General features: G+C 67.4%; 56 protein-coding genes (2 of these 56 only partly in view). 30 read left to right on the top strand and 26 right to left on the bottom strand.

Annotated elements, in window-relative coordinates; genetic code table 11:
- From N8I71_RS12160 to N8I71_RS12140, 5 genes are all read left to right on the top strand, one after another.
- Window positions 1-83, top strand: partial view of a glucokinase gene (locus tag N8I71_RS12160; RefSeq protein WP_262878255.1) — the final stretch only. It extends 871 nt beyond the left edge of the window; only the last 83 of its 954 coding nucleotides appear in the window; the start codon falls outside the window, past its left edge; its stop codon occupies window positions 81-83.
- 126 nt (window positions 84-209) lie between these two features.
- Window positions 210-1,514, top strand: a complete 1,305-nt coding sequence (locus N8I71_RS12155; protein WP_262878254.1) for an ABC transporter substrate-binding protein — start codon at window positions 210-212, stop codon at window positions 1,512-1,514.
- 55 nt (window positions 1,515-1,569) lie between these two features.
- Window positions 1,570-2,541 carry a carbohydrate ABC transporter permease gene (locus N8I71_RS12150; RefSeq protein ID WP_262878253.1) on the top strand — a complete coding sequence of 324 codons (972 nt, stop codon included), beginning with the start codon at window positions 1,570-1,572 and terminating at the stop codon, window positions 2,539-2,541.
- A 120-nt stretch (window positions 2,542-2,661) separates the two neighbouring features.
- Window positions 2,662-3,726, top strand: coding sequence for a carbohydrate ABC transporter permease (locus N8I71_RS12145; RefSeq protein ID WP_262878252.1), 1,065 nt, complete (start codon window positions 2,662-2,664; stop codon window positions 3,724-3,726).
- A 16-nt stretch (window positions 3,727-3,742) separates the two neighbouring features.
- Entirely contained in the window at window positions 3,743-4,816 is a 1,074-nt protein-coding gene (locus N8I71_RS12140) for an ABC transporter ATP-binding protein (RefSeq protein WP_262878251.1), read from the top strand.
- 34 nt (window positions 4,817-4,850) lie between these two features.
- On the opposite strand, the gene N8I71_RS12135 is transcribed toward N8I71_RS12140, so the two are convergent.
- On the bottom strand, window positions 4,851-5,741 hold the full coding sequence (locus N8I71_RS12135; RefSeq protein WP_262878250.1) for an aldo/keto reductase: 891 nt from the start codon (window positions 5,739-5,741) through the stop codon (window positions 4,851-4,853).
- Window positions 5,741-6,895, bottom strand: coding sequence for an LLM class flavin-dependent oxidoreductase (locus N8I71_RS12130; protein WP_262878249.1), 1,155 nt, complete (start codon window positions 6,893-6,895; stop codon window positions 5,741-5,743). Before N8I71_RS12130 ends, N8I71_RS12135 begins: the two co-directional genes overlap by 1 nt.
- A 103-nt stretch (window positions 6,896-6,998) precedes the next feature.
- On the opposite strand from N8I71_RS12130, the gene N8I71_RS12125 reads away from it, so the two are divergent.
- The 4 genes from N8I71_RS12125 to N8I71_RS12110 are packed head-to-tail and all read left to right on the top strand — an operon-like array spanning window position 6,999 to window position 10,753.
- Window positions 6,999-7,703, top strand: a complete 705-nt coding sequence (locus tag N8I71_RS12125; protein WP_262878248.1) for a GntR family transcriptional regulator — start codon at window positions 6,999-7,001, stop codon at window positions 7,701-7,703.
- 31 nt (window positions 7,704-7,734) lie between these two features.
- Window positions 7,735-8,817, top strand: coding sequence for a Gfo/Idh/MocA family protein (locus N8I71_RS12120; RefSeq protein ID WP_262878247.1), 1,083 nt, complete (start codon window positions 7,735-7,737; stop codon window positions 8,815-8,817).
- 2 nt (window positions 8,818-8,819) lie between these two features.
- Window positions 8,820-9,659: a BadF/BadG/BcrA/BcrD ATPase family protein gene (locus N8I71_RS12115; RefSeq protein ID WP_262878246.1), complete on the top strand. Its 840-nt coding sequence runs from the start codon at window positions 8,820-8,822 to the stop codon at window positions 9,657-9,659.
- A complete protein-coding gene (locus N8I71_RS12110; RefSeq protein WP_262878245.1) occupies window positions 9,656-10,753 on the top strand; it encodes an N-acetylglucosamine-6-phosphate deacetylase in 1,098 nt (365 codons plus the stop codon). The genes N8I71_RS12115 and N8I71_RS12110 overlap by 4 nt, the downstream gene beginning before the upstream one ends.
- A 117-nt stretch (window positions 10,754-10,870) precedes the next feature.
- Here N8I71_RS12110 and N8I71_RS12105 read toward each other — a convergent pair whose 3' ends face one another.
- The 8 genes from N8I71_RS12105 to N8I71_RS12070 form a co-directional block, all read right to left on the bottom strand.
- Window positions 10,871-12,283, bottom strand: a complete 1,413-nt coding sequence (locus N8I71_RS12105) for an FAD-binding oxidoreductase (RefSeq protein ID WP_262878244.1) — start codon at window positions 12,281-12,283, stop codon at window positions 10,871-10,873.
- Window positions 12,284-12,476: 193 nt separating this feature from the next.
- Window positions 12,477-13,610, bottom strand: a complete 1,134-nt coding sequence (gene ispG / locus N8I71_RS12100; RefSeq protein ID WP_262878243.1) for a flavodoxin-dependent (E)-4-hydroxy-3-methylbut-2-enyl-diphosphate synthase — start codon at window positions 13,608-13,610, stop codon at window positions 12,477-12,479.
- A gap of 105 nt (window positions 13,611-13,715) precedes the next feature.
- On the bottom strand, window positions 13,716-14,963 hold the full coding sequence (locus N8I71_RS12095) for a helix-turn-helix domain-containing protein (RefSeq protein ID WP_262878242.1): 1,248 nt from the start codon (window positions 14,961-14,963) through the stop codon (window positions 13,716-13,718).
- A 158-nt stretch (window positions 14,964-15,121) separates the two neighbouring features.
- Window positions 15,122-16,345, bottom strand: a complete 1,224-nt coding sequence (hemA, locus tag N8I71_RS12090) for a 5-aminolevulinate synthase (protein WP_262878241.1) — start codon at window positions 16,343-16,345, stop codon at window positions 15,122-15,124.
- A gap of 218 nt (window positions 16,346-16,563) precedes the next feature.
- Window positions 16,564-17,142 (bottom strand): 5-aminolevulic acid synthase, encoded by a 579-nt coding sequence (locus N8I71_RS12085; protein ID WP_262878240.1) that lies wholly within the window; start codon window positions 17,140-17,142, stop codon window positions 16,564-16,566.
- Between the two features lie 72 nt (window positions 17,143-17,214).
- A complete protein-coding gene (locus N8I71_RS12080; protein ID WP_262878239.1) occupies window positions 17,215-18,594 on the bottom strand; it encodes an MATE family efflux transporter in 1,380 nt (459 codons plus the stop codon).
- Between the two features lie 49 nt (window positions 18,595-18,643).
- Window positions 18,644-19,552 (bottom strand): nickel/cobalt transporter, encoded by a 909-nt coding sequence (locus tag N8I71_RS12075; RefSeq protein ID WP_262878238.1) that lies wholly within the window; start codon window positions 19,550-19,552, stop codon window positions 18,644-18,646.
- On the bottom strand, window positions 19,540-20,217 hold the full coding sequence (locus tag N8I71_RS12070; protein ID WP_262878237.1) for a DUF1007 family protein: 678 nt from the start codon (window positions 20,215-20,217) through the stop codon (window positions 19,540-19,542). Before N8I71_RS12070 ends, N8I71_RS12075 begins: the two co-directional genes overlap by 13 nt.
- Before the next feature lie 231 nt (window positions 20,218-20,448).
- Between N8I71_RS12070 and N8I71_RS12065 the strand changes: the two genes are divergently transcribed.
- Window positions 20,449-20,934, top strand: a complete 486-nt coding sequence (locus N8I71_RS12065) for a hypothetical protein (RefSeq protein ID WP_262878236.1) — start codon at window positions 20,449-20,451, stop codon at window positions 20,932-20,934.
- A gap of 65 nt (window positions 20,935-20,999) precedes the next feature.
- Here the strand turns inward: N8I71_RS12065 and ppk2 are convergent, their stop codons facing one another.
- Both ppk2 and N8I71_RS12055 read right to left on the bottom strand, forming a co-directional pair.
- Window positions 21,000-21,875, bottom strand: coding sequence for a polyphosphate kinase 2 (ppk2, locus tag N8I71_RS12060; protein ID WP_262878291.1), 876 nt, complete (start codon window positions 21,873-21,875; stop codon window positions 21,000-21,002).
- 300 nt (window positions 21,876-22,175) lie between these two features.
- Window positions 22,176-22,886 carry a VPLPA-CTERM sorting domain-containing protein gene (locus N8I71_RS12055; RefSeq protein WP_262878235.1) on the bottom strand — a complete coding sequence of 237 codons (711 nt, stop codon included), beginning with the start codon at window positions 22,884-22,886 and terminating at the stop codon, window positions 22,176-22,178.
- Window positions 22,887-23,114: 228 nt separating this feature from the next.
- On the opposite strand from N8I71_RS12055, the gene parE reads away from it, so the two are divergent.
- The 4 genes from parE (at window position 23,115) to N8I71_RS12035 (ending at window position 26,827) form a co-directional block, all read left to right on the top strand.
- Entirely contained in the window at window positions 23,115-25,097 is a 1,983-nt protein-coding gene (gene parE / locus N8I71_RS12050) for a DNA topoisomerase IV subunit B (RefSeq protein ID WP_262878234.1), read from the top strand.
- Between the two features lie 92 nt (window positions 25,098-25,189).
- The gene (locus N8I71_RS12045) at window positions 25,190-25,714 is read left to right on the top strand and encodes a hypothetical protein (RefSeq protein WP_262878233.1); all 525 of its coding nucleotides are present in this window, start codon (window positions 25,190-25,192) and stop codon (window positions 25,712-25,714) included.
- 395 nt (window positions 25,715-26,109) lie between these two features.
- Entirely contained in the window at window positions 26,110-26,511 is a 402-nt protein-coding gene (locus tag N8I71_RS12040) for a PaaI family thioesterase (RefSeq protein WP_262878232.1), read from the top strand.
- A 184-nt stretch (window positions 26,512-26,695) separates the two neighbouring features.
- Window positions 26,696-26,827: a hypothetical protein gene (locus N8I71_RS12035; RefSeq protein WP_262878231.1), complete on the top strand. Its 132-nt coding sequence runs from the start codon at window positions 26,696-26,698 to the stop codon at window positions 26,825-26,827.
- 106 nt (window positions 26,828-26,933) lie between these two features.
- Here the strand turns inward: N8I71_RS12035 and N8I71_RS12030 are convergent, their stop codons facing one another.
- Window positions 26,934-27,320 (bottom strand): c-type cytochrome, encoded by a 387-nt coding sequence (locus N8I71_RS12030; RefSeq protein WP_262878230.1) that lies wholly within the window; start codon window positions 27,318-27,320, stop codon window positions 26,934-26,936.
- Window positions 27,317-27,718 (bottom strand): c-type cytochrome, encoded by a 402-nt coding sequence (locus N8I71_RS12025; protein WP_262878229.1) that lies wholly within the window; start codon window positions 27,716-27,718, stop codon window positions 27,317-27,319. Before N8I71_RS12025 ends, N8I71_RS12030 begins: the two co-directional genes overlap by 4 nt.
- 117 nt (window positions 27,719-27,835) lie before the next feature.
- On the opposite strand from N8I71_RS12025, the gene N8I71_RS12020 reads away from it, so the two are divergent.
- Window positions 27,836-28,522 carry a hypothetical protein gene (locus tag N8I71_RS12020; protein ID WP_262878228.1) on the top strand — a complete coding sequence of 229 codons (687 nt, stop codon included), beginning with the start codon at window positions 27,836-27,838 and terminating at the stop codon, window positions 28,520-28,522.
- A 43-nt stretch (window positions 28,523-28,565) separates the two neighbouring features.
- Here the strand turns inward: N8I71_RS12020 and N8I71_RS12015 are convergent, their stop codons facing one another.
- The 6 genes from N8I71_RS12015 to N8I71_RS11990 form a co-directional block, all read right to left on the bottom strand.
- Complete coding sequence (locus tag N8I71_RS12015) at window positions 28,566-30,392, bottom strand: ABC-F family ATP-binding cassette domain-containing protein (protein WP_262878227.1); 1,827 nt, start codon at window positions 30,390-30,392, stop codon at window positions 28,566-28,568.
- A 322-nt stretch (window positions 30,393-30,714) separates the two neighbouring features.
- Window positions 30,715-31,689: a DUF3179 domain-containing protein gene (locus tag N8I71_RS12010; RefSeq protein WP_262878226.1), complete on the bottom strand. Its 975-nt coding sequence runs from the start codon at window positions 31,687-31,689 to the stop codon at window positions 30,715-30,717.
- 114 nt (window positions 31,690-31,803) lie between these two features.
- Window positions 31,804-32,388: a peptidylprolyl isomerase gene (locus N8I71_RS12005; protein ID WP_262878225.1), complete on the bottom strand. Its 585-nt coding sequence runs from the start codon at window positions 32,386-32,388 to the stop codon at window positions 31,804-31,806.
- Window positions 32,381-32,881 (bottom strand): peptidylprolyl isomerase, encoded by a 501-nt coding sequence (locus tag N8I71_RS12000; protein ID WP_262878224.1) that lies wholly within the window; start codon window positions 32,879-32,881, stop codon window positions 32,381-32,383. Before N8I71_RS12000 ends, N8I71_RS12005 begins: the two co-directional genes overlap by 8 nt.
- A 33-nt stretch (window positions 32,882-32,914) precedes the next feature.
- Window positions 32,915-33,409 (bottom strand): pantetheine-phosphate adenylyltransferase, encoded by a 495-nt coding sequence (gene coaD, locus N8I71_RS11995; RefSeq protein WP_262878223.1) that lies wholly within the window; start codon window positions 33,407-33,409, stop codon window positions 32,915-32,917.
- Window positions 33,410-33,603: 194 nt separating this feature from the next.
- Entirely contained in the window at window positions 33,604-34,038 is a 435-nt protein-coding gene (locus N8I71_RS11990) for a CBS domain-containing protein (protein WP_262878222.1), read from the bottom strand.
- A 122-nt stretch (window positions 34,039-34,160) separates the two neighbouring features.
- On the opposite strand from N8I71_RS11990, the gene N8I71_RS11985 reads away from it, so the two are divergent.
- Window positions 34,161-34,529, top strand: a complete 369-nt coding sequence (locus tag N8I71_RS11985; protein ID WP_262878221.1) for a hypothetical protein — start codon at window positions 34,161-34,163, stop codon at window positions 34,527-34,529.
- On the opposite strand, the gene N8I71_RS11980 is transcribed toward N8I71_RS11985, so the two are convergent.
- On the bottom strand, window positions 34,526-35,419 hold the full coding sequence (locus tag N8I71_RS11980) for a LysR family transcriptional regulator (protein WP_262878220.1): 894 nt from the start codon (window positions 35,417-35,419) through the stop codon (window positions 34,526-34,528). The genes N8I71_RS11985 and N8I71_RS11980 overlap by 4 nt on opposite strands.
- A gap of 110 nt (window positions 35,420-35,529) precedes the next feature.
- On the opposite strand from N8I71_RS11980, the gene N8I71_RS11975 reads away from it, so the two are divergent.
- On the top strand, window positions 35,530-37,029 hold the full coding sequence (locus tag N8I71_RS11975; protein WP_262878219.1) for a CoA-acylating methylmalonate-semialdehyde dehydrogenase: 1,500 nt from the start codon (window positions 35,530-35,532) through the stop codon (window positions 37,027-37,029).
- A 66-nt stretch (window positions 37,030-37,095) separates the two neighbouring features.
- Here the strand turns inward: N8I71_RS11975 and N8I71_RS11970 are convergent, their stop codons facing one another.
- Window positions 37,096-37,506, bottom strand: a complete 411-nt coding sequence (locus N8I71_RS11970; protein ID WP_262878218.1) for a YkgJ family cysteine cluster protein — start codon at window positions 37,504-37,506, stop codon at window positions 37,096-37,098.
- Window positions 37,507-37,720: 214 nt separating this feature from the next.
- Between N8I71_RS11970 and N8I71_RS11965 the strand changes: the two genes are divergently transcribed.
- Complete coding sequence (locus tag N8I71_RS11965) at window positions 37,721-38,848, top strand: carboxylate-amine ligase (protein WP_262878217.1); 1,128 nt, start codon at window positions 37,721-37,723, stop codon at window positions 38,846-38,848.
- A 69-nt stretch (window positions 38,849-38,917) separates the two neighbouring features.
- Here the strand turns inward: N8I71_RS11965 and N8I71_RS11960 are convergent, their stop codons facing one another.
- On the bottom strand, window positions 38,918-39,505 hold the full coding sequence (locus tag N8I71_RS11960; protein WP_262878216.1) for a VPLPA-CTERM sorting domain-containing protein: 588 nt from the start codon (window positions 39,503-39,505) through the stop codon (window positions 38,918-38,920).
- A 427-nt stretch (window positions 39,506-39,932) separates the two neighbouring features.
- On the opposite strand from N8I71_RS11960, the gene N8I71_RS11955 reads away from it, so the two are divergent.
- From N8I71_RS11955 to N8I71_RS11925, 7 genes are all read left to right on the top strand, one after another.
- Window positions 39,933-41,075, top strand: coding sequence for an acyl-CoA dehydrogenase family protein (locus N8I71_RS11955; protein WP_262878215.1), 1,143 nt, complete (start codon window positions 39,933-39,935; stop codon window positions 41,073-41,075).
- Between the two features lie 52 nt (window positions 41,076-41,127).
- Window positions 41,128-42,162, top strand: coding sequence for an enoyl-CoA hydratase/isomerase family protein (locus N8I71_RS11950; protein ID WP_262878214.1), 1,035 nt, complete (start codon window positions 41,128-41,130; stop codon window positions 42,160-42,162).
- A 26-nt stretch (window positions 42,163-42,188) separates the two neighbouring features.
- Window positions 42,189-43,064: a 3-hydroxyisobutyrate dehydrogenase gene (gene mmsB / locus N8I71_RS11945; RefSeq protein WP_262878213.1), complete on the top strand. Its 876-nt coding sequence runs from the start codon at window positions 42,189-42,191 to the stop codon at window positions 43,062-43,064.
- Between the two features lie 381 nt (window positions 43,065-43,445).
- Window positions 43,446-43,862 carry a DUF2852 domain-containing protein gene (locus N8I71_RS11940; protein WP_262878212.1) on the top strand — a complete coding sequence of 139 codons (417 nt, stop codon included), beginning with the start codon at window positions 43,446-43,448 and terminating at the stop codon, window positions 43,860-43,862.
- A gap of 175 nt (window positions 43,863-44,037) precedes the next feature.
- Entirely contained in the window at window positions 44,038-44,478 is a 441-nt protein-coding gene (locus N8I71_RS11935) for an RDD family protein (RefSeq protein WP_262878211.1), read from the top strand.
- 95 nt (window positions 44,479-44,573) lie between these two features.
- Window positions 44,574-45,392: an arginyltransferase gene (locus tag N8I71_RS11930; protein WP_262878210.1), complete on the top strand. Its 819-nt coding sequence runs from the start codon at window positions 44,574-44,576 to the stop codon at window positions 45,390-45,392.
- A 3-nt stretch (window positions 45,393-45,395) separates the two neighbouring features.
- On the top strand, window positions 45,396-45,785 hold the full coding sequence (locus N8I71_RS11925; RefSeq protein ID WP_262878209.1) for a VOC family protein: 390 nt from the start codon (window positions 45,396-45,398) through the stop codon (window positions 45,783-45,785).
- A gap of 49 nt (window positions 45,786-45,834) precedes the next feature.
- Here N8I71_RS11925 and N8I71_RS11920 read toward each other — a convergent pair whose 3' ends face one another.
- The 3 genes from N8I71_RS11920 to N8I71_RS11910 form a co-directional block, all read right to left on the bottom strand.
- Window positions 45,835-48,189 (bottom strand): TRAP transporter large permease, encoded by a 2,355-nt coding sequence (locus tag N8I71_RS11920; protein ID WP_262878208.1) that lies wholly within the window; start codon window positions 48,187-48,189, stop codon window positions 45,835-45,837.
- 81 nt (window positions 48,190-48,270) lie between these two features.
- Window positions 48,271-49,182, bottom strand: a complete 912-nt coding sequence (locus N8I71_RS11915) for a TRAP transporter small permease subunit (protein WP_262878207.1) — start codon at window positions 49,180-49,182, stop codon at window positions 48,271-48,273.
- A 119-nt stretch (window positions 49,183-49,301) separates the two neighbouring features.
- Window positions 49,302-50,387, bottom strand: coding sequence for a TRAP transporter substrate-binding protein (locus N8I71_RS11910; protein ID WP_262878206.1), 1,086 nt, complete (start codon window positions 50,385-50,387; stop codon window positions 49,302-49,304).
- Window positions 50,388-51,047: 660 nt separating this feature from the next.
- Between N8I71_RS11910 and N8I71_RS11905 the strand changes: the two genes are divergently transcribed.
- From N8I71_RS11905 to N8I71_RS11885, 5 genes are all read left to right on the top strand, one after another.
- On the top strand, window positions 51,048-52,814 hold the full coding sequence (locus tag N8I71_RS11905; protein ID WP_262878205.1) for an acetolactate synthase 3 large subunit: 1,767 nt from the start codon (window positions 51,048-51,050) through the stop codon (window positions 52,812-52,814).
- Between the two features lie 272 nt (window positions 52,815-53,086).
- A complete protein-coding gene (locus N8I71_RS11900) occupies window positions 53,087-53,506 on the top strand; it encodes a universal stress protein (protein WP_262878204.1) in 420 nt (139 codons plus the stop codon).
- Window positions 53,507-53,575: 69 nt separating this feature from the next.
- A complete protein-coding gene (locus N8I71_RS11895) occupies window positions 53,576-55,225 on the top strand; it encodes a BCCT family transporter (protein WP_262878203.1) in 1,650 nt (549 codons plus the stop codon).
- Window positions 55,226-55,354: 129 nt separating this feature from the next.
- A complete protein-coding gene (gene ilvN, locus N8I71_RS11890) occupies window positions 55,355-55,915 on the top strand; it encodes an acetolactate synthase small subunit (RefSeq protein ID WP_262878202.1) in 561 nt (186 codons plus the stop codon).
- A gap of 159 nt (window positions 55,916-56,074) precedes the next feature.
- Window positions 56,075-56,162 carry the 5' end (the start) of an SRPBCC domain-containing protein gene (locus N8I71_RS11885; RefSeq protein ID WP_262878201.1) on the top strand. The gene runs 461 nt beyond the window's last position, so the window shows 88 of its 549 coding nt (coding positions 1-88); the start codon lies at window positions 56,075-56,077; its stop codon lies beyond the right edge, outside the window.

Genomic DNA, 56,162 nt, shown 5'->3' with positions numbered 1-56,162 from the left:
TCATGGAGCAGTTCGGCGTGCAGGTCGTGACCGACGATTACGCCGCGCTGACCGGCTGCGCGTCGCACCTGTCGCGGCTCTGATCCCGCGCCGCGCGGCTGACGCAAGGGCAACCGGGCGTGACCGGGCGACTCGGGAGTTGCCCCGCCGTTCCATAAGCGCCATGCTCCTCCTGCCGTTACCGGTATCATGCGGAACGGCCAACAGTCATGTTCGTGACATACATGGTCAATCAGGGAGGAACGACCGTGCTCAAGACGAGTTTCGCCGCCACCACGGCGGTCGCCACGAGCTTTGCGCTTCTGGCAGGCGCCGCCGCGGCGCAGGAAATCCGCTTCATGTGCTACTCGGACGGCAACGAGTGCGAAGTCTACGACGACGTGCTCACCCGCTTCGAGGCGGACAATCCGGGCGTCGACGTGATCGTGGACGTGGTGCCCTACCAGGCCATTCTCGAGAACCTGCCGGTTCAGCTTGCCGCGGGCACCGGACCCGACATGGCGAAGGTCACCGACCTCGGCGGCCTCAACGAGTATTACCTCGACCTCACGCCCTATATCGACACCGGCTACTGGGATGCGAGCTTCGGCGGCACGCTCGACTGGTATCGCGTGGGCGACCGTCAGGGCTACTACGGGATGCACTCGCAGCTGACGATCACCGGCGCCTTCGTGAACGCCACGCTCTTCGAGCAGGCGGGTATCGAGATGCCGGGCGCCGACGCGACCTGGGAAGAATGGGCCGCAGCGGCGAACGCCGTGGCCGCGGCCACCGACACGCCGTTCCCGATGGCGATCGACCGCTCGGGTCACCGCGTCGCGGGTCCCGCGATCTCCTACGGCGCGCAGTACTTCGACGGTGAAGGCAACGGCAGCTTCGCGGGCTTCGAGCCCTTCGCGGCGCAGTTCGTGGCCTGGAACGAGGATGGCACCATGGCGCGCGACGTCTGGGCCGGCCAGGGCGGCGCGACCTACCAGGACGCGGCGCAGGAGTTCATCAACGGTGAGCTCGTGTTCTACTACTCCGGCTCCTGGCAGGTCGGCCGCATGGACGAGCAGGTCGGCGACTTCTTCGACTGGCAGGTCGTGGGCTCGCCCTGCGGTCCGGCCGGTGCCTGTTCCGGCATGCCGGGCGGCGCGGGCATCGTCGGCTTCGAGCAGACCGAGCATCCCGAGATCGTCGCGGCCGTGATCGACTACCTCGCGCAGGAGGACGTCTATGCCGAGGTCGCGGCACGGACGCGCAACCTGCCCGCGCACCTGGGCGTCGCCTCGGCCGGGGTCGAGTTCCAGAATGCCTCGCCCGCCGCGCAGGCCGCGCTGAACGCCTTCGCCGCCGATCTTCCGGACGTCTCGCCGATCGCCTTCGCCTACCAGGGCTATGCCGGCAACCGGGCGATGTTCGGCATCACGGTGGAGCGCCTCAGCCAGGCCATCGTGGGCGAACTGAGCGTCGCTGACGCCGTCGGGCGGATGTCCGACGATCTCGCCGCCGCGATGGCCGAGAGCCAGTAACGGAACCTCCGGCCTCCCGCGGCGACGCGGGGGGCCGGGCACTTTCGCACAGACGATGTTCCTGGCCATCCTCAACCCGCTCATGCGGATCATCGAGATCCCGATGCTGGCGCTGCAGCGCCTTCTGGGGATGCGCCTGTTCGCCTGGGCCTTCCTTGCGCCGAACCTGATCCTCTTCGGTCTTTTCGCCTTCCTGCCGGTGATCCTGAACCTGTTCTACGCGACGACGGGCGGCGACAACGTGCTTCTGGCGGACAGGCCCGACGTCGGCCTGAGAAACTTCGTCACGCTGACCGATTGCGGCAGCTACCTCGATCCGAACACCTGCCGCGAAGACAAGTTCTGGCGCGCGGTGTGGAACACGACCTGGTTCGTGACGCTGCAGGTCGGCTTCATGGTCGGCTTCGCGCTGCTGACGGCCATCATCCTCAACCGGGACATCCGCGCGCGCGGCTTCTTCCGCGCGGTCTTCTTCTTCCCCGTCCTCCTGTCGCCGGTCGTCGTGGCGCTGATCTGGAAGTGGATCCTGCAGCGCGAGGGGGTGCTGAACGCGTTTCTCGACTGGACGGGCATGGGCGGGATCAATTGGCTCGTCGATGCGCAATGGGCCTTCGCCTGGTCGGTCTTCATCTCGGTCTGGGCGCACATGGGCTTTTACACCCTGATCCTGCTGGCGGGCCTGCAGGCGATCCCGCGCGACGTCTACGAGGCGGCGATCATGGACCGCGCCTCGCCCTGGCGGAGCTTCACGCGGATCACCCTGCCGCTTCTGGCGCCGACGATGCTGGTTGTGCTGGTCCTCGCGCTGATCAAGGGCGTGCAGACCTTCGACGAGATCTACGCCTTCACCGGCGGCGGCCCCGGCACGGCGACGACCTTCATCATCCAGTACATCTACGAAGAAGGCTTCGCGGGGGCGCCGAGGCTCTTCGGGCTGGCGGCGGCGGCCTCGCTCATGGTGGCAGCCGTGCTGGTGGTGCTGACGCTGATCCAGCTCTGGGTGAACCGGAGGAACGTGGATGGCTAGTCGGCGCGTGAGATCTCATCCGGGGAGGATTTTGCAAAATCCTCCCCAGCGCCTTGCAAGGCGCTCGGCAGGGTCTTGCAAGACCCTGCCCCGATCCTTGCAAGGATCGGAGCCCGCCCCATGAGCGGCGCCTTCGCCTTCCTCACCCGCACGCGCGGGCGCGCCAATGGCGGCACGCGGCTCCACTGGACCGACTGGGCCTCCTACGCCTATCTCGGCCTCGGCATCTGCCTGATGTTCGGCCCCGTCGTCTGGCTTGTCCTGTCGTCCTTCAAGACCGAGGCCGACCTGCAACGCTATCCGCCGACCTTCCTGCCCTACCAGCAGCAGACCATGCTGATCGAAGGCTACGACGAGCCCCTGCCCCTCTTCCGCATGACCGGCGGCGAGTACGAGGGCATGATCCTCGCGCAGGTCCGGCGCGTCGGGATCCAGGCGCAGATGGTCGATCCGGCCAACCCCGGCGAGCGCCTGCGCACCGGCATCGACGAGCGCGAACCGGTGCAGCGCGTGCGGCTGGCTACCGAGAACTACACCGAGCTTTTCGAGCGCTTCACCTTCCTGCGCTATTTCTGGAACTCGACCTTCATCACGCTGATGTCCACGGCGATCATGCTGCTGGTGAACTCGATGGCCGCCTTCGCGCTGTCGAAATACCGGTTCCGGGGGCGGACCACCGTCCTGCTCCTCGTCATCTCCACGCTGATGATCCCGCAGACGGTGGTCCTCGTGCCGCTGTTCCTGATCGTCACGGAACTGGGCATGTTCAACTCGCTCTGGGGTGTCATCATCCCGGGCGCGGCAACACCCACGGGCGTGTTCCTGTTGCGCCAGTACATGCTGACGATCCCCGACGAGATCCTCGACGCTGCCCGCATGGACAAGGCGAGCGAGTGGAAGATCTTCTGGCGGATCATCCTGCCCCTCTCAGCGCCGGCCATCGCGGTTCTTGCCATCCTCGCGATCATGTGGCGCTGGAACGATTTCCTCTGGCCGCTGATCGTGCTGACGCAGTCGGAGAACTTCACGCTGCAGCTGGCGCTCAACTCCTTCCAGGGGGAGCTTCTGACCGACTGGTCCTCGCTTCTGGCGATGACGGTGCTGACGCTCCTGCCGATCGCCTGCGTCTTCATGTTCCTGCAGAAATACATCGCCACCGGCATCGCCTCGACAGGTGGCAAATGACGGCGGGGGGCCGGTAATGGCGAAGCTCGAACTGCGCGATGTGCGCAAGTCCTATGGCGCGGCCGACGTCATCAAGGGCATTGACCTGACCGTGGAGCACGGCGAATTCTGCGTCTTCGTCGGCCCCTCGGGCTGCGGCAAGTCCACGCTTCTGCGGATGATCGCGGGGCTCGAGGACATCTCGGCCGGGCAGATCGTCCTGGGGGGCGACGTCGTCAACGACACGCCGGCCGCCGACCGGGGGCTGGCCATGGTGTTCCAGTCCTACGCGCTCTACCCGCACATGACGGTGCGCCAGAACCTGTCCTTCGGGCTGGAGAACATCAACACCCCCAAGGCCGAGATCGCCAGGAAGGTGGGCGAGGTCGCCAAGATGCTGCAGATCGACCAGCTTCTCGACCGGCGGCCCAAGGACCTCTCGGGCGGACAGCGGCAGCGGGTGGCCATCGGCCGCGCCGTGGTCCGCGAGCCGCGCGTCTTTCTCTTCGACGAGCCGCTGTCGAACCTCGACGCGGAGCTGCGCGTCGACATGCGCGGCGAGATCTCCTCGCTGCACAAGCGGCTTGGAAATACCATGGTCTACGTGACCCACGACCAGGTGGAGGCCATGACGATGGCCGACAAGATCGCGGTGTTGCGGCTGGGCGAACTGGAGCAGTTCGGCCGCCCCCTCGACCTCTTCAACGCGCCCGAAAACCTGTTCGTCGCGGGCTTCATCGGCAGCCCGAAGATGAATTTCCTCAAGGGCACGGTGGGCGAGGACCGGACGCACCTGACGCTCGACACCGGCGATGCCGTGACCCTGCCGGAAACGGGCTTCGCGCAGCGGGCCGGACAGAAGGTGACGCTAGGCCTGCGCCCGAACGACCTGCGTCCCGACCCCGACGGCGTGCTTCATGCCGACATCCGCGCGGTGGAGCAGCTCGGGACGGACAGCTACCTCTATGGCGCGTTCCAGGACGGCACGCCGGTCACGGTGCACAACCCCGGCCAGACCAGGGTGCAGCCCGGCGAGCGCGTGGCGCTCACCGCGAATTCGGGCGCGATCCACCTTTTCGACACCGGGACCGGACGAACCCTGCGGATGTAGGCCGGCCTTGGGCCTCGCAGCCCGCGGCCGCGCGTCAGGCCACTTCGTGGCCGAGGGTCGCGGTATAGATCTCGAACCAGTCCTGCCGCGTCAGCTCCACCGACAGGGCCGCGGAAAGGCCACGGATGCGGTCGAGCGCGTTGGTGCCCATCACCGGCAGGATCTTCGCGGGATGGCGGAGCAGAAACGCCACCGCGACCGCGCCGGGATCCACGCCTTGCTCGTGCGCGATCCGCGTCAGCACCTCGCGCACCGCGGCGCCCTCCTCGGCGAAGAGCCGACCGCCGGCCAGCGGCGACCAGGCCATCACCGGATGGCCATGGGCCTGGTGGAACGCCAGATCGCCGTTGGTGAAGGGATCGAGATGCATGACGCTCAACTCGATCTGGTTGGTCACCAGCGGCACTTCCATCGCCGATTGCAGAAGCTGCCAGTCCCAGGGCCGGAAGTTCGAAACACCCACTTCGCGCACCTTGCCAGAGGCGACCAGCGCATCGAGCGCGGCGCCCGTCTCGGCATGGTCCATCATCGGATCGGGGCGGTGGATGAGCAGAAGGTCGATCCGGTCCGTCGCCATCTGCGTCAGCGAGTTCTCGACGCAGGACGTGATGTAAGGGCCTGACGTGTCGTAATATTTCACGCGTTTGTCCGCGTGCTTGCCGATCGGCGCGACGATGTCGCATTTGGTGACCAGCTCCACCTTGTCGCGCAGGCCGGGGCTGGCGCGGAAGGCCGCGCCGAGGATCGTCTCGGCGCCGTAGGCCCCGTAGATGTCGGCCTGGTCCATCGTGGTGATGCCCTGCTCGAGGCAGGCCTCGATCTTGGCTTCCACATGGGCAGGCGAAGTGTCGGCGTCATCGCCGAGCCGCCACATCCCGTAGACGATGCGGCTGAATTCGAGGTCTCCGACCTTAACGCGGTCCATCAGCGTCTCTCCCCGGCTCCGAGCGGCGTATCGGGCACGCCCGCAGGCACTCTGCCGTAAGCCTCTGGCAATGAACAGGTCTTGAGCTCGGGCATCACGAGCCGACCGAAATGCCGACATTCGTCGAGATGCGGGTAGCCCGAGAAGATGAAGGCGCGGACCCCCATCTTGCGATACTCCTCGATCTCCGACAGAACCTGATCGGCCGATCCGACGATGGCCGCGCCGCAGCCCGAGCGCGCACGCCCGATCCCGGTCCACAGATGCGGCTCGATATACCCGAACTGGTCCGCAAGCTCGCGGGCGCGGGCCTGGTGGCTCACCCCGAGCGAGCCGGAATCGAGCGCGCGCTCCCGGATCAGCGTGCCAAGCTCGTCGTCGAGTTTCGAGACGAGGTGCTCGGCATATTCGCGCGCCTCCTGCTCCGTGTCGCGGACGATCACGTGGACACGGAGACCGTAGTCGAGCGTTCTGCCATATCTTTCAGCGACTTCGTTCACGGCCTTCATGCGTCCGGCGATCTGTTCCTTGGGCTCAGGCCACATCAGGTACACGTCGCAATGCTGTCCGCAGAGTTCGAGCGCGTCGGGCGAATAGCCCCCGAAATAGAGAAGCGGCCCGCCGGTCTGGTACGGCTTCGCGGGATCGGTCGTCAGACCTTTGAAATCATAGACTTCGCCCTGGTAGTTGATCTGATCCTGGGTCCAGGCCTGCTTCAGGATCTCCACCACCTCGCGGCTCCGCTGGTAGCGGAAGGCACTGTCGGCCTTCTCGCCGGGGAAGTCCGACGAGATGATGTTCACGGTCAGCCGCCCTTCCAGCATGTGATCGAGCGTGGCGATGGTGCGCGCCAGCATGACCGGCTGCATCTCGCCGCAACGGACGGCGGCCAGCATGTTGATCCGGCTCGTCACCTGCCCGCCGGCGGCGACGAAGCTCAACGTGTCCTGCCCGACCTGGTAGGAGGACGGGCACAGGATGTTGCGGAAACCCTGGGCTTCCGCCTCCTTGAGAATCGAGGAGCAGTGCGCCCAGGACGAGCGCAGGTCTCCCTCCGGCACGCCCAGGTAGCGGTAATCGTCGGAACAGAGCGCGGCGAACCACGATACCTCGGCGGCATCGAGATCGGCGGACGTGACGGGGACGACGGTCATGACGCAGGGCCTCCCTTCCCGGAATGCGTTTCCCGATTGCCTAGCCGGAGGAAACGGGTAGATCAATGGTATAACAATTTTTATGCGACAGGTTTGGAAGGCCATGTCAGCAGATCCGCATCCCGGCGCCCTGCCCGCCTATCTGCGCATCGCCGAGCGTCTCACCATCGAGATCGGCGCGGGCCGGCTTGCGGCGGGGGACCGGCTTCCGCCCGAACGGCGCATGGCGGCCCAGAACGGCGTGTCGATGATGACGCTGAGGAAGGCCCTCGCCGTCGTCGCCGAGCGCGGACTGATCGAACGCCGGCAGGGCTCGGGGAACTACGTGAGGGGCGGCGCGCGGAACGTCGGGACCTACGCCCTCTTCCGGCTCGAGGCGGTGCCGGGCGGCGGTGGTCTTCCGACCGCGCGGCTTCTGTCGCTCGACGAGGGGCCGTCGCCCGAGGCGCTGTCCGACATGCCCGGCCGGGCCTGGCGCATCCGGCGGCTGCGCGCGCTCGACGGGGTGCCGGTCGCGGTCGAGGAGATCTGGCTCCATGCCCGCTATGGCACGCTGAAGGCGTCGCACCTTTCGGAATCGCTTTACCGTTTCTACCGGGAGCGGCTGTCGCTCGACATCCTGCGGGCCGAGGACAGGGTGAGCGTGGGCCCCCTACCCGACTGGGCGCCGACGGAACTCGGGCCCTTGCCCGGCGACACGATGGGGCTTGTCGAACGGCTGGCCTTCGATCAATACGGCAAACCGGCGGAGGCGTCGCGGACATGGTTCGATCCGGCACGCGCCCGCTATCATGCGCGGGTGCCCTGAGGGCGCCGCGCGAGGGGAGGACAAGACGGCAATGACGCGCTACGGCATCGTCGGTTGCGGCATGATGGGCCAGGAGCACATCCGCAACATAGCACTTCTCGCACAGGCGGAGGTTTCGGCCTTCGTGGAGCCCGACACAGGCATGGCGGCCGCGACCCGGGCGCTGGTGCCCGGCGCCACGCCCTGCGCGGACATCCCCGGGCTTCTGGCGCGCAACGACGTCGATGCGCTGGTCATCGCCTCGCCCAATCACATGCACGTGCCGCAACTGCGGGACATCGCGCGCATCAGGCCGCTGCCGGTCCTGGTGGAGAAGCCGGTCTACACGCGGCGCGAGGACGAGGCCGCGCTGCGCGACATCGCCCGCGATTTCCCCGCGCCGATCTGGGTCGCGATGGAGTACCGCTACATGCCGCCGATCGCGAAGTTCCGCGAGATGGCGGAGGCGGCCACGGGCGGCATCCGCATGCTGACGATCCGCGAACACCGCTTCCCCTTCCTCGAGAAGGTCGGCGACTGGAACCGCTTCAACCGCAACACCGGGGGGACGCTGGTCGAGAAATGCTGCCATTTCTTCGACCTGATGCGCCTGATCCTGCAGGACGAACCGGTGCGCGTCATGGCGAGCGCAGGCCAGGCCGTGAACCATCTCGACGAACGCTACGGGGGCGAGACGCCGGATATCTGGGACCACGGCTACGTGATCGTGGACTTCGCGAAGGGCGCCCGCGCGATGCTGGAACTGTGCATGTTCGCGGAAGGCTCCGATTACCAGGAAGAGATCTCGGCCGTCGGTACCACGGGCAAACTTCAGGCCTTCGTGCCGGGGCCGACGCGGTTCTGGAACTTCGACATCGGCCCGCAGCCTGTCCCACACCTGATCGTCAGCCCGCGCCATCCGACGGGCCCGAGCCGCATCGACATCCCCGTGGACCCGACGCTTCTGGAAGCGGGCGACCACAACGGGGCGACGTACTACCAGCATCTCCGCTTCCTCGACGTGGTTCGCGAAGGCCGCCGCCCGGAGGTGACGCTGCAGGACGGCGCCGCCGCGGTCCGGATCGGCCTGGCCGCACAGGAGGCGGCGATGACGGGTCAGGCCGTCGCGCTCTGATCATGGCCGACCGGATCGATATCGGCATCGACGGCGGCGGAACAGGCTGCCGCGTGGCGGTGTCGGTCGGTGACACGGTGACCGAGACGACGGGCGGCCCCGCGAACATCGTGACCGATCCGCCGGGCGCCGAGGCCGCGATCCGCCAGGCGTTGATCGAGGGGCTGGCGGCCCATGGACTCGGCCTCGAGGACATGGGACGCGCGCGCGTCTGCGCGGGCCTGGCGGGCGGGCGCCTGCCCGGCGTCGCCGACGCCTTCGCCACGCGCCTTCCCTTCCTCGCCTACGTGGTCGATGACAGCGTGACCGCGCTGGAAGGCGCGCTTGGCGGCGCGATGGGCACACTCGCAAGCCTCGGGACCGGATCCTTCTTCATCCGCAAGTCGGCCTCGGGGATCCGGCATGTGGGCGGCTGGGGCTTCCACCTCGGCGACGAAGGCTCGGCCGCGTGGCTGGGCCGCCGCGCGCTTTCCCTCGCCCTGCGCGTCGCCGATGGCCGCCTGCCTGCGGACCCGCTGGCCGAAGCCCTGATGGAGGCCGCGCCGCCCCATCCCGTCCTTTTCGCCCGTGACGCGCGGCCCGGCGATTTCGCGCAGGTCGCCCGCGTGGTTCTGGCCCATGCCGAAACACCGCTCGCCCGGCGGTTGATCACCGAGACGCTGGAGGCACTGACCGAAGGCCTCGCCGACCTCGGCCATGCGCCGGGCGCGCCGCTCGTCGTCACCGGCGGGCTCGGCGAATTGCTCGCGCCGCACCTTCCCGAGGCACTGTCGCGCGACCTGCGCCCCGCGCTCGGACGCCCGCTCGACGGGGCGCTGGCGCTGGCACGGGGGCTGCCGTGAAGCTCGAGGGCGTCGATATCCTCGACGGCGCGGGCATGCGTCGGGGCATGGATCTGGAGATCGCGGAAGGCCGCATCGCGCGCCTTTCCCCCGGAACCGCGAGGGATCATGCCCCCGTCGTCTGCCCCGCGCCGATCGACCTGCAGGTCAACGGCGGCGGTGGCCGGATGCTGGGCGACTGCGAGGGGCCGGGCGATGTCCTCGACATACTGGCCGCGCACCTGCGGCTCGGGACCGCGGCGATCCTGCCCACGCTCATCTCCGACACCGCCACCGCGACCGAGACCGCAGTCCACCTCGTCGCCACCGCGCGGCAGGCCGATCCCGGCATCCTCGGCCTGCACCTCGAGGGTCCGCATATCGCGGTGCCGGGGGCGCATGATCCGGCGACGCTCCGCGACATGGGCGACGCCGATCTCGCCTTCCTGATCGACGCCCGGGCGCGGGTCGGCCACCTGCTCGTCACGCTCGCGCCCGAACGGGTCACGCCGCAGCAGATCGCGGCGCTGACCGAGGCAGGCGTCGTCGTCTCGCTCGGCCACACGGCCTGCAGCTACGAGGCTGCCGTCGCCGCCTTCGCCGCGGGCGCGCGCATGGCCACGCATCTCTTCAACGCGATGTCGGGCCTCCATCACCGCGCGCCCGGACTGGTCGGCGCCGCCCTCACCCATGCCGAGGCTTGGGGGGTGATCCCCGACGGCCACCACGTCGCCGATGCGGCCCTGAAGATCGCGCTGGCCGCGCACCCCGGTGGGGCGATCCCCGTCTCCGACGCCATGGCGGTCGCCGGCACCGATGCCGCCGGCTTCTCGCTGGCCGGCCGGCAGGTCCTGCGCCATGAAGGGCGGCTCACGCTCACCGACGGCACGCTCGCCGGCGCCGACATCAGCCTGCTGGAGGGGCTTGGACATATCGCGCGGCTGACCGCGCGGCCACTCGCCGAGGTGCTGCCGATGGGGTTCGACCGTCCCCACCGCCTGCTGACCGGGCGCGCGAACGTGCTGACGGCAGGGGCGCCCGCCCGTCTCCTGCATCTCGACGGCGACGCGGTCGAGGGCTTCGACGGCCACGCGTGGCACGTCCTGCACGCCTAGGGCGACATCCCCGCGAACCGCCCGATCACGCCCGTCGCGCCCCGCCCCGGCGCCCCGACAGGTGCGGCTACAGGTTGTCCAGAACCGGCACCGCGCCCGCGGGTCCGCGTCGCCTGCTCACACCGGAAGCCTCAGCTTGCCCGGGTTGAAGATGTTCAGGGGGTCGATCCCGCGCTTGATCGCCGCCATGACCTCCATCGCGGCCGGCCCAAGCTCCGCCTCGAGGTAAGGCGCCTTGCCCTGCCCGATCCCGTGCTCGCCGGTACAGGTCCCCTCCATGGAGATGGCAAGCTCGTTCAGCCAGCCGACGAAGCGCTCGGCCCGCGCCACCTCGCCGGGGTCCTCCATGTCGATCAGCAGCAGGACATGGAAATTCCCGTCCCCCACATGCCCGACGACCGGCGCGACGAAGCCCATCTCGCGCGTCTTCTCCTGCGCCGCGGTCACGCAATCGGCCAGCCGTGAGACCGGAACGCAGACATCGGTGGAAATCCCCTTGGCCCCGGGCCGGAGCGCGAGGCTCGCCCAGTAGGCATCGTGACGCGCCTGCCAGAGGCGGTTGCGCTCCTCCTCGCGGGTGGTGAAGGCAAAGCCGGTGCCGCCGAATTCCGCCGCGATTCCGCCGAAGGCCTCCGCCTGCTCCGCCACGCCGGCCTCCGATCCGTGGAACTCCAACAGGAGAAGCGGCGTCTCCGGCAGCGAAAGCTTCGAATAGGCGTTCACCGCCTTCACCTGCAACGCATCGAGAAGCTCGATCCGCGCCACCGGCACGCCGTACTGGATCGTCGCGATCACCGCGTCGCAGGCCGCCGCCACGCTCGCGAAGGAACAGGTCGCCGCCGACACCGCCTCGGGAATGCCCTGCAGCTTCAGCGTCAGCTCCGTGATGATGCCGAGCGTCCCCTCCGAGCCCACGATCAGCCGCGTCAGGTCATAGCCGGCCGAGCTCTTGCGCGCCCGCGCACCCGTCGTCACCACCTCGCCCGAGGGCAGCACCGCCTTGAGCGACAGCACATTGTCCTTCATCGTCCCGTAGCGCACCGCGTTCGTCCCGGAGGCCCGCGTGGCCGCCATGCCGGCCAGCGAGGCATCCGCCCCGGGATCGACCGGAAAGAACAGGCCCGTATCCCGCAGATGCGTGTTCAGCGCCTTGCGCGTGACGCCGGGCTCGATCACCGCGTCCATGTCCTCGGGATGGACGGCGAGGATCCGGTTCATCGCGCCGAGGTCCAGCGAGATGCCCCCCGCAGGCGCGTTCACATGCCCCTCGAGCGAGGTCCCGGTGCCGAAGGGCACGATCGGGACCCGGTGCGTGGCGCAGATCCGCACGATGTCCTGAACCTCCCCGGTGGAGGCCGGGAAGATCACCGCGTCGGGGGGCTGGGTGCGGATCCACGTCGTCGTATGTCCATGCTGCTCCCGCAGCGCCTGCCCGGTCTCGACCCGGCCGGCCCCGAGCCGCTGGCGCAGGAGGTCGAGCGCGGTGGCGATCCCCTCCTCGTTTCTCGGCAGATCGGCGATCAGGGCCATGGTTCTCTCTCCCTCGGATGCGCCGCCACGCTAGCCGCGGCCCGCGTCCGCCTCAAGCCCGCGACCATGCCTCTTCAGCCTGGCGGAAAACTCCGGGGGGAGGCCGGAACGGCCGGGGGGCAGCGCCCCCCGCGCCCGAGACCCGCCCGGAGGGGCGGGTCGAGACGGGACCCGCGCGGCGCAGCCGCTCCGCCTATTCGGCGGCCTGCGCCTCGGCGGCGCGCGCGGCTTCCAGTTCGGCGGCCTTCTTCTCGACCTGCTCGACGATATGCTCGATCATCTGGTCGTTCGACAGCTTGTGGCTCTGCTTGCCCGCGAGATAGACCATGCCGCTTCCCGCGCCGCCGCCGGTGAAGCCCACATCCGTCATCAGCGCCTCGCCCGGCCCGTTCACCACGCAGCCGATGATCGACAGGCTCATCGGCGTCTTGATGTGCTCCAGCCGCTTTTCCAGCGCCTCGACCGTCTTGATGACGTCGAAACCCTGCCGCGCGCAGGAGGGGCACGAGATGATGTTCACGCCCCGGTGGCGCAGGCCCAGAGACTTCAGGATCTCGAAGCCGATCTTCACCTCCTCCACGGGGTCCGCCGAGAGGCTCACGCGCAACGTGTCGCCAAGCCCGGCCCAGAGCATGTTGCCAAGCCCGATCGCGGATTTCACCGTGCCGCCCACGAACCCGCCGGCCTCGGTGATCCCGAGGTGGAACGGCGCGTCCGTCTGCTCGGCCAGCATCGTGTAGGCCGCGACAGTCATGAACACGTCGGAGGCCTTCATCGAAATCTTGAAGTTCAGGAAATCGTTGTCTTCCAGGATCTTGATATGTGCGAGACCGGATTCCACCATCGCGTCCGGGCAGGGCTCGCCATACTTGTCGAGGAGGTGCTTCTCCAGCGAACCGGCGTTCACCCCGATGCGGATGGCGCAGTCGTGGTCGCGGGCGGCGCGGATCACCTCCTTCACCCGCTTCTCGTCGCCGATGTTGCCGGGGTTGATCCGGAGGCAGGCGGCGCCCGCCTCGGCCGCCTCGATGCCGCGCTTGTAGTGGAAATGGATGTCCGCGACGATGGGCACGGGGCTTTCGCGGACGATCTCCTTCAGTGCGCGCGCGCTCGGCTCGTCGGGGACCGAGATGCGCACGATGTCCGCACCGGCCTCGGCGCAGGCCTGGACCTGCGCGATCGTGCCCTTCACATCGGTCGTCAGCGTGTTCGTCATGGTCTGGACGCTGATCGGCGCGTCGCCGCCCACGGGAACGGATCCGACGTGGATCTGCCGGGTCTTGCGACGGTCGATGTTGCGCCAGGGGCGGATGGGATTGTGCGACATGTCGGGCCTTTTCGGGCTGCGTCCGGTCTTGCGACCGAAGATAGACCTGTCAGGCGCGGTGGACAACGCCCGGAAACCGGCGTGACGGCATGTGTCGCAGGACCGCTATTCGGCGTCGATGCCGAGGACGAGTTCCGCCACCTGCGGAAGATCGGGGTCTGCCCCCGCGTCGGCCATGGCGAAGTTCGCGCTCAGCGCGTCGGCCGAAAGCTCCACGTCGCGGACGATCGAGGCGCCGACACCCGCGGGCCCCAGCGTCACGCCGTTCACCGCGAAGTAGAGCGAGCCGGAATTCCCCGACCGCAGGAGAGGCGCGGCCTCGGTTTCGGGCAGGACCCAGCTGTCGCCGGCGTTGAGCGTCCCCTCGAAGAGCATCGTGCCCCCCGCCGAGGTGATGCGGACCCAGGTCGGACGGACGGCGAAGACGAGCACCTCGTCGTTCTGCGCGAACTCGGTGACCTGCACCTGCCGGGTCGGGCGCTGCTGTGGCACGCCGCGTTCGGCGGTCGCGACCACGCCGTCGCCACGGCTTGCCGCCAGCCGCAAGCCCGAGAGTGTGCCGACCTCGTCGGGGTCGAGCGTGGCCAGCGCCTCGTCACGCGGGGCTAGAACCGGGGTTTGCAGCGGCTCGGGGCGATAGAGGCGGCCGACATCCTCCGCGCCGGGCACCGCGATGTCGAACCCCTGCGCCACGTCGAAGGCACCCTCGGTCGCGCCGGTGAGCGGGTCGAGCTGCGCCAGCGGCGCCGGGGCCTCGTCCACCGGGGCGATCGAGAGCCTCTGGATGTCCTGAAGGACTGCCCATGCGCCGTAGCCGATACCGACCGCGATCACGAGGAGCACGGCGATCGACCCCAGGGCGCCGGGTTCCATCCGAGAGAACCACGGCTCGCGCTCGGGCGCCAGCATCACCGGGGCGCGGCGCATCACGTCGTTCGGATCGACCCGCTTGGGCACCGATTCGGGGTCGCGGCGATTGGCCCGGGACTGAAGCGCGGGGCCGCCATGGACGCCGCGGAACCCGGTCTCCTCGCAGAAGCGACGGAAGGTCCATTCCGGCTCCATGCCGAGATACCGCGCGTAGGAGCGCACGTAGCCTGCGATGAAGCCCGGGCTCTGGAAGGCGCCGATGTCGCCGTTCTCGATGGCTGCGATGTAGGTGGCGCGGATCCGCAGTTCCCGCTCGACATCGAGCAGCGATTTGCCCAGCGTCGCACGCTCGCCGCGCATCAGGTCGCCGAGCGCGACGTCGAACATGTCGTAGCCGTCGAAGGCCGGAGACGTGGACACGGTCTCGGACGGATCGTCGCCGTCGCGCTCCGCGTCATCGCCCCACTGATGGCCCTTGCCCATACGGCACGTCCCGTCTCAACGCCGGTGTGCCACATTAAAATGCGGGTGGCAGCCCGGCCTCATCGAAATGTTACCCCCGATCGCGGCTGATTCCCAAGCCAGACCGCGATTTAGCCGGAATTAGCACGCGACGAGACGTGTTGCACCCGCAGAAAGCATTACCCCGCCAGCTCGGCGCGATTCAGCGCACAATGGCTCCAGAGGGCGTCCATGGCCTGGATCAGGCCATCCATCATCTTCGGATCGTGCACCGGCGAGGGCGTGAAGCGCAGGCGCTCGGTCCCGCGGGGCACGGTCGGGTAGTTGATCGGCTGCACGTAGATGCCGTGATCGGCCAGCAGCATGTCCGAGATGATCTTGGTGTGGACCGGGTCGCCGACGATCACGGGCACGATGTGGCTGCCGTGGTCGACGATGGGCAGGCCGAGGCCCTTGAGCCGCATCTTCAGCACCCGCGCGCGTTCCTGGTGCAGGTCGCGCAGCGCCTGGTCGCCCTTGAGGTGCCGCACGCTCGCCGCCGCGCCCGCGGCCACGACCGGCGGGATAGAGGTGGTGAAGATGAAGCCCGGCGCGTAGGAGCGCACCGCGTCGCACATCCGGGCCGAGGCCGCGATGTAGCCGCCCATCACGCCGAAGGCCTTGCCGAGCGTGCCATTGATGATGTCGATCCGGTCCGCGATGCCCAGCTGTTCCGAGACACCGCCGCCGCGCGGGCCGTACATGCCGACCGCGTGCACCTCATCGAGATAGGTGAGCGCGCCGAATTCCTCGGCGACCTCGACCAGCTCGGCGATGGGGCCGAAATCGCCGTCCATCGAGTAGACCGATTCGAAGGCGATGAGCTTCGGCGCGTCCGGATCGTCGGCCTCCAGAAGCTCGCGCAGATGCGCAACATCGTTGTGGCGGAAGACGCGCTTCGCCCCGCCGTTGCGGCGGATGCCCTCGATCATCGAGGCGTGGTTCAGCTCGTCGGAATAGATGATGAGGCCGGGGAACAGCTTGGGCAGGGTCGACAGCGTCGCGTCGTTGGCGATGTAGGCCGACGTGAAGACCAGCGCCGCCTCCTTGCCATGCAGGTCGGCAAGCTCGGCCTCGAGCCGCTTGTGGTAGACCGTCGTGCCCGAGATGTTGCGCGTGCCGCCCGAGCCTGCGCCCGTGGCGTCCAGCGCCTCGTGCATCGCATTCAGCACCACAGGATGCTGGCCCATGCCGAGATAGTCGTTGCCGCACCAGACGGTGATGTCCTGTTCGGTTCCGTCCGGCTTGGTCCAGACGGCGTGGGGAAACTGGCCGCGACGGCGCTCGATGTCGATGAAGGTCCGGTAACGGCCTTCCTTGTGCAAACGGTCGATGGCCGCGCCGAGCGCGCTGTCATAATCCACTGGCTGTCTCCCTTCCTCTGGCCCGGGAGCTTCGTCCCGACGGCCAGGCAAGACGCTGGCTTGTTTGGCCCGGTTTCCCCTGGCGCAGGTGGCGCGCCGGTTTCGGTATTGTCCCGGTTTCCCCGACATAGGCCGTGGGGTCCGGTGAGGCCAAGGTACAAATTGACGCGAAGACGACTTTGACCTGTGTCAATCACTCCGGGCAAGTTAGGCGCGGATCAGCCCTCGACCACCGCGACGCAGTCGGAGGCGCCGCAGGCGGCAAGCGCCGCCTCCCGCCCCTCGCCCACGCCCCATCGGCCGGTCGCCGGCGATATGGCGAGGACCCGGCTTCGCCGCGGCAGGGCGCGGTACTCGCTCCTCAGCGCGGACGTCGCCTGGCTGGACAGTTGCAGCGGGCGTCCCGGCTCCCAGCCTTCGGGGCGGATGACGAGCGCCACGATGCAGGGGGCGCCACGCCCCTCGCGGTTCGCTTCGCAGGCCGCAAGCGCGGCCGCGCGGGCGTTCTCCTCGTCGTGGTAATTGGCCGCGAGCGCGGTGAGTTCCGAGGCGAGCCCGGCATCGGGGGCGATCGCCAGCGCGCCGTAATAGGGCTGTGGTTGAACGCGGTTCAGCTGGTCGAGGGTGGCCGCGTCCTGCGCCGACAGAGCGGGGTCCGCGATCACCTCCCACTCCACCGCGCCATCCTCCGCGAAAAGCAGGCCGCGCGCCTCCCGGAGGGTGGGAAGGTCCTGGGATGCGGCCGCGCCGGTCAGCGCGGCCAGCGCCAAGGCGGCGAGAAGACTTGTTCGGATCATGGCCCCCCTCCCTGTTCCGTGTCGATCAAAGGCGTAGCGCGCGGACGCATCGCGGACAAGCGAGGCGCGGCGTCACGTCGCCGGCGGCATCTCCAAGGGTGGCCTTGGCACCGCCCTCCGCGCCGCGCCGCGCCAGAAGCGCGCCATCATCAGGCCGCCCGCAAGGACGAGGCCGACCACGAGACCCCACCAGATGCCCGGCGCGCCGAAGCCCGCCTCGAAGCCGAGAAGGTAGGCCGCCGGCATTCCCACCAGCCAGTAGCTCACCACCGCGTGGATCATCGGCACGCGCGTGTCCTGCACGCCGCGCAGCAGTCCAAGGGCCATCACCTGCGCGGCATCGGCCAGCTGAAAAAAGGCCGCCACGATCAGAAGCTGCGCGCCGAGCGCCACGATTTCCGGGCGGAGCGGATCGCCCGGCTCGACGAAGAGCCCCACAAGGAGGCCCGGCACCGTGACGAGCAGCAGGATGGTCACGGCCACCATCAGCCCAGACAGCATCAGCGCCGCGATCGCGGCGAGGCGAAGCCCCTCGGCGTCGCCCCGCGCCCAGGCATGGCCCGCCCGCACCGTCGCGGCGGAGCTGAGGCCGATATGCACCATGAAGGTGACCGACACGATCTGCAGCGCGATGCCGTGTGCGGCGATCTCGACCGTGCCGATCCAGCCCATCATGATCATCGTGCCCACGAAAAGCCCGGACTCGGCCAGCAACGTCAGTGAAATCGGCCAGCCAAGGCGGAAGACGGAGGCGAAGACCTCGGGATCGGGCCGCCAGAACCGGGCAAAGAGGGTGTAGCGCGAAAGCCCCCGCGCCCGCGCCGCGAAGACCGCGAGCACGATGAAGATCAGGATCTGCGTCCCGAGCGAGGCGAGCGCCGCGCCCTGGATGCCAAGCTCGGGCGCCCCGAGATTTCCGAAGATCAGAACCCAGTTCATCCCCGCGTTCAGCGCCGCCCCCCCGAGCCACGCCCAAAGCACGATCCGGGGGCGCTCCAGCGCCGAGAGATGCGAGCGGAGCACGAGGCCCAGAACCGCCGGCAGGATGGCGAGCCCGGCGATGCGGAGATAGTCCTGGGCGTCCGAGGCGATCTGCGGCGCCTGGCCCAGCGCGAGAAGGATCGCGCCCGAGAACCACAGGGCGGGCAGGATGGCGAGGCTGAAGAGAATGCCGATCCAGAGGCCCATCCGCGTCACACGCCGCACGGCCTGCACGTCCTCGTTGCTGGCCGCCGCGGCGACCATGGGCATGACGGCAAGGCCGAAGCCCATGCCGAGGATGAGAACCACGTGGAAATAGGATCCGCCGAGCGCAACGGCGGCCAGTTCCTCGGCGCCGTACCAGCCCATCATCAGCGTGTCGGTCAGGGTGATGAGCGTCTGCGCAAGCTGGCCGCCGATCAGCGGCCCGCCGATCGTGAGCGTTGCGCGGAGATGCTGGGCGAGCGTCATGGATCGGCTCTATTGGGGCGGCGGTTTCTCGGCAAGTCCCGTCGCGGCGTCAGAGCGTCGCCAGCGCGAGGCCACCGGCGATCCACGCCACGGCGACGCCCACCCCGATCTCGAGCGCGGGCTGCAGCCGGGCGATCCGTTCGGCGCCGTCCGAAAGGCCGGCCACGACCCCGCGGCGCAGCCCGACCGCCGCGAGCGCCACCGCGATCGTCACGGCGGCGGTGCCGAGGGCCATGGCGATCGTGCCCGCGACGCCCCAGACGAAGACGCCCATCTGCGCGGTGAGGACCAGCAGGAACAGCGCGCCGGTGCAGGGCCGGACCGCCACCGCGGCCACGAGAGCGGACAGTTCGCGCCAGCCCGCGGCCCCCGCGACGGCGGCGGGATCCGGGGCATGGGCATGGCCGCATCCGCTACAGGAACGGTCGTGGTGGTGATGACCGTGCTCATGCCGGGCTGCCGCCCTTTCCGCGAGGAACGCCCGCGCGCCGCGCCAGACAAGCCAGAGACCGATCAGCGCGATGGCCGCGAAACCGGCGGGCTGCAGGAGACGCTCGGCGGTGTCGGTCATCCGCTCGCGGCTCCAGCCCAGAAGCCAGAAGCCCGCCGCCACAAGCGCTATGGCGGTCACGCCCTGCGCGAGGCTCGAGGCGAGGGCCACAACCGACAGCCGCATCGCCCCGACGGTCCGCGCCGCGCCGTAGCCGCCGATCAGCAGCTTGCCATGCCCGGGCCCTGCGGCATGGAAGAACCCATAGGCGAAACAGACAGCCAGAAGCGGGATCACGGCCGCCGGGTCGCCTGCGCGCAAGGCCCGGAGCGCGCCCGCCATGCCGGTCTGAGCCGTCCTCTGCCCCTCCATCGCCCAGGCCAGGACCAGCCGGTCCGCGCCCGACACCCAGAAAAGCGTGCCGAGCGCCAGGGCCGCGACCACGGCGATCACGATCAGCGCACGCACTGAAACACCAGCCGATCCGCGAAATAGGCGCCCACAGGGGGGAAATTGTCCTCGGCCGCCACCGCGCCGCCGATCGCGGCCAGCTCCACCTGAAGACGCTCGTAGGCGGCATCCAGATCGGCGCGGACCAACTCGGGCACGCAATCGCCCGCGCCCGAAATGCCCGAGGGCAGCGTCGCCTCGAAGGCCACGTAGAAGGCCTCGTCGTAGACCTGCGCCTCGATCTGGTCCTCGCCGCCCGGATCGCCGGTCACGGGCCGGCGATGCACCGTCTCCATCCGACCGTCGGCCCTGAGTTCGAGCGAGACGGCCTCCGGCCGGCCGAGCGCGAGTTCCGTCGCGCCGCGATACAGGTGGAGACCGCCGTCGAACCCGCTGTTCCAGTTGAGATCGAAGCCGAGCGTCTCGGCGACCTCCTCCTCCGTCAGCGTCTCGTCGAAATCGGGATCGAGCCCGTAGTCCTGGAGAAGAATGAGCGTGTAGAGTTCGTCATACCGCCAGGTGACCTCGACGGCCTCGACTTTCCCCGCATCGTCGACGATCAGCGTGACACCGGCGTCGATGAAGACATGGGGGTGCGCCAAGGCCATTGGCGCGGCCAGCGTGACGGCACCGGCCAGCGGAAGGACGAGAGAAAGGACGGATCGGCCGCGCGCTCGGATCATGCAGCGCAATATGAGGACAAGCCCGGGCCATGCAAGCGCCGCGCCGGCCTCACGCCCAGGACCGGCGGAAAACGGGCGACCTCGAGCATTCGCCGCGTCATGTGGACGGGCTCGGCCTTTGTTGACCAAACCGCTTGGCATTGTTGAGAGATTCGATGGCAGTCCGCCACATTTCCGCCCAACTCTCGCTCCATCTTGGCCATGCAAGCTGCCCGCCGAGAGGAAGTGCGAGTGTTTCATTCATTTATTTCATTTTTGCGAGACGAAAACGGCGCGATTTCAGTCGATTACACGGTACTGAGCGCTGCTGCCGTCGGCATGGCGATCGCCGCTACGGCGATCATCACCGGTGGTATCCAGAATCTCACCCAGCAGATTGACGCCGAGCTTCGGGCGCGCCAGCTCAATGACACATTCATCGCGTTCGACAGCTCGCATTTCGAGCCGCTCTACGCCGTGAGCATGCTGTCGGAAGATGCCGCCCTCGAACTCTGGAACGCGGCCAACGCGCAGATGAACCAGGACCTGATCGACCAGTTGCAGGCCGGGATCACGAAGATCCAGGAAGGCACGATCACCGAACAGGAGCTGACCGAACTCTTCGCGGTCGCGTCGGTCATCTACCAGCGCAACGTCGTCGATGATTCCGTGCTGGAGTACTACTTCGGCTTCGGCGGCGGTGAACCATTCGGCGGTGCGCCAGCACCGACGGGATGACCTGAACCCACCAGCTTCAGGACGGTGTCCCGGCTGCCCTTGCGACAGCCGGGCCTTTGCCTGTGTCAGCCCTTCACCCGGCGGTTGTCGGGGTGAAGCGATGTCCCGAGAATATGCTCGGAGCGGTGGATCACCTGCCCCGCCTGCCCGACGATCAGCGGATCGGGCGCGTGTACGAGGCGCAGGTCCTTGTCTGGATAATCGAGACTGTGGAGGAAGTGCAGCATGCAGTTCAGGCGCGCGCGCTTCTTGTCGTCGGACTTGATCACCGTCCAGGGCGCGTCGGCGGTGTCGGTGTAGAAGAACATCGCTTCCTTCGCCTCGGTGTAGTCGTCCCACTTGTCCAGGCTGGCGCGGTCGATCGGGCTCAGCTTCCACTGCTTGAGCGGATCCGTCTCACGGCTGGCGAAGCGGCGCTTCTGCTCTTCCTGCGTCACCGAAAACCAGTACTTGTAGAGCCGGATGCCCGAGCGGACGAGCATGCGCTCCATGTCCGGGGTCTGGCGCATGAACTCCAGATACTCGTTGGGCTCGCAGAAGCCCATCACACGCTCGACGCCGGCGCGGTTGTACCAGGATCTGTCGTAGAACACGATCTCGCCTGCGGTGGGCAGATGCTGGATATAGCGCTGGAAGTACCACTGCCCGCGCTCCACGTCCGTGGGCTTGTTGAGCGCCACGACGCGGGCCTCGCGCGGATTGAGATGCTCGGTGAAGCGCTTGATGGTGCCGCCCTTGCCGGCGGCGTCGCGCCCCTCGAAGAGCATGACGATCCGCTGCCCGGTTTCCCCGACCCAGCGCTGCACCTTCAGAAGTTCGGCCTGCAGTTTCGCCTTCTGCGCCTCGTAGGCCTCGCGGCGGAGCTTGGTCTTGTAGGGGTATGCGCCGGTCTCGAAGGCCTGCCGGATCTCCGCCGGACTGGGGTGGCGGCGTCCGCGCATCGCGGGCTTGGGGGCCCCGGCCGCCGGCGCGCCCGGCGCGGCGGTTGCGGGGGCTTCGGAGGTGGCGGGTTCGGAGACGGCGAGAGCCTCCGTTTCGGCGGTAAGATCCTTCACGTCGACTGTCCCTTTCCGTCTCTGGCATCTCAAACGCCGTTTTTTACCACGGGCGCCGGGTCCTCCGCCTTGAGACATGTCAAGAAACGGTCATGAAAGTCCGGCCCACCGTGGGAAGATGCCAAAGGAAAACGGGGCCGCGCGTTTCATGACGCGCGGCCCCGTTTCCGTCGCCTGAAGCCCCCTTCAGGCGGCGTTGGCCTTGCGGCGTCGGCCGAGTGCCACGAGACCTCCGAGCCCCGCCAGCAGGAGCGGCAATCCAGCCGGAAGCGGCACGGGCGCGATGTTCACGCTGATGTCGTCGACCGAGAAGCCGTCGTTGCGGACGAACCCCTGCGACCCCGACCCGCTGTAGTTGCCGATCGTGATCAGCGCCGAGGAGACGGCCCGGCCGAAATCGACGACCACCGTGGCGATGTTGCCGTCGCCAAGACGGCCGTTGGTGCGCTGTTCGACGCGGATGCCCTCGGAGATGATCGCCAGCCAGCCGCCCGCGTCGCTGCCATCGGCCAGCGTGAAGACGATGCGGCTGAACATCGAGCCCGTGCTGACCTCCCACGACATCCCCCAGGTGTCGTTGGAGTCGAGATACCACCGGCCGCCCGGCGTCGTGTTCACGCGGCGGAAGGTGTTGCCGTCCCGCAGCGCGAGCTCGGTGCCGGTGTTGCCCGACAGGCCCGTCACCGTGCCCCCCGATCCCGTCCCGCCGAGCGTGTTGAACGTGCCGACGTCGGTCGAGAAATTGCTGCCGACCTCGCCTTCGCCAAGAGCGCCGAAGCCTTCGAAATCCTCGACGATCTGAGGGCCGGACCCGACCAGCGCCCCGTACGAGCCCGCCGAATGCAGCGAGATCGTCGTGGCCGACGCGGCCGATGTCAGCCCGACAAATGCGGCCACCGAAATGGCGGCCCTAATTCTTTTCATATCACTGGGTTCCCAAAAAAAAGACAAATGTGGCGACAGCGTTATATTCCTGCCCCAATTCTGTCACGATCATGCTTCGAAACAGTTTGTCCCGGAAATCCGGCGCGAAACGGCATGTGGGCGGGGCACGGGCCTCGCCCTTCCCCCCTGCCCCCAAACCTGCCATATTCCCGCGAACGCCACACAAGATAGAGCAGCGCCATGGCCCCCACAGACCGCGGAGATCTTCTGTCCGGACATGACAGCACGGCGGGCTCCGGGGGCTACGACGCCTCCTCCATCGAGGTGCTGGAAGGCCTGGAACCCGTCCGCAAGCGCCCCGGCATGTATATCGGCGGCACCGACGAGCGGGCGCTGCACCATCTGGTTGCGGAAATCCTCGACAACGCGATGGACGAGGCGGTGGCCGGCCACGCCAACCGCATCGAGGTGGAGCTGCACGAGGATTACGCCGTCACCATCCGCGACAACGGACGCGGGATGCCGGTGGACGAGCACCCGAAGTTCCCCGGCAAGTCGGCGCTGGAGGTGATCCTCTGCACGCTGCACGCGGGCGGCAAGTTCTCGGGCAAGGCCTACCAGACGAGCGGAGGCCTCCACGGCGTCGGCGCCTCGGTGGTGAACGCGCTGTCGGATCATCTCCGCGTCGAGGTCGCGCGCAACCGCGAGCTGTTCGTGCAGGAGTTCTCGCGCGGGCATCCGCAAGGTCCGGTCCGCGCGGAAGGCGCGGTCTCGAACCGGCGGGGCACCAGCGTCACCTTCCACGCGGACGAGCAGATCTTCGGCCATCACCGCTTCCGGCCCGCACGCCTGATGAAGATGGTCCGTTCGAAGGCCTACCTCTTCTCGGGCGTCGAGATCCGCTGGAAATCCGCGATCGACGACGGCGAGACACCGGCCGAGGCGGTGTTCCACTTCCCCGGCGGCCTCTCGGACTACCTGTCCGAAACCCTTGGCGGCGCCGCGACCTATACCGACGCGCCCTTCGCGGGCCGCGTGGAGTTCGGGCCCAAGTTCAACGTCCCCGGCTCCGTCGAATGGGCGATCACCTGGACGCCCTCGCGGGACGGCTTCATCCAGTCCTACTGCAACACGGTGCCGACGCCCGAGGGCGGCACGCACGAGGCGGGCTTCTGGGCCGCGATCCTCAAGGGCGTGCGCGCCTATGGCGAGCTCGTCGGCAACCGGAAGGCGCAGAACATCACCCGCGACGACCTCACCGGCGGGGGCTGCGCGCTGGTCTCGTGCTTCATCGCCGAGCCCGAATTCGTCGGCCAGACCAAGGACCGCCTCGCCACGACCGAGGCCGCGAGGATGGTCGAGGCCTCCGTGCGCGACCACTTCGACAACTGGATGGCCGCGAACACCAAGGCCGCGGGGTCGATCCTCGACTTCCTCGTGCTGCGCGCGGAGGAGCGGCTGCGGCGGCGGGCCGAGAAGGAGACCGCGCGCAAGTCCGCCACCAAGAAGCTGCGCCTGCCCGGCAAGCTGGTGGACTGCTCGCAACAGGCGCGCGACGGAACCGAGCTCTTCATCGTCGAGGGCGACAGCGCGGGCGGCTCGGCCAAGATGGCGCGGGACCGCAAGACCCAGGCGCTCCTGCCGCTGCGGGGCAAGATCCTGAACGTGCTGGGGGCCGCGTCGTCGAAGCTCGGCCAGAACGCGGAGATTTCCGATCTGTGCCAGGCGCTTGGCGTCGGGATGGGCACGAAGTTCAACATCGACGACCTGCGTTACGACAAGGTCATCATCATGACTGACGCGGATGTCGACGGGGCGCATATCGCCTCGCTCCTGATGACGTTCTTCTTCACGCAGATGCGGCCGATGATCGACAAGGGGCACCTCTACCTCGCCTGCCCGCCGCTCTTCCGGCTGACGCAGGGCGCGAAGCGGGTCTACTGCCTGGACGAGGCCGAACGCGCCGCCTGGCTGGAGAAGGGCCTCGGCGGCAAGGGCAAGATCGACGTCTCCCGCTTCAAGGGCCTGGGCGAGATGGACGCCAAGGACCTGAAGGAAACCACGATGGACCCCGCCTCGCGCAAGCTGATCCGGGTATCGGTGGACGACGAGGTGCCGGGCGAGACGGGCGACCTGGTGGAGCGGCTGATGGGCAAGAAACCGGAGCTGCGGTTCCAGTACATCCAGGAGAATGCGAGGTTCGTGGAGGAGCTGGATGTCTAGGGTTACGCTTGTCGCAAATTAGAATAATCGGTTCGGTTTTCGAAGGAGGCGGACCGCTTCAAGTCGATGCCTACTGCGACCTGTGCGGACCGGTGCAGGCAGGTATCGCGTTTCCGTTTGGACCTCCGAACGAAGCTGAGATTTCCGCCAGTGTTGTCGAATGCCCCAAATGCCGTGGACCAGCGATAGTGCGGGACGGTTTGCACGATTTTCGGAAACAGATCGAAAGGCTTGTTCGAAATTCGAACATCAATCGCAAGCAGGCAGTACGTTTCATCAAGAAGATTGAAGACGCCAAGGATCTTTCAACACTTCCGGTATCTGCAGAGGCTATCAATAGCGACTTAGTTGAAATTGCAAAATTAGCACTTCAACAGAAGGAACCTAAAGGCGCGTTCAAACAAGTCTGTAGTATCCTCAGGGAAATAATCGTGGTTGGGTCTACGCTTGCCATGGGGCTTGCGGCTGGCACCGCAGTGTACGACCGGCATTCAAACGAAGCTCTGCCAAATGCCGAGCAAAGAATTAATTCCGATGGCCGGGAGCATGAAGCCGAGCAAAAACCCAGTAGCGAAGAAGAAAAACCGCCCGAAAAACCGCTTCCCAACGACAGGTAATGTCCAGCATTGTCGTTGCAATGTGGGCACCTCCTTTGTCATTCGCGTTTTCTCGGAACGTATGTTCATCAGGTTGGTTTAAAGAACGTTAACTGCCCGGCCAGCGCCTGCCCGCGGGATGGCGCTTCCAACGCCCGTTCCCCTCGATTTATCCCGGCCAAACCCCTCCCTGCTCGACCGCCGCGCCAAGGTCAACCAAAGCGCCAGCCCGGGGGGCGGGCAGGCGCTGGCCGGGCAGCTTCGCTGCTATTCCGGCTCGGGTGCTTAGCTCGTCCGGCCCAATGGGGCGCCTCTCGCGCATCGCTGGCGCTGAAGGCTAACAGGTTGCCGCTTGCCCGTCCCACGGCTCTCCCACCCCCTTGCCCCGCCACCTCCCCCTCGCCTACCCTGTCCCCATGACCCCCGCCGAAGCGCAATCCCATCTGACCGACCACTTCTCCACCTGGGTTCTCGACCTGAACCTCGCCGTCACCGACGTGGACGAGACGCGGGTCGTGATCCGGATGCCCTTCACCGGGCGGCTGGAACGGGTGGGCGGCACCGTCTCGGGCCAGGCGCTGAGCGCGCTTGCCGACACCGCGATGATCCTCGCGCTCGCCGGTCAGGTGGGGGAATTCGTGCCCGCCGCGACGACCGACCTGCACATGCAGTTCCTGCGCCCGGGAACCGGCGACATCCTCGCCCGCGCCGAGGTGGTGCGGCTGGGCAAATCGCTCGTCTTCACCCGCGCCGAGCTGACGGCCGAGGACACGGGCAAGACCGTGGCGCTGGCCACCGCGACGCTCGCCCTGCCCTGAGGCGGGCCTTGCCGGTTTCGCGCGCGGCGCTTATCTCTGGTTGCGTGGCGCGAGGCGCATCGCCCCGCCCCCACACTCACCGACGATCATCGCCCTGGGGCCCTCCCAGGCAACCCTGATTGCCCTTGAGCAACGGCCCCGCCGGCATCCCGCCGCGCGGGTGTTCACGCGAAAGGACCATCCCATGTCCAAGGAAAAGAGCCGCGGCAACCGCGAGACCAAGAAGCCCAAGCAGGTGAAACCCAAGGTTCTGGCCACGGCCAATTCCAACCTGGGCAAGCCGCTCGACATCGGCAATCCGAAGAAGGGCAAGTAACCCGGCGCGCGGGGGCGGCGGGCCGCGGGCGCGGCCCCTCACCCCCGGACGTCGCGCCGTGCAGGTGGGCCCCAGGACGCAGGCCGGCCCGGTCACGCGGAAGGCGCTATTCCTGCACGCTCTCCAGGTAGGCCACGAGGTCCACGACCTCGGGCGCGGTCAGGATGGTCTGCGACCCGTCGCGCATGACCTCGCTCATGTCCCCGAAGACATAACCGAACAGCGGCATGTCCGAGCCATGGCTCAGGATCGGATCGCGCCCGTCGATCTTCCAGGCGATGCCGACATGGGGAAACCCGTTGTAGCGTTCCGCGATCCGCGTGAGGTCGGGCGGCGGGACCACGAGGATTTCGGCCATCGGCCCGTCGCCGCGCAGGCCCAGCCCGTGGCAGACCGCGCAGTTGTCGGCGAACAGCCGCTCGCCCCGCGCGACGTCCTGCGCCAGCGCAGGCGAAGCGGCGACAAGCGCCGCGAGAAAGAGAAGGGGTTTCAAGACTGAACCTCCATGAGATAGGCGATAAGGTCCGCGATCGGCCGGCTGACCATCACAGGCTGCCCGCCCTGCCCAACCATCGCCACGTCACGCCCCTGCCCCTCGAAGAACGATCCGAACAGCGGCATCTCGCCCCCATGGGCGCGCAGCTGCATGCGCCCGTCGATCCGCTGTGCCACGTCGAGGACGGGAAATCCCCCCTCCTTCATCAGCTGCGTCAGGTCCGCCGGTTCGACGCGCAGAAGCTCGGCCATCGGACCGTCTCCCTGCAGGCTCTCGCCGTGGCAGACCGCGCAGAAATCGGTGTAGAGCGCCCGTCCTTCCTCGGCGTCCTGCGCCTGGACAGGCAGGGCCGCCAAGGCCGTGGAAAGGCAGAAACAGAGGGTTTGAACACGCATCGGATCTCCTCCTTTGCGACGATCCTGTCGCGTCGGCGACCCGCGCGCCTTGATCCCTGTCAAGCTGCGGACAGGCGGGGCTTTTCAGCTTCCGGGAATCCCGCCATCGTGACCGCCATGCGCGCGCTCGCAGCCCTGATCCTGTGCCTCGCCCTTATGGCCTGCGGCCGCCCCCTGACCGAGGCGGAGGCCGCCTACATGGCCGATCTGCAGGGCCCGGGCTTCGATGCCGGCGCGGTGCGCATCGTCGAGGCGCCCTATGTCGGCCTCGGCCGCCGCACCTACCCCGCGCGGCCCCAGACCACCTGCCGCGAGCGCATCTGGCCTCCGCCGGACGGGCCGACATTCGAGACACGGACGGCCGGCATCATGCTGTTCAACACGCTGCACGTGCGCCCGGAGTTCTGGCTGCCGGACTATGTCGCGGGCCGAAACGGCCGCCGAAGCCTCGCCGCCGCGATGTTCTTCGCCCATGAGATGACCCATGCCTGGCAATGGCAGAACCGGACGGTGACCGGCTATCACCCGGTGCGCGCCTTTACCGAGCATGTCCGGGTCGAGGACCCTTATCTCTTCGACCCGCAGGAGACGCGTCGGTTTCTCGACTACGGCTACGAGGTCCAGGCCTCTCTTGTAGAAGAATACGTGTGCTGCCGCGCGGTGGATCCCGGCGGCGCGCGGACCGCGCGCCTCGAGGCGCTGATCGGCCAGGTCATGTCGGTGACGCCGCTGCAATCGCGCGCCGACACGGTGACGGAGGTGATCCCCTGGAACGGTGCCGACCTCGCAGGCGTCTGCTCGTGAGGGCACGAGGCCCCGCCCGGGCGGCGAATGAGGCCTGCAGGCGCTAGGCGCCCGCCTTCTCCTCGAGCGTCAGCCATTCCTCCTCGGCCGCCGACAGAAGTGCCTGCCGTTCCGCGAGCGCCGCGCCGGCCTTCTCGGCCTTGGCCGGCGCCGTCGCGTAGACCTGGGGATCGGAAAGGAATTCTGCGAGCTTCGCGATCTCGGCCTCCAGCCGCGCGATCTCGGCCGGAAGCGCCTCGAGCCTGTGCGCTTCGGTGAAGCTCAACCCCTTGCGCACAGCCTTGGCGGGCGGCGTGGGCCTGGCCGGTGCAGCAGGCGCCTTCTTCGGCGCGGGCTTTTCCGACGTCTCGATGTCGGCACCGGCATTCCGCTGGGCCTGCATGTCGCTCCAGCCACCGGCATACACGGTCGCCCGGCCCTCGCCCTCCAGCGCCACCGTGACGGTCGCGACCCGGTCGAGGAAATCCCGGTCATGGCTGACCAGAAGGACCGTTCCCTCGTAGGCCGCGAGCGCATCCTGCAACAGATCGAGCGTCTCGACGTCGAGATCGTTCGTCGGTTCGTCGAGAACGAGGAGATTGGAATGCCGCGCCATGATCCGGGCCAGCAGCAGCCTTGCCTTCTCGCCCCCCGACAGGGCCCGCACGGGCGCGCGGGCCTGCGCTTCGTCGAAGAGGAAATCCTTGAGATAGCCGACGACATGGCGCGGCGTGCCGCGCACCATGACCTGGTCGGAGCGCCCGCTGACGCCGAGGGCCGGGTCCTGGGTCAGGCTGTCCCACAGCGTCGCCTCCGGATCGAGCGCGGCGCGGCTCTGGTCGAAGACGGCGATCTCGAGACCGGTGCCGAGATCCGCCTTCCCGGTATCGGGCGCAAGCTGGCCCGTCAGCATCTTCAGAAGCGTTGTCTTTCCCGCGCCGTTGGGGCCAACGAAGGCCACCCGGTCGCCACGAAGAACCCGGAGCGAGAAGGGCGCGATCACCGTGCGATCCCCATAGGACTTGGAGATGTCGCGCGCCTCGATCACGCGCTTGCCGCTCTGGGCGCCGGCGTCGAGCGCCAGCGCCGCCCCGCCGGCGCGACGGATCATCTCGGCGCGGGTCTGGCGCAGGTTCTGCAGCTCGCGCACCCGCCCCTGGTTGCGCTTGCGCCGCGCGCTGATGCCTTCCACGGCCCAGCGCGCCTCGGCCTTGATCTTCCGGTCGAGCTTGTGCCGGGCGAGGTCCTCCTCCTCCCAGGTCCGGTCGCGCCAGTCCTCGAAATGCTCGAAGCTGCGGTCCATGCGACGCACCACGCCACGGTCGAGCCAGAGGGTCGCCCGCGCGAGGCGGCGCAGGAAGGCGCGGTCGTGCGAGATGACCAGGAAGGCCGCCTTCGTGCGGGAAAGCTCGGCCTCCAGCCACTCGATGGCGACGATGTCGAGGTGGTTGGTCGGCTCGTCGAGCAGCATGAGATCCGGGGCTTCCGCCAGCAGCCGCGCCAAGGCCGCGCGACGCTTCTCCCCTCCCGAGGCCTTGTCCGCGCGGATCGAGAGATCGAGATCGAGCCCCTCGGCCGCCGCCTCCACGCGCCAGGTCTCGCCAGGGCCGAGCGTCGCCGTCGCGAAATCTCCAAGCGTGTCGAAAGGCCCGAAATCGGGATCCTGGTCGAGATAGCCGACGGTCGTCCCCTCAGGCAGGACCCGCGCCCCCGCGTCCGGCTCGAAAAGGCCCGCCATGACCTTCATCAGGGTGGACTTGCCCGAGCCGTTCCTCCCCACGAGCGCCAGACGGTCGCCGGGCTGGATCACGAGATCGAGCCCGGAGAAGACCGGCGCGCCGCCGAAGCCGAGGGTCAGACCGGAGAGCTGGAGGATGGGTGCTGTCGCCATGGGCGAGGAGGTATTGGGCCGGCCATGCCGCGTCAATGGCGCAGCGCGGAGCGGAGGCCGAAAGGGATTGCGCCGCCTTCGGCGTCGCCCGGCGCCGCGGGCCGACGCCCGCGGCAAATGTCCTGCATCAAGGGGGCTCCGCCCCCGCCGGCCTTGCCGGCTCCCCCGGAGTTTTGGGCCAGGATGAAGGGCGAACCGGGTCCCTCCTTCATCCTGGCAGGAAACTCCCGCCGGAGGCATCAGCTCCGACGAGGGGCCTTCAGGTCCCGAAGGCGGAGCTTCGCCGGTCGGCGGCGAAGCCGCCGAAAGCGCTCGGCACGCGCTACCGGCCGAGCATCCACTCGCCCTCGGGCCAGAAGGCATGGAAGGCGAAAGCGAACATGACGTCGTGGACGACGTCGGCGCCGGCGGTGCCACGCACCCGGATCTGGCCAACGTCGCGCCCCTCGGACATGCGGGCGGCGTCGAGCGCCGAGGCCTTGCCTGCCCCCCAGCTGATGACGAGGCCCTGCTCGGCGATCCGGCCCGCCGCGGCAATGCGCGAAAGCGGCCACGCACGGGAGCCCACGCGCACCACGCGGGCCAGAGGTTCGATGCCGTGAGGCGGCATCTCGCCCGAGAAGAGGAAGGGCCGCGCACTGGTGTCGTAACCGACGTAGGGATTGCGGCCGTAGGGACGGGACGCGTCCGGCTCGGCCATGACGAGGCCGTCGGGATGGGCGGTCCTGAAGCTCTCCCAGCTTTCGACCCAGGCGACGAGCGGCTCGAGCCGCGCGCCCGCGAACACGCCGACGATGCCCTCGCCGGTCGCCTGTTGCCACCAGCTTTCCGTCTCGCGGTCGAACATCACCATATCGGAATGGCGCAGGTTGCCCGAAATGCCGAAGGTCAGCACCTCGTCCCCCACCCGCCGGTCGAACACGAGCGCGGTATTGCACAAGGGGCAGAAGGTGACGGCCACGGGAACGCCCGCCACGACGTCGTTCACGATCTCGTGCCACGTCAGGTAGCGCATCGGGTAGGCACGGGCCACCTCGCCCTCGGGAACCAGCGTCAGGACCGGTTCGCGCCGGCCGATCGCATCCTCCTGCGCGGCGGGCAGGAAGCGCGGGCCGTCGATGGCCGGAATGCCATCGCGCCCCACCCCGCCCGATACGATCTCGGAGAGATCCACGGTCGTCCTGTCGAAATCGGTGCGGGGCCATTGCCCGAGGTCGGGCGGGGTCTGCGCGGCGATGGTGCCGAGCGGCAGGACGAGTGCGATCGCGAGCGCGCGGATCACGGGTGCGACTGACATGAGGGGCCCTCCGACGCGGCCGGACGCGTCGGCCACCCGAATGAGGGTGCCACGAAAAAGGGGGCCCGGAAGCCCCCTCTCACGCGAATGTGCCGGGATTGGAGTCCTCGGCGGCTATCCGTCGTTCCCGGTTTCCTCTGGGGCAACCGGGTCCTCCTCGAGCACGCGCAGTGCCACCATCCTGTCGGGCTGGCCGATCACGGCACCGTTCCGGCCCCGGCCGCGCTTGATGGCATCGACCACGTCCATGCCCGCGACGACGGTGCCCACCACGGTGTATTGACCGTCAAGGGGCGGGGCGGCGTCGAACATGATGAAGAACTGCGAATTCGCGCTGTTGGGCGATTGCGCGCGCGCCATGCCGACGATCCCGCGTTGGTAGGGGATGTCCGAGAACTCCGCCGGCAGGTCCGGATAGGTCGAGGCGCCACGTCCGGCATAGCGCATGTCCTGGCCCATGCGCCCGAACTCGACATCGCCGGTCTGGGCCATGAAGCCGTCGATCACGCGGTGGAATACGACATCGTCATAGGCCCCCTCGGCGGCAAGCGCCGTGATCCGCTCCACGTGCTGCGGCGCGACCTCCTCGAAGAGGTCGATCACGATCGTCCCCTGGGCGTCGCCCTCGACATCGATCTCCAGACCGGTGGCGAAGGCGGGCGCGGCCGCGAGGCAGAGCGCGAACGCGAGTTTATTCATCGGCTGCGACCTTCACCGAAACCATCTTGTCGGGGTTCGCGGGCGGCTCGCCGCGCGTGATGGCGTCGACATGCTCCATACCCGAGATGACGCGGCCATAGACCGTGTACTGGCCGTTCAGGAAATGGTTGTCGCTGAAGTTGATGAAAAACTGGCTGTTGGCCGAATTGGGGTTGGACGAACGCGCGGCCCCAAGAGTGCCGCGGTCATGCGGCAGCTTGGAGAATTCCGCCGGAAGGTCGGGCTTGGAGGAGCCGCCGGTTCCCGCGCGGCGGATGTTGCCACCCTCCTTGCCATGTTCCACGTCGCCCGATTGGGCCATGAAGCCATCGATCACGCGGTGGAAGATGACGCCGTCATAGGCGCCCTCGCGTGCCAGTTCCTTCATGCGCGCGCTGTGCAGCGGCGCCACGTCGGGCAGCAGCTCGATGACGACGGTGCCGTCCTTCAGTTCCATCAGGATGGTGTTCTCGGGATCCTTGATCTCGGCCATGTCTTTCTCCGGTTTGTCTCTGTGGGGCGCGCTTCAGCGCGCGAATTTCGCCTTGAGTGCGGTCGCCACCTCGTGCGGCACGAAATGCGACACCTCGCCCCCGAGCCGTGCGATTTCCTTCACCAGCTTGGATGCGATGGCCTGGCGGTCGGCTTCGGCCATCAGGAAGACGGTCGTGATGTCGGCATCGAGCTTGCGGTTCATGCCGACCATCTGGAATTCGTATTCGAAATCCGCAACCGCGCGCAGGCCGCGGATGATGATGCCTGCGCCCACGTCGCGGGCGCAGTCGATCAGGAGGTTCTCGAAGGGATGGACGACGATCTCGGTGCCGGTGCGCGCGGATAGGAGGGCGCATTCCGCCTCGACCATCGCCACGCGTTCCTCCAGCGTGAAGAGCGGGCCCTTGTCGCGGTTGATCGCCACGCCGATCACCAGGCGGTCCACAAGCTTGCAGGCGCGCTTGATGATATCGACATGGCCCAGCGTGATGGGATCGAATGTCCCGGGATAAAGCCCTGTTCGCATGGTCTCGTCCCTGCCCCGTCTGGGCCCTGCCGCGGGCCCGCCGTATCGTGGCGCGACCCAATCACCGGGAACGCGGGTTTGCAACCCCCCGCTGAGGTCGCAACCGCGTGCCGGGCCGGTCCGAAGGGCCTCCGGCCGCGCGATTTTTCGGCCGCGGATGGCCCGGACCTGCGGCCCTTGCACGGGACCGCCGCTCAGAAACCCTTGATCATGCCCTCGAGCGCGTCCTTCTCCATCTCCAGCTTGGCCAGTTGCGCCTTCACGACGTCGCCGATGGAGATGAGGCCGACCATTTCGCCCGCCTCGATCACCGGCATGTGGCGAAAGCGGCCCTCGGTCATGGACGCGAGAACGCTGTCGGAGCTTTCCGACAGGCGGCAGCCGACGATTTCCTTCGTCATGATCTCGTCGACAGTGCGCGCGAGGCAGGCGGCACCGCCCGCGCCCAGTTCGCGCACGATGTCACGTTCCGAAAGGATACCCGACACCGCCTTGCCGTCGGGCGATACCACGATCGCACCGATCCGGCGGGTGGACAGAAGCTTCGCCGCCTCGGCCACGCTCGTTCCGGGCGCGACCGTGACCACTCCGTCATCGGATTTCGACCTGAGGATCTGTTGCACCAGCATGTTGCACCTCCCTATGCCATGCGTCGCCTTTTCCGTCTCTCCCGGGTAAAGCGTCCGTCGCGCATGGGCCGGGTGTCAAGGAAAACAGCGATCCGAGGGGGGCCTTGGCGGGATGGGGCGGCATGCGGTACCCTGTGGCGCCGCACCCCGGGCCGGAGGGAAACGTGACACCGCACCTGACCATCCTGGCGATCAACGCGGTTCTGATCGGGGCCGCCTACGGGCTGATTTACCCCCGTCTTTCGCCCCTGACCGCGCGCCGCATGATGAAGGCCGATGCCGTCGTCACGGCGCTGGCCTTCGGGGCCGCCGCGCTTCTCTTTGCCGGGCGGGGGCTGGATTTCGGCATCGGACCGGTGCCGATGTCGTGGTGGGTCTTCAGCCTCCTGTCGATGCTGGTGATCGAGGCGCCGGTCTTCTGGGCCTTCTGCCGGGTCAACGGCGTCTCCCTCGCCGACATCGACGCCCCGGCGCGACCGCCCGGGCGCTAGCCGGCCGCTACCGCCTCGAGCCGCGCGATCTCGGCCCGGACGCCGTCGCGCAGAAGCCCCGCGAACCGGTCGAGGCGCGCATCGCGGGGGCCTGCATGGCTGAGCAGCCAGAAGGTGCGCCGAAGCGCGACCTCGTCGGGAAGGACCCGCACGAGTTCGGGCGCGAAGGGCAGCGCGAAGTCATGCACGATGGCGAGGCCCGCGCCCGCCCGCGCGAAGCCGAGCTGCACCGAAACCGTATTCGAGGCGAGCGGCACGCGCGACACGCCAAGCCCGCCCAGATAGTCGAGCTCGGCATCGAAGATCATGTCCGGGATGTAGCCGACCATCCGCGCGGCCCTCAGGTCGCCCACGGCGCGCGGCGTGCCGTGCGCGTCGAGAAACCCCTGCGTCGCGGCGAGCGAGAGGCGGTAATCCGACAGCTTCTCGGCGCGCAGCCGGTCAGTCTTGGGGGCCGAGACCGCGATGGCGAGGTCTGCCTCCCGGCGCGAGAGGTTCACGACACGGGGCAGCGCGAGGATCTGTATGTCCAGATCGGGGTGCGCCGCCGCGATGGCCTCGCAGACCTGCGGCAGGAGGAAGGTGGCGCAACCGTCCGGCGCGCCGATCCGGATCGTTCCCGAAAGGCTCCCCGATCCGTCGCGGCCGGCCTCGAGCCCCTCGCGCAGCGCCGCCTCCGCCGCCTCCGCGCGGGGCAGCAGGCGCTGACCCGCCTCGGTCAGGCGGTATCCCTGCGGCGACTTCGCGAACAGAACCGTGCCGAGGGCCTCCTCCAGCCGTGCGATGCGCCGCCCGGCCGTGGCGGGGTCGAGCCGGAGGCGGCGGCCCGCGCCCGACAATCCCTCCTCCCGCGCAACGGCGAGAAAGACCCGCAGGTCGTCCCAGTTCATTCTTGCACCCTTTGCATTTTCGCAAAACGACTTTGACAACCTGCCGCTTTTGCACGCGTCTCTGCAAGGCTATCCTGCGCGGCGAGAGACATCCCGAGGGAGAGAGAACCATGGAAGAGATCGGACACTGGATCGACGGCAAGCGCGTGGCGGGCACGTCAGGGCGCTTCGCCGACGTTTGGAACCCGGCCACGGGCGAGGTGCAGGCCAAGGTCGCGCTCGCCTCCAAGGCCGAGCTCGACGCCGCCGTGGCCTCGGCCGCGAAGGCCCAGGTCGCCTGGGGCGCGACGAACCCGCAGCGCCGCGCGCGGGTCATGATGAAATTCGTGAGCCTTCTGAACCGCGACATGGACAAGCTGGCCGAGGCGCTTTCCCGCGAGCACGGCAAGACCCTGCCGGATGCGCGCGGCGACGTTCAGCGTGGCCTCGAGGTGGTCGAGTTCTGCATCGGCGCGCCGCACCTCCTGAAGGGCGAATACACCGACAGCGCGGGCCCCGGCATCGACATGTATTCCATGCGCCAACCCATTGGCGTCGCAGCTGGAATTACGCCGTTCAACTTCCCCGCGATGATCCCGATGTGGAAGATGGCCCCCGCGCTCGCCTGCGGGAACGCCTTCATCCTCAAGCCGTCCGAGCGCGATCCCTCCGTGCCGATGATGCTGGCCGAGCTGATGCAGGAGGCGGGTCTGCCGGACGGCGTCCTTCAGGTCGTCAACGGCGACAAGGAGGCGGTGGACGCGATCCTCGACAACCCGACGATCTCGGGCGTGGGTTTCGTCGGCTCCACCCCCATCGCGCAGTACATCTACGAACGCGGCTGCGCCAACGGCAAGCGCGTGCAGTGCTTCGGCGGCGCCAAGAACCACATGATCATCATGCCCGACGCCGACCTCGACCAGGCGGCCGACGCGCTGGTGGGCGCGGGTTATGGCGCGGCGGGCGAACGCTGCATGGCGATCTCAGTCGCGGTCCCGGTCGGTGACGAAACCGCCGACCGCCTGATCGCGAAACTCGTGCCGAAGATCGAGGCGCTGAAGGTCGGCCCCTACACCTCCGGCGAGGACGTGGACTACGGCCCCGTCGTCACGCCGATGGCCAAGGAGAACATCCTGCGCCTGGTGCAGTCGGGCGTGGATGCGGGCGCGGAGCTTGTCGTCGACGGGCGCGACTTCAGCCTGCAGGGCTACGAGGACGGGTTCTTCATCGGCCCGCACCTGTTCGACAAGGTCACGCCCGACATGGAGATCTACCAGAAGGAGATCTTCGGTCCCGTCCTGTCCACCGTGCGCGCCCAGTCCTACGAAGAGGCGCTGAAGCTTGCCATGGACCATGAATACGGCAACGGCACCGCGATCTTCACCCGCGACGGCGACACCGCGCGCGACTTTGCCAACCGGATCAACATCGGGATGGTGGGCATCAACGTGCCGATCCCGGTGCCGCTGGCCTATCACACCTTCGGCGGGTGGAAGAAGTCGGTCTTCGGAGACCTCAACCAGCACGGGCCGGACGCCTTCCGGTTCTACACGCGGACCAAGACCGTGACCGCACGCTGGCCGAGCGGCATCAAGGAAGGCGGCGAGTTCACCATTCCGGTCATGGAATAGAACGCCGGCCATACGCAACGACAAGGACCCCTGCCCCGACGGGCGGGGGTCCTTTGCTTTCGGACGTCAGGGATGCGCCGGATCGGGAGGCCCTTCGGCCGCGACGACGGGCGGCACCGGCACCGGCCCTTCTGGCGAACCGGACGGCGCATCCGCGACCGCGAAGGCCCTCAGCGCCTCGGCCAGGGGCCCGCGATGGGCGCGCGCCCTCAGGCACTCGAAGCTGCCCGCGCGGAAGGCACGGCAGGCCTCGGGGCGCTCCTCGTAGATGCCGCACATGAGCCGACCCTCCGGCGTCGCGGTCAGTTGCGCGCAATGCCCGCAGGTCATCGCCATATAGCGGCCGCCCTCGATCTCGGTCGTGGCGGTCTCGGGGATCGCGCGGCCGCGATCCTCGGGCAGAAGCGCGACATAGCGGTCGTGACCGCCGAAGCAGCAGGCCCCGCAGGCCGTGCAGTCGAATGTGGGGGAGGACACCGGAGCACCCGAACGCCGCGCCGGCGGGGCGGCCCGATGCCCCCCGCGATGCGCCGGAGCGGCATCTAGATCGCGCCGTGCCGGCCGGCAAGATGGCGGCCCGCCCCTGTCGGGTTTTCCGCGCGGATTTTTGCCTTTGCAACGACCCGGCCCCGGGGCCATCCTGCCCGGACACGTTTCGAGGGCGGTCCGTCGCGGCCGCAGGGAGGACCGCGTGACGGAAAAGGCCTATACTCTCGGGATCGAGGAGGAATACCTCCTCGTCGACCGCCAGACCGGCGCCCTGACCGAGGCGCCGCCCGAGCTGATGGATGCCTGCGCGGCTAAGCTGGAGGGCCAGGTCAGCCCCGAGTTCCTGCAATGCCAGATCGAGATCGGCACCCGCGTCTGTCCCGACATCGCCGCCGCGCGCGAGGACCTGCGTCGCCTGCGCGCCACCGTCTCGGACTGCGCGGCCAGCTTCGGCCTGACGCCCATCGCGGTGTCCTGCCACCCCTTCGCCGACTGGAAGGACCAGCACCACACCGACAAGGACCGCTACAACCAGCTTGCCCGCGATCTCGGCGGCGTGGTGCGGCGGATGCTCATCTGCGGGATGCACATGCACGTGGGCATCCCCGACGACGAGACGCGCATCGACCTGATGAACCAGCTGTCCTATTTCCTGCCGCACCTGCTGGCGCTGTCATCCTCCTCGCCGTTCTGGCAGGGGCAGGACACGGGTCTTGCCTCCTACCGGCTGACGGTCTTCGACAACCTGCCCCGGACGGGTCTGCCGCCGAGGTTCGATTCCTATGCCGAGTACGAACGCACGACCGGGACCCTGATCGACCTCGGCCTGATCGAGGACACCACGAAGATCTGGTGGGACCTGCGCCCCTCGCACCGGTTCCCGACGCTCGAGACGCGGATCTGCGACGTCTGCCCCCGGATGGAGGATGCGCTGACGCTGGCCGCGACGGTGCAGTGCCTCGTGCGCCACCTCACGCGGCTGAGACAGTCGAACCTGCGCTGGCGGATCTACGACCGCTTCCTGGTGAACGAGAACCGCTGGCGCGCGCAGCGCTATGGCGTGAACGAGGGGCTGATCGACTTCGGCCGGCGCGAGATCGTTCCGGTGGCGGAGCTGACCGCGGAACTCGTGGAGATCCTGGCCGAGGATGCCGAGGCGCTGGGGTGCATGGCCGAGCTTGCGCGCCTGGCCGGCATACCCGGCCGCGGCACCTCATCCGACCGCCAGCGCGAGGTGCGCGCCGCCGCGCTGGCGGCGGGCGCCGACGAGGCGGACGCGATGCAGGCCGTGGTGCAGCACCTGATCGAGGAGTTTCACGCCGACCTCTGAGCGGCCGTCCGAACGGAAAAAGGGCGCCCCGTGGGACGCCCTTCCTCAGTATCCTTCCGAAGCTTCGGCTCAGGCCGTTGCGACCGTCCGGCGGCGCCAGAAGGCCATGCCGCCCAACGCCGTCAGCAGCAGAAGCCCCGCGGCCGGCACCGGAACCGGCGCAATGGAAACCTCGATGTCGTCGATGCGGACCGAACCCCGGTTGAGGTTCTGGAACGAGATGCTCGTGATGTTGTCGAACAGGCCCGCGACGCTGACCGTCTGGCCGCCATTGTTGTGCGGATAGGAGGTCTGGACAAAGTCGACGAGGGATGAACCGCCCGTGACCCTGAGCGTGTTGTCGAGTGCCCGGCCAAGGAACTGGAACCAGAACTCGGTCACGCTGAAAGTGCCGCCGCCGACGCGCGACAGGGTGACGATCTCGCCACCGGTCACGTTCGGGTTGTTGTTCGGCGTGACCTCGAGGCAGGGCGCAATGGCGCAGTTGCCGCTGTTGACGGTCGGATTTCCGCTGGGATGGTCGGTCGTGAGCTGGAACAGCCCTCCACCGAGGATTCCCCCCGACTCGTCGCTGAAATCCAGCGTGAGCGCGCTCGCCTGACTGGCCCCGAAAGCCAGTGTCAGGGCCAGGAAGGCCCCCGCGAGATATGACTTCAAGATGTATCCCCTCCAGGAAAAAAAGCATTCGAACCCGAAAGGCCAGGACCTACGACCTGGCATCCGCCATCCGGGTGTCGCGCCGCCGAAAGCTACAGACAAAGGCTGCCTCGACAGTTGAACAGGTCAAATTATACCATCGCCATTTTTTGGCCACAAACACAATCGCAGCGGGCACTCCCGGTTCCGCTGTTCGATCGAGAGAATTCCGGGAGCTACCGTTGCCGATCTGGAAACAACGCTTCTTTTCACGGGAAAACAGGCGCGAATGCGAAACGGTTTTTCGGCCATCGGGGCGAATCGAGGCACCTGCGAGAGCATCGCCCGCCACGCCTTCCCTCGGTGATCGCGCTTGCCTCCCGGACGGCGCGGCGTTAATTAAACAAGCGTTCATTTCCGGCGCGCGGCAGGCAGGGAGGGCAGGCCCATGGATTTCGCACTGAGCGAGGAACAGTCCGCGATCTTCGACATGGCGCGGGCCTTCGGCGAGGCCGAGATCGCGCCGCATGCGCGCGATTGGGAGGCGCAGAGCACGATCCCCAAGGACCTCTGGCCCAAGGTGGCCGAACTGGGGCTCGCCGGCATCTACGTGAGCGAGGAGAACGGCGGCTCGGGCCTCTCGCGGCTCGACGCGACGCTGGTCTTCGAGGCGCTCTCGCGCTCCTGCGCCTCGGTCGCGGCGTTTCTCTCGATCCACAACATGTGCGCGAAGATGCTCGACAGTTTCGCAAGCGCCGAGCTGCGCGACCGCCTCCTGCCCCGCGCGCTGACCATGGAAACCGTCTTCTCCTACTGCCTCACCGAGCCCGGCTCGGGCTCGGACGCGGCGGCGCTGAAGACGAAGGCCGTGCGCACGAACGAGGGATACACGCTCGACGGGACCAAGGCCTTCATTTCGGGTGGCGGCTATTCGGATGCCTATATCGTCATGGCCCGCACCGGCGAGGAGGGCCCGGGCGGCATCTCGGCACTCGTGGTGGAGGACGGGGCGGAGGGCCTTTCCTTCGGCGGGCTGGAGGACAAGATGGGTTGGCGTTCGCAGCCGACCCGACAGGTCCAGTTCGATGGCTGCGCGATCCCCTCGGGGAACCTTCTCGGCGAGGAAGGCCATGGCTTCCGCTACGCGATGATGGGGCTCGACGGCGGGCGGCTCAACATCGCGGCCTGTTCGCTGGGGGCCGCGCAGGCGGCGCTGGAGGCGACGCTGGCCTACATGGGCGAGCGCAAGGCCTTTGGGAAGTCGATCGACCAGTTCCAGGCGCTGCAGTTCCGGCTGGCCGACATGGAGATCGAGCTTGAGGCCGCGCGCGTCTTCCTGCGCCAGGCGGCCTGGAAGCTGGACACGGGCGCGCCGGACGCCACGAAGGCCTGCGCCATGGCCAAGAAGTTCGTGACCGAGGCAGGCTCGCGCGTGGCGGACCAGTGCCTGCAGCTGCATGGCGGCTACGGCTATCTCGCCGATTACGGAATCGAGAAGATCGTGCGCGACCTTCGCGTGCACCAGATCCTCGAGGGCACCAACGAGATCATGCGGATGATCGTGGCGCGCCAGATGCTCGCGGCGCGCTGAGGTCAGGACGGGTCATGCGTATTTTTGGAAAGATGAAGGAACGGCACCGCCCATGAGCGGAGACATCCAGATCCGCAAGGAAGGCCGCGCGGGGCGCATCACGCTGAACCGGCCGCAGGCGCTGAACGCGCTGACATGGGACATGTGCCGCGCGATCGAGGGCGCGCTCGACACTTGGGCGCAGGACGACGCAGTGGCGCTTCTCGTCATCGACGGAGCGGGCGAGAAGGCTTTCTGCGCGGGCGGCGACATCGCGGAGATGCACGCCACGGGCAAGGCGGGAGATTTCGACTACGCGCGGCGTTTCTGGGCCGACGAGTACCGGATGAACGCCAAGCTGTTCAATTTCCCCAAGCCGGTGGCGAGTTTCCTGCAGGGCTTCACCATGGGTGGCGGCGTTGGTGTCGGCTGCCACGGATCACACCGGGTGGTGGGGGAGAGCTCGCGCATCGCGATGCCTGAATGCGGCATCGGGCTGGTGCCGGATGTCGGCGGTTCGCTGATCCTGGCGCGCGCGCCGGGGCGGCTCGGGGAGTACCTTGGATTGACGGCGGCGCGGATGGGACCGGGCGATGCGATCCATGCGGGCTTCGCCGACTACTACCTGCCGGAGGCGGGCTGGGACGCGCTGAAGGCCGAATTGTGCGACACCGGCGACTGGGAGGCGGTGGACCGCGCCGCCCAGCCCGCCCCGGAGAGCGCGATGGCCGCGGAAGCCACCTGGATCGACCGGCTGTTCGGGGGCGAGACGCTGCGGGATATCTTCAACGCGCTCCGCTTCTCCGACGGCCCCGTCGCGGCCCGCGCTCTGGCGGCGATGGAGAAGAACAGCCCGCTGTCGATGGCCTGCACGGTGGACCTGATCCACCGGGTGCGGGGCCGCGACACGATCGAGGGGGCGCTGGAGCTGGAATACCGTTTCACGTCTCGCGCCATGGAGAAGGGCGATTTCCTCGAAGGGATCCGCGCGGCGATCATCGACAAGGACCGGTCGCCGCGATGGCGGCATGACCGGATCGACGGCGCCCCGGCGACGGAGGTGTCGGGGATGCTCTTGCCGCTCGGCGCCGATGGGCTGAAGCTGTGATCTGAAGACGGCAGGGAGGGACGGACATGAAGATCGGATTCATCGGGCTTGGCAACATGGGTGCGCCGATGGCGGCGAACCTCGTGGCCGCGGGCCACGCGGTGACGGGCTACGACGTGGCGGGCGTCACCGTGGAGGGCGTCGCGCAGGCGGGAAGCGCACCGGACGCCGCCAGGGGCGCGGAGGTGGTCATCACCATGCTGCCCAACGGCGCGATCCTGCGCGCGGTGGCGGCCGAGGTGCTGCCCGCGATGGACAAGGGCGCGGTCCTTCTGGACTGCTCGACCGTCGACGTGGCCTCGGCGCGCGCGGTGGCGGCGGAGGCAGAGGCCGCCGGCATCGGCTTTCTCGACGCGCCGGTCTCGGGCGGCGTCGGCGGCGCGGCGGCGGGGACGCTCACCTTCATGGTGGGCGGAAGCGACGGGGCCTTCGCGACCGCGAAACCGCTTTTCGACGTCATGGGGCAGAAGGCGGTGCATTGCGGACCGGCCGGCAACGGCCAGGCCGCGAAGATCTGCAACAACATGATCCTTGGCGTCACGATGATCGCCACCTGCGAGGCTTTCGCGCTGGCCGACAAGCTGGGCCTCGACCGACAGGCGATGTTCGACGTCGTGTCGACCTCATCGGGGTATTCCTGGAGCATGAACGCCTATTGCCCCGCGCCCGGCATCGGCCCGAAGAGCCCCGCCGACAACGACTACAAGCCCGGCTTCGCGGCGGAGTTGATGCTGAAGGACCTTCGGCTGTCGCAGGACGCGGCCGAAGGCGCGGACGCGGACACGCCGATGGGCCGTCTCGCGGCGCGGCTCTACGAGACATTCGTCGAGGACGAGGACGGCAAGGGCCGCGACTTCTCGGCGATGTTGCCGAGATTCGAGTCACGTGGACGAAGCGACTGAAACCCGGGAAACCGCGATTTTTCTTGACCGGGAAACAAAATGTGGCATCATTTGGGGTGACACTCCAAGATATGTCCGCAGATTTGCCCGGCGCGCGGCGAAAATGACGACCAGGTGCACCTCGTGCCGCAGCGCCGGGCAGCGGACCCCAAGATCGAACCTCTGATCTGGAATGTCCTGCCCCACCTCGCGTGGGGTTTCTTTTTGCCCAGATCCCTGCCGGCGCCCCGCGACCGGAACGCGGAATCCCGGCGCTCGCGACCGTCTTCCGAAAATATGTAAAAAAGATTCACTTCGCCTCTTGCGGGGCGAAGGCGGCTCCCCATATGCGTTAATGTGATTAACATTTACATTCACTGAGAGCCGACAAGGAGACCCCAGATGACTGCATCCTCCACCGAAGTTCCGATGGCCCAGGAGGCCCGGGGCTGGTTCGCCAGGGCCGAGGCCTGGCTCGACGCCCGCGGCAAAGGCGCATGGATCGCCGCGATGGTCCTTGCCTTCATCCTGTTCTGGCCGCTCGGCCTCGCCCTTCTCGCCTACATGATCTGGAGCAAACGCATGTTCAACGGAAGCTGCGGCAACGCCCGCCACATGACCCGCCACAAGTTCCGCACGTCCGGCAACACCGCCTTCGATGCGTACAAGGCCGACACGCTGCGCCGGCTGGAAGAGGAGCAGGACGCCTTCGAGGCCTTCCTGCAGCGGCTGCGCGACGCCAAGGACAAGTCGGAATTCGACCAGTTCATGGACGATCGTGCGCGCAAGGCACGGACCGACGACACGGCCGAGGCCTGAGCCACCTGTCCCGCCCGCATTGCGGGTGGGGCATCACGGCCGAAACGACACCATGGCGCGCCCCCCTGACGCCATGGTTCCGGCCGCGGCACGGTGCCCGACACGTCCCCTGACGGCGCCTGCCGCGGCCACTTGTCCCTTTTCAAACGAGATGACGATGTCCATGTCCCACGCCATGACCCTGACCGGCGGACTGCCCGACCCCGAATACGACCACGCCTTCTATGACGGCGTGCCCGCCAAGCGCTTCTTCGCCTGGGTGGTCGATGTTCTCATCATCAGCGCGATCTCTCTGGTCCTCGGGCTTCTGACGCTGACGGTGCTGCTGTGGGTCTGGCCGATCCTCTATTTCACCGTCTCCTTCCTCTACCGGTCGGCCACGATCGGGACCGGGTCGGCAACGCTCGGCATGCGCCTGATGAACATCGAGTTGCGCAATGCGCTCGGCCATCGGTTCACCGGCGGCGAGGCGATGGTGCATACCGGCCTCTACCTCGTGCTGTCGGCGTCGATGATCCTGCAGATCATCTCCGTCGGGCTCATGGCCGCGACGCAGCGCCACCAGGGCCTGCACGACCACATCCTCGGAACCGCGGCGATCAACCGGCCGCGCTAACCAGCGACGAAAAAACGTGTTGCGGGCCGTGGTCCGGGTGAGGCAGGCTATAGGCCGAGGACGACCAAGCACGACCCACCCGGACTGCCCGCATCATGCGTCATACCCTGCCCATAGCGCCGCAATTCTACGTGACGGCTCCGCAGACCTGCCCGTATCTCTCGGGCCGGCGCGAGCGCAAACTGTTCACGGCGCTTCAGGGAGAGCAGGCGGAAAAACTGAACAACGCGCTGTCGAAGCAGGGCTTCCGCCGGTCGCAGAACGTTCTCTATCGCCCCTCCTGTACCGAATGCGCGGCCTGTCTGTCGGCGCGGATCCGGGTCGCCGACTTCGAACCGCGCAAAAGCCAGAATCGCGTGATGAAGCGCAACGGCAGCCTCGTGCGCTCGGCCCGTTCGGCCTGGGCCACGGAGGAGCAGTACGCGCTGTTCCGTCGCTACCTCGATGCCCGCCACGCCGATGGCGGCATGGCCGACATGGACGTCTTCGAGTTCGCCGCGATGATCGAGGAGACGCCGGTCAAGACGCGCGTCGTCGAATACCGCGACCGCCAGCGCGACGAGGCGCTGACCGCGGTATGCCTGACCGACATCCTCGATGACGGGCTGAGCCTCGTCTATTCCTTCTTCGACCCCGACCGCACGAAGTCGTCGCTGGGGTCCTACGTGATCCTCGATCACGTCGCGCTCGCCCGGGAGGCGGGGCTGCCTTATGTCTATCTCGGCTATTGGGTGCCCGGCTCGGACAAGATGGGATACAAGGCGCAGTTCCCCGCGCTCGAGGTCTATGTCGGCGGCCAGTGGCAGCCGATCGGAAAGCCCAACGATTACTCCAACCAGACGCACCCGCTCTCGGTCGACCCGATCGCGCAGCAGGTGGCGCAGATCACGCTTCCCGACCTTCGCGGCGCCTGAGAGGTGCCGAGCCGGATCACGTTCCTTGTCCCGGAATACGACGAAGGGCTGACCTTTTTCGTGGAGGGACTTGGCTGGACCTGTGTCGAGGATATCGACCAGGGGCGGAAGCGCTGGGTCGTCGTAGCGCCGCCGATGCCGGGAACGGCACTGATCCTCGCCCGCCCCACCAGCCCCGCGCAGGTGGCCGCCATGGGCGCCCAGGCGGGCGATCGCGTCGCCTTCTTCCTCGACACCGACGATTTCGCCAGAGACGCGGACCGGATCATTGCGGCCGGGGGGCGTTTCCTCGAAGAACCGCGCGACGAGGCCTATGGCCGGGTCGCCCAATGGCGGGACCCCTGGGGCAACAAATGGGACCTGATAGGCCCGGCGACGCAACCGCGAACGTGAAAGAGGGGCGCCAGGCGCCCCTCTTTGCGTTTCTCGGTGCCGGACCCGGCTAGTTCAGGAGATCCGGCAGGATCGTCACGATGCCCGGGAAGAAGTAGAGCAGCAGAAGCCCGATCACCTGGATCAGCACGAAGGGGACGACGCCACGATAGATGTGGCCGGTCGTCACCTGTGGTGGCGCCACCCCGCGCAGGTAGAACAGCGCGAAGCCGAATGGCGGCGTCAGGAACGACGTCTGCAGGTTGACCGCGATCATGATCGTCACCCAGGCCGGATCGAGCGTTCCGCCGTAGATCACCGGCCCGACGATGGGGATCACGATGTAGATGATCTCGAGGAAGTCGAGCACGAAGCCGAGGATGAACAGGATCGCCATGACGACGAAAAACACCACGAGTTCGTTGTCGAAGCTGCGCAGGTACTGCTGGATGTGATGCTCGCCCCCGAAGGAAATGAGCACGAGGTTCAGCATCTGCGAACCGATGAGGATGGTGAAGACCATCGACGTCACCTTCGCCGTCTCGCGGACCACCGGGCTGAGGATGTTCGAGCGGAACAGCACCCAGCACGAGAACAGGAGCCCGAAGAACGCGAAGTGATAGGCCATTTGCGCCAGGACGTAGGCGATCCAGTCCTCGATCGGCACGACCTCGCGGGTGATGCGCAGGTCGAAGTTCACGCCCAGCAGGATCATGATGACGATGGCGAAGCTCGCCCAGATCACGATCTTCGACTTGCCGTTCTCTTCCTTCAGCTTGCGATAGGCGGCGAGCATGATGGCGCCCGACGCACCCAGCGCCGCGGCGGGCGTCGGGTTGGTGATGCCGCCGAGGATCGAGCCCAGCACCGCCACGATCAGGATCAGCGGCGGGAAGACCACGCGGAGCAGGTCGTTGCGCGCAAGCCGCACCATCGCCTCGCGGCAGCCGTAGAGCGTCAGGATCGTCGGCACGGCAAGGATGAGGAAGGTGGCACCCGAACTCGTCGCGGGCGTCAGCACCAGGATATCGAGGAGGAAGGCCAGCGCGATACCCCCTGCCCCGACCAGCAGAGGCGTCGGCGAGGACGTGGGCGAAATGCCCCGTGCGATGGTCAGGATCAGGCCGAGCAGGACGAAGATCGCCGTGACGCCCGTGCCGATCGGGGCGGCCGTGAGAACTGCGGCGGCAGCGGCCGCGGCGCGTTCCTCGTCCGTCATCTCGGCGGCGGCGGCGGCTGCCTCTTCTTCGGCCGCGGCACCGGCCGCGCGGGCCTCGACCGCCCTATCCCAGGTTTCCTGGCCATGCAGCTCGATCATCGCCGCCTGGCACTGCTCGCTGACGTTGGTGCGCAGCACCCGCTCCTGCTGCGGCCCGGCATCCACGAGGTGCGGGCTCTGGGTGCCGATAAGGCCGCCGTTCGCGGCCAGACCGACGACGATGAGGATCGCGGCCGGAACGCCGAGGAACCAGGTCAGGCCCTCGTTGCGGGTCACGGGTTCGGAGGTGCTTGCGCCGAACTCGACCGCGGGCGCCTTGGACGGGTTCAGAAGCGCGAAGCCGAAGGCATAGGCGCCATAGAGGAATGCGAGGAAGAGACCCGGCAGAAGCGCGGCCTGGAAGAGCGTCCCGACCGAGAGGACAGCGGGCTCACCCAGGTAGGTGAGCGCGTCGGAACATCCCGCGAGCTGCGCCCGCGTCTCCTGCCCCGTGGCGTAGAGGTCGCCCACAAGCGTGCCGAGAAGGACGATCACGATCGACGGCGGGATGATCTGGCCGAGCGTGCCCGAGGCCGCGATGACGCCGGTGGCAAGCTCGGGCGAATACCCGTTCCTGAGCATGGTCGGCAGGGCGAGAAGGCCCATCGTCACCACGGTCGCGCCGACGATGCCGGTCGAGGCCGCGAGGAACGCGCCCACGATCACGATGGACACGGCAAGGCCGCCCGGGAGCGGGCCGAAGACCCGCGCCATCGTCGTCAGAAGTTCCTCGGCGATCTTCGAACGCTCGAGCGTGATGCCCATTAGGACGAACATCAGCACGGCGAGCAGCGTCTCGATCGACTGGCCAGCGATGACGCGCTCGTTCATCCGGTTGACGATGAAGGAGATATTGCGCTCCATCGCCTGTTCCCAGCCGCCCGGGAACAGGTGTTCCTCGATCCTTGGCAACTCGGGGTATCGGAATACGGATATCGATTCCCGGATGACCCCTTCGGCAACGAGCGCCGAGTATTCCGCCGATGACGTGTCGATCGCCTGGTGTATCAGGAGGCCGGCACTGTCCAGCGCGGCGATGATCGCGAAGGAAATGACGCCGGCGCCGCCGATGGCGAAGGCGACCGGAAAGCCTGTCATGATCCCCGCAAAGAGCGTCAGGAACACGATGATCAGGCCGATCTCGACCCCATCCAATCCGAACAGCATGGTCCTGTCTTTCCCCTCAATCCGGCGTCATCACGGGAGACGCCGTCAGTCCCAAAATCGAAAGTCGCGCGACGGCCCGGCTCAGGTCGAGCCGGAGTGAATCGCGTGCTCCAGTTCCTCGGCCTCGTCGCCCAGCTTGTCGCGGTCGAGATATTTGCCCTCGCTCGCTTCGCCCTCGAGCCATTCCAGATACGAGCGCCAGAAGAAGGCGATGGCCTGAAGGAAGACCATGACGCAGAACAGCACGATCAGCACCTTGAACAGGAAGTAGGCGTTGAAGCCGTTCGGGCTGAAGCCGATGGTCTCCACGTTCCAGCGGAAGATGCGCGACTGCATCAGCATGCGGTCAAGCTCGCTCGTGGACGTCACCGAAGGCGTCATCAGGTGCCGCCACATGAAGAACCAGGCATAGAGATACGTGATGACGATGGCCGGCATCATGAAGATCAGGCAGCCCACCATGTCGATGACCTTCTTCGTGCGGAACTTCACCGCCGAGTAGACGAGGTCGACGCGGACATGGCCGCCCTGCACGAAGGTGTAGGCCACGCACAGCGTGACCACGAGCGCGTTCCAGAACTTCAGGCCCTCGGCCCACCAGCTGAGATCCATGGACAGCGCAATGCCGAGCGGGCCGAGCTCGATCCCGGACACACGGAAGATGCGCTGAAGAAAGACGATCATGACCTGGATCAGGACCATGATGAGGCCCGCCCACGCGGCCGTGCGGCCGACGACGTTGGCGAAGCCTTCGAGGATGCGTACGCCCCACCACAGGATGTCGCGCTTCCAGGCCATGCCGAGCGCGGTGATGATGAGGAACGTGGTGAAGGCCACGAAGAACAGTTCGACCGAGGCGCCGTAGTAGATGAAGCGCATCACGGCCTCGGGATTGGCCCAGTCGAGCCATGCCCCCGGATTCGTGAGCGCGACGAACAGGTGATACGGGGCCAGCGCGATATTCTGCAGCACCCATAGGATGAAATCGATCATGCTGTGATCCCCCGAACGCGGGCATGCCGTGCAGTCCGGACCCCCAGTGGTCCACGCACGGCGCAAGGCCCCGCCCGGACCGCGCGAGGCGACCGGACGGGACGAACTTTAGGCAAGGCTCAGCCTGCGTTGACCCGGTTACGCTGGCGCATGAATTCGCCGTCGGCGATCTCGTACCAAGCCGACGACTCATTCATCGAGGCGAACACGCTGTTGGCGATCTCGGCGTAGATCGGGTCGCCCATGTTCTCCTGGCGCACTTCTGCAGCAGCGGTTCCGAACGCATCCCACACTTCATCGGGGAACTGGCGGACCTGAACGCCACCGGCCTGCAGGCGGGCAAGCGCCGCGCCGTTTTCAGCCAGCGAAAGCGCGGTGTTCTGCGCGTGTGCGGCTTCGCAGGCGACCTTGCAGACGGTCTGCTGGGTGGGCGTCAGCGATTCCCAGATCTGCTGGTTGAACACCAGCGACAGGGTCGAACCCGGCTCGTGGAAGCCTGCGGCGTAGTAGATGTTGGTGACTTCCTGGAAGCCCATCCGCTCGTCGGCATAGGGGCCGATCCACTCGGCGCCGTCGATCTGGCGCGAGGCCAGCGCCTGGTAGATCTCGCCGCCGGGGATGTTCTGGACGGAAGCACCCAGACGACCCAGCACCTGGCCACCCTGGCCGGGCATGCGGAAGCGCAGGCCCTGCAGGTCTTCGACCGAGTTGATCTCGATGTTGAACCAGCCGCCGGGCTGCATCGCCGTCTGGCCGCACATCAGCGGCTTGAGGCCGAAGAGCGACGACAGGTTGTCGTGCAGTTCCTGACCGCCACGACGGTAGTACCAGTTGGCCATTTCCTGCGCCGTCATGCCGAAGGGCACGGCGGTGAAGAACGCAAAGGCGGGGTGCTGGTTGAGGAAGTAGTATTCCGCCGAGTGGTAGAGGTCGGCCTGCCCGGAAGACACGGCGTCGAACACCTCGAAGGCGCCCACAAGGCTGCCTGCAGGCATCTTGTTGAAGCTGAGCTGACCGTCGGTCATCGCGGTGATGTAGTCGATGGCCAGCTGGGCGGCATCATCGAAGACGGCGAAACCGTCGGGCACCGACGTGACCAGCGTCAGCGTGCGGTTGCCTTGAGCGTAAGCCGGTGCCGCAAGGGACGTGGTTGCGGCTGCTGCGCCGCCGAGTGCAGACGTGCGCAGGAATGAACGGCGATCCATAGATATCCTCCCATTGGATGTCCCGCGGGCCTCCCCGGACCGCGAGTTCAAATTCGCTGTGGCGGCACGTTAGCGAAGCGACTCGCGTCGTGAAACAGGTTTTCGCGTCCGAAGGGCACTTTTTTGTAAAATTTCCTTACCAAAATCCGCGCAATTTGACCTGATCAACTCCGGGTTGTGGTTCGTTAGCGCTATCGGAGCATCTGTCCTCGGCCGATCCGCAGGCGCGGCGTGACAGCTGTGAATCGTTTCCGCGACAAAGGTGGGCATCCGGCGGTCGCCCGCGGGACGCGCCCGGACACGTCCGACACGCATCTGCGGGATGCGGCGTGCCGGCACGGAGGTTTCGCCCAGCCTCATCCCGAAATCGCTTTGTTGCGCGAAACGCCGCGCTTGCGACAGATTATTCACAAAGCCGGGCGTTTCGCGGTTGACGCCCCCTGCCCCCCTCCCTAGTGTCCGCAGCGTTCGAAAGCCGGAGCAGGTCATGGACCTCCTTATCGTAGTAGTACACAGGATGCGCATGGGTCGGTGACGGCAGCCATACTCACACCCCATGCGCCCTCGGAAACTCCGGGGGCTTTTTTATGCCGGACACCCCAAGGCGTGTCGGGCATCGCGTAACGGAAGATCGTGGTCAGGAAGAGAAGGAACCCCGCGATGGAACCCCAAAAGACGGTCCAGATGACCGGAGCGAAGATGGTGGTCGAGGCCCTCAAGGAGCAGGGCGTCGAAGTCGTATTCGGCTATCCGGGCGGTGCGGTGCTTCCGATCTACGACGAGATCTTTCAGCAAAACGCGATCCGCCACATCCTGGTCCGCCACGAGCAGGGCGCGGTCCATGCCGCCGAGGGCTATGCGCGCGCGACCGGCAAGCCGGGCGTCGTGCTGGTCACCTCGGGTCCGGGCGCGACGAACGCGGTCACGGGGCTCGTCGACGCGCTGATGGATTCGATCCCGATCGTCGTGCTCACCGGCCAGGTCCCGACCTTCATGATCGGCTCTGACGCCTTCCAGGAGGCCGACACCGTCGGCATCACGCGCCCATGCACCAAGATGAACTGGCTGGTGAAGGACACCGACCGGCTGTCGGGCACGATCCACGAGGCGTTCCACATCGCGACCCAGGGGCGCCCCGGCCCGGTCCTCGTCGACATCCCCAAGGACGTGCAGTTCGCCACCGGCGCCTACACCGCCAAGCCGCAAGCCAAGATCGAACATTACCGCCCGCGCGTGAAGGGCGACTCGGCCGTGATCGAGGCGCTGGTCGAGGCGATGGAGACGGCGGAACGCCCGGTCTTCTATACCGGCGGCGGCGTCATCAACTCGGGGCCCCGCGCCTCGGCGCTCCTTCGGGAACTGGCGCAGGCCACGGGCTTCCCCGTCACCTCCACGCTGATGGGCCTCGGCGCCTATCCAGCCTCGGGGAAGAACTGGCTGGGCATGCTGGGGATGCATGGTCTCTACGAGGCCAACCTCGCGATGCATGGCTGCGACCTGATGATCAACATCGGCGCGCGCTTCGACGACCGGATCACGGGCCGGATCGCGGATTTCAGCCCGGGCAGCCGCAAGGCGCACATCGACATCGACCCGTCCTCGATCAACAAGGTGATCCACGCCGATTTCCCGATCATCGGCGACGTGACCCACGTGCTGGAGGAAGTGCTGCGCGTCTGGAAGGCGCGCGGGTCGAAGACCAACGCATCCGCCCTGGCCGCGTGGTGGGCGAAGATCGAGGAATGGCGCGCGGTGAAGTGCCTGCGCTACACCAACTCCGAGACCACGATCAAACCGCAATACGCGCTGGAGCGACTCGAGGCGCTGACCAAGGGACGCGACCGCTACATCACGACCGAGGTAGGCCAGCACCAGATGTGGGCGGCGCAGTTCCTGGGCTTCGAGGATCCCAACCGCTGGATGACGAGCGGAGGCCTCGGCACCATGGGCTACGGCACGCCCGCCTCCATCGGCGTGCAGATCGCGCACCCGGATGCGCTGGTCATCAACGTGGCGGGCGAGGCCTCGTGGCTGATGAACATGCAGGAGATGGGAACGGCGGTGCAGTACCGCCTGCCCGTCAAGCAGTTCATTCTCAACAACGAGCGCCTCGGAATGGTCCGCCAGTGGCAGGAACTACTCCACGGCGAGCGCTATTCGCATTCCTGGTCCGAGGCCCTGCCCGATTTCGTCAAGCTGGCCGAGGCGTTCGGGGCCAAGGGCATCCTGTGCACCGATCCCAAGGATCTCGACGACGCGATCATGGAGATGCTCGACTACGACGGTCCGGTCATCTTCGATTGCCTCGTGGAGAAGCACGAGAACTGCTTCCCCATGATCCCGTCCGGCAAGGCGCATAACGAGATGCTGCTTGGCGAGGCCGACACGCAGGGCGTGATCGGCGCGGAGGGCGGCGTGCTCGTCTGATCCGGGACCTGGCCGAGTAACGGCCAACGGAAAGATCTGGAAGGCGGCGGGACCGGAAGGTCCGGCCGCCTTTTCCTTTTGCCTGCATGGGAAAATCCGGCGTTTCGCCCCCCCCGGCCCGCGACCGGGTTGCAACCTGAACCATGGGTGTTAGCCTAATCGCGACAAAAATATGTCGCTTTTGGGCTATGTCCCGTCGTCCATGTCCATGTTCGACGGGCTCATTCCCTCACCCAATGCGTCGCAAGACACCCAAAGGAGAGGAGGGGCACGTGTTCAGACACATCATGGTTCCGGTGGACCTCGGCCATGCCGACCGGCTCGACCGGGCACTGGGCGTGGCGGCCGATCTCGCCCGGCATTACGGGGCGCGCGTGACTTATGTGGGGGTCACCGTGCCGCAGCCGAGCACCGTCGCGCACAACCCCGAGGAATTCGCGGAGAAACTCGCCCGTTTCGCGGCGGCCGAGACTGAGGTGCGCGGCGTCGTCGATGCCGGCAGCCACCCGATCGTCTCGCACGACCCCACGATCGATCTCGATGGCAGGCTTGCCTCGGCGGCCGACGAGCTTGGCGCCGATCTCATCGTCATGGGCAGCCACATTCCGCGCCGCTTCGAACTTCGCAGCCATGGCGGGCACCTTGCCGCGCTCAGTCATCACTCGGTGATGCTGGTCCGCGACCCGGCCTGAACCGCAACCGCAGCCGCCGCCGCCCCGCCAGAGGGCGGACGCCACCGCAAAAAGAACAGGGATACCGTCATGACCGACGACACGAACCTACAGGGCATCCCGGCGCCGGAAGGCGACGTGGACCTGATCGAGACCGAATACGACATCGGCCAGGACAATATAGAGGGCGCCGTCGGCCCCTTCGGATTCGACATCCACAACCCCGTCTTCCTCATCTCCGGCCTCTCCATCGTCGCCTTCGTGGTCTACGCGCTTCTGGCCCCGACGCAGGCGGCGGATTTCTTCGGCTGGCTCCGGCCCGCGCTGACGTCCAGCTTCGACTGGTTCTTCCTGCTGTCGGCGAACGTCTTCGTCATCTTCTGCCTCGCGCTCATCGTCCTGCCGGTGGGCAAGGTGCGGCTCGGCGGGGCGGACGCGACACCCGACTATTCCTATGCCGGCTGGTTCGCGATGCTCTTCGCGGCGGGCATGGGCATCGGTCTGATGTTCTTCGGGGTGCTGGAACCGGCCTACTACTTCGCCACGCCCTGGGGCGACGCGCCCTTGGGCACGATCCGCCCCTTCGCCGAGGACGGCACCCTGATCGAGGCGAACGTCCAGGAGGCGCGGCAGATGGCGCTGGCCGCCACGTCCTATCACTGGGCGCTGCACCCATGGGCGATCTACGCGGTCGTGGCCCTCGCCCTCGCGCTCTTCACCTACAACAAGGGCCTTCCGCTCACGATCCGCTCGGCCTTCTACCCGCTGCTCGGCGAACGCGTCTGGGGCTGGTGGGGCCACATTATCGATACGCTCGCGGTCTTCGCGACGCTCTTCGGACTGGCCACTTCGCTCGGCTTCGGGGCGCAACAGGCCAATGCCGGGCTGAACTACGTCTACGGCATCCCCCAGAGCATCACGGTGCAGGTCATCCTGATCGTCGCCATCACGGCCGTCGCGCTGATCTCGGTGCTGCGCGGCCTCGACGGCGGCGTCAAGGTCCTGTCCGAGATCAACATGGTGATGGCCTTCGCGCTGCTGATCTTCGTCCTGTTCGCGGCCGGCGCGGCCACGATCCTGTCGGAGTTCGGCGAGGGCATCGTCGGCTACTTCCGCGAGGTGGTGCCACTGTCGAACCCGTTCGGGCGCGAGGACACGGGCTACATGCAGGGCTGGACGGCCTTCTACTGGGCGTGGTGGATCTCGTGGTCGCCCTTCGTCGGCATGTTCATCGCCCGCGTCAGCAGGGGCCGCACGGTGCGTGAATTCGTGACCTGCGTCCTCATCATCCCCTCGCTGGTCTGCGTCCTGTGGATGGCCGTCTTCGGCGGCGCGGCGATCAACGACATGATCGCCAACCCCGAGACCTCGGCCGTGAAGGCCAACGTCATCGACACCTACAGCCCGGAGCTCTCCCTGTTCGCGATGCTGGAAAGCCTACCCATGGCCTCCATCACCTCGACGCTCGGGATCATCCTGGTGATCGTGTTCTTCGTGACGTCCTCGGACTCGGGCAGCCTCGTGATCGACACGATCACGGCGGGCGGCAAGATCGACGCGCCCGTCCCGCAGCGGGTCTTCTGGTGCACGTTCGAGGGGCTGGTGGCGATCGCGCTGCTGATCGGGGGCGGCCTTGCGTCCCTGCAGGCCATGGTGATCTCCACCGGCCTGCCGTTCACGGTGGTCCTGCTGCTCCTGTGCTACGCGATCTGGCGGGGGCTGAAGGCCGAACCGACCTGAGGCACCCCCGCGCAAGGCTCCGGGCGCCCATGATGTGGCGCCCGGAGGCCTCCCCGAGGGCCATTCGCCCTTGAACGCGCGGCGCCCGCGTGCTTTCTCCTGCCCGACCGCAAGGAAGGGACCCTGCCCATGTCGCCGCTCAACATCGAAAAAGGCTCCTCCAGCCATTCAGCCTACGACCTGCGCAGCCACATGTCCGACGAGATCGAGACGCACACGCTGGCGGTTCTGGTCACCAACGAGGCGGGCGTGCTGGCGCGCGTGATCGGGCTTTTCTCGGGGCGCGGCTACAACATCGACAGCCTCACCGTGGCCGAGGTCGATCACGAGGGGCACCGCTCGCGCATCACCATCGTGACGAGTGGCACGCCGCAGGTCATCAACCAGATCAAGATGCAGCTGGAGCGCATGGTGCCCGTGCACGAGGTCGCGGACCTCACCGTAGAAGGCGCCTTCGTCAGCCGCGAGCTGGCGCTGATCAAGGTCATGGCCAAGGGCGAGAAGCGGGTCGAGTCGCTGCGCATCGCCGAAATCTTCCGCGCCAACGTGGTCGACAGCACGCTGGAAAGCTTCGTCTTCGAGATCACCGGCACGCCCGAGAAGGTCGACGCCTTCACCGAATTGATGCGCCCCCTCGGCGAGGTGCGCCTTGCCCGGACCGGCGTCGCCGCCATCGCACGCGGACTTTGACGTCGGACCCCCCGCTCCGGGTTCGCGCGCGGTGCCGACAAACCTCGGCGCAGTTTAGGCTTTCGACCCTCGGGGATTAAGACCTTGCCAATCTTTCGGTGGCTTTCTCGGCGCATCGAAACCCGGGGCGGTGCCGCCCCAAGACGCAAGGATACCCCGATGCCGTTCCCCAGGATACCGACCCCGGCGCTCGGGGTGGCCGCCGCCCTTCTGGGCTGTGCCGCCGTCGCCGCCACGGTCGGCGACA

It is taken from the genome of Roseicyclus sediminis (assembly GCF_025515305.1).
GTDB lineage: Bacteria > Pseudomonadota > Alphaproteobacteria > Rhodobacterales > Rhodobacteraceae > Roseibacterium > Roseibacterium sediminis.
The sequence above is the reverse complement of the archived record's forward strand: the minus strand, read 5'-3'. Positions and strand labels throughout refer to the sequence as shown.

What these genes read in the sequence shown, in the direction of transcription:
- N8I71_RS12155 (WP_262878254.1), top strand. Translation starts at nt 210, where the DNA reads ATGTTCGTGACATACATGGTCAATCAGGGAGGAACGACCGTGCTCAAG.
- N8I71_RS11920 (WP_262878208.1), bottom strand. Translation starts at nt 48,189, where the DNA reads ATGCTGTTCGGATTGGATGGGGTCGAGATCGGCCTGATCATCGTGTTC.
- ppk2 (WP_262878291.1), bottom strand. Translation starts at nt 21,875, where the DNA reads ATGCGCGGACGCCGCCACCCCAGTCCGGCGGAGATCCGGCAGGCCTTC.
- parE (WP_262878234.1), top strand. Translation starts at nt 23,115, where the DNA reads ATGGCCCCCACAGACCGCGGAGATCTTCTGTCCGGACATGACAGCACG.
- N8I71_RS11940 (WP_262878212.1), top strand. Translation starts at nt 43,446, where the DNA reads ATGACTGCATCCTCCACCGAAGTTCCGATGGCCCAGGAGGCCCGGGGC.
- N8I71_RS12095 (WP_262878242.1), bottom strand. Translation starts at nt 14,963, where the DNA reads ATGGGCAAGGGCCATCAGTGGGGCGATGACGCGGAGCGCGACGGCGAC.
- N8I71_RS12040 (WP_262878232.1), top strand. Translation starts at nt 26,110, where the DNA reads ATGACCCCCGCCGAAGCGCAATCCCATCTGACCGACCACTTCTCCACC.
- mmsB (WP_262878213.1), top strand. Translation starts at nt 42,189, where the DNA reads ATGAAGATCGGATTCATCGGGCTTGGCAACATGGGTGCGCCGATGGCG.
- N8I71_RS11985 (WP_262878221.1), top strand. Translation starts at nt 34,161, where the DNA reads ATGCGGTACCCTGTGGCGCCGCACCCCGGGCCGGAGGGAAACGTGACA.
- N8I71_RS12120 (WP_262878247.1), top strand. Translation starts at nt 7,735, where the DNA reads ATGACGCGCTACGGCATCGTCGGTTGCGGCATGATGGGCCAGGAGCAC.
- N8I71_RS12025 (WP_262878229.1), bottom strand. Translation starts at nt 27,718, where the DNA reads ATGCGTGTTCAAACCCTCTGTTTCTGCCTTTCCACGGCCTTGGCGGCC.
- N8I71_RS11980 (WP_262878220.1), bottom strand. Translation starts at nt 35,419, where the DNA reads ATGAACTGGGACGACCTGCGGGTCTTTCTCGCCGTTGCGCGGGAGGAG.
- N8I71_RS11950 (WP_262878214.1), top strand. Translation starts at nt 41,128, where the DNA reads ATGAGCGGAGACATCCAGATCCGCAAGGAAGGCCGCGCGGGGCGCATC.
- N8I71_RS12080 (WP_262878239.1), bottom strand. Translation starts at nt 18,594, where the DNA reads ATGACGCTCGCCCAGCATCTCCGCGCAACGCTCACGATCGGCGGGCCG.
- N8I71_RS12085 (WP_262878240.1), bottom strand. Translation starts at nt 17,142, where the DNA reads ATGATCCGAACAAGTCTTCTCGCCGCCTTGGCGCTGGCCGCGCTGACC.
- N8I71_RS12105 (WP_262878244.1), bottom strand. Translation starts at nt 12,283, where the DNA reads ATGGCCCTGATCGCCGATCTGCCGAGAAACGAGGAGGGGATCGCCACC.
- N8I71_RS12135 (WP_262878250.1), bottom strand. Translation starts at nt 5,741, where the DNA reads ATGGACCGCGTTAAGGTCGGAGACCTCGAATTCAGCCGCATCGTCTAC.
- N8I71_RS12115 (WP_262878246.1), top strand. Translation starts at nt 8,820, where the DNA reads ATGGCCGACCGGATCGATATCGGCATCGACGGCGGCGGAACAGGCTGC.
- N8I71_RS11905 (WP_262878205.1), top strand. Translation starts at nt 51,048, where the DNA reads ATGGAACCCCAAAAGACGGTCCAGATGACCGGAGCGAAGATGGTGGTC.
- N8I71_RS12145 (WP_262878252.1), top strand. Translation starts at nt 2,662, where the DNA reads ATGAGCGGCGCCTTCGCCTTCCTCACCCGCACGCGCGGGCGCGCCAAT.
- N8I71_RS11910 (WP_262878206.1), bottom strand. Translation starts at nt 50,387, where the DNA reads ATGGATCGCCGTTCATTCCTGCGCACGTCTGCACTCGGCGGCGCAGCA.
- N8I71_RS11895 (WP_262878203.1), top strand. Translation starts at nt 53,576, where the DNA reads ATGACCGACGACACGAACCTACAGGGCATCCCGGCGCCGGAAGGCGAC.
- N8I71_RS12010 (WP_262878226.1), bottom strand. Translation starts at nt 31,689, where the DNA reads ATGTCAGTCGCACCCGTGATCCGCGCGCTCGCGATCGCACTCGTCCTG.
- N8I71_RS11930 (WP_262878210.1), top strand. Translation starts at nt 44,574, where the DNA reads ATGCGTCATACCCTGCCCATAGCGCCGCAATTCTACGTGACGGCTCCG.
- ilvN (WP_262878202.1), top strand. Translation starts at nt 55,355, where the DNA reads ATGTCGCCGCTCAACATCGAAAAAGGCTCCTCCAGCCATTCAGCCTAC.
- coaD (WP_262878223.1), bottom strand. Translation starts at nt 33,409, where the DNA reads ATGCGAACAGGGCTTTATCCCGGGACATTCGATCCCATCACGCTGGGC.
- ispG (WP_262878243.1), bottom strand. Translation starts at nt 13,610, where the DNA reads ATGTCGCACAATCCCATCCGCCCCTGGCGCAACATCGACCGTCGCAAG.
- N8I71_RS11975 (WP_262878219.1), top strand. Translation starts at nt 35,530, where the DNA reads ATGGAAGAGATCGGACACTGGATCGACGGCAAGCGCGTGGCGGGCACG.
- N8I71_RS12005 (WP_262878225.1), bottom strand. Translation starts at nt 32,388, where the DNA reads ATGAATAAACTCGCGTTCGCGCTCTGCCTCGCGGCCGCGCCCGCCTTC.
- N8I71_RS11955 (WP_262878215.1), top strand. Translation starts at nt 39,933, where the DNA reads ATGGATTTCGCACTGAGCGAGGAACAGTCCGCGATCTTCGACATGGCG.
- N8I71_RS12125 (WP_262878248.1), top strand. Translation starts at nt 6,999, where the DNA reads ATGTCAGCAGATCCGCATCCCGGCGCCCTGCCCGCCTATCTGCGCATC.
- N8I71_RS12035 (WP_262878231.1), top strand. Translation starts at nt 26,696, where the DNA reads ATGTCCAAGGAAAAGAGCCGCGGCAACCGCGAGACCAAGAAGCCCAAG.
- N8I71_RS12140 (WP_262878251.1), top strand. Translation starts at nt 3,743, where the DNA reads ATGGCGAAGCTCGAACTGCGCGATGTGCGCAAGTCCTATGGCGCGGCC.
- N8I71_RS12015 (WP_262878227.1), bottom strand. Translation starts at nt 30,392, where the DNA reads ATGGCGACAGCACCCATCCTCCAGCTCTCCGGTCTGACCCTCGGCTTC.
- N8I71_RS12070 (WP_262878237.1), bottom strand. Translation starts at nt 20,217, where the DNA reads ATGATCCGAGCGCGCGGCCGATCCGTCCTTTCTCTCGTCCTTCCGCTG.
- N8I71_RS12020 (WP_262878228.1), top strand. Translation starts at nt 27,836, where the DNA reads ATGCGCGCGCTCGCAGCCCTGATCCTGTGCCTCGCCCTTATGGCCTGC.
- N8I71_RS11990 (WP_262878222.1), bottom strand. Translation starts at nt 34,038, where the DNA reads ATGCTGGTGCAACAGATCCTCAGGTCGAAATCCGATGACGGAGTGGTC.
- N8I71_RS11915 (WP_262878207.1), bottom strand. Translation starts at nt 49,182, where the DNA reads ATGATCGATTTCATCCTATGGGTGCTGCAGAATATCGCGCTGGCCCCG.
- N8I71_RS12150 (WP_262878253.1), top strand. Translation starts at nt 1,570, where the DNA reads ATGTTCCTGGCCATCCTCAACCCGCTCATGCGGATCATCGAGATCCCG.
- N8I71_RS11935 (WP_262878211.1), top strand. Translation starts at nt 44,038, where the DNA reads ATGACCCTGACCGGCGGACTGCCCGACCCCGAATACGACCACGCCTTC.
- N8I71_RS12000 (WP_262878224.1), bottom strand. Translation starts at nt 32,881, where the DNA reads ATGGCCGAGATCAAGGATCCCGAGAACACCATCCTGATGGAACTGAAG.
- N8I71_RS12130 (WP_262878249.1), bottom strand. Translation starts at nt 6,895, where the DNA reads ATGACCGTCGTCCCCGTCACGTCCGCCGATCTCGATGCCGCCGAGGTA.